The sequence below is a fragment of the Dyadobacter sp. CY323 genome (assembly GCF_021390245.1).
In the GTDB taxonomy this organism is placed as follows: Bacteria; Bacteroidota; Bacteroidia; order Cytophagales; family Spirosomataceae; genus Dyadobacter.
In genome coordinates this window covers 115,343-173,013 of record NZ_JAJUXH010000011.1, presented here as the reverse complement: position 1 = coordinate 173,013, position 57,671 = coordinate 115,343, and the positions used below count along the sequence as shown (strand labels likewise).

The following is a 57,671-nucleotide window of genomic DNA, read 5'->3' as shown; positions in this document are numbered from 1 at the left end:
GCCCTGCGGTGAAAAGAATCGGCATCCCTTTGCAGAAATCGAGATTCTTCAAGTGGTCGTCGATGAGATAATCAGTAGCAATAACACTCTTGTCACCGCAAAAAACGATATTCTTCCACGAAATGAATGGGAAATGTTCGTGAAGCCAGTCATGCTTTTCCAATAGTGAATTTGGGAATTCCATCGCGGCTGAGACGATGAAAATATCGAAATGTTCCTGAAGTTTCGATAACGCTTCCTGTGCTCCCTGGATCACCGGCGCATGACGGAAAAAGCCAGGTCTGTAAATCAGGTTCCATGCTGCCGCAGGATCTGGAAATGCCTCATGCTCAGGTATTCCTTGTAAATCTGATTTTGTGATTTTTGTCCCAAATTCGTTATTGTATTTGTCAATCCAGTTGGTTTCAATGTCAGCGATCACATTATCCATATCGATCGCGATCGATTTTCTCTTCATTCCCATTTTAATTTCATTTATAACTTAATGCAACAAATATATCATCCCTTTTTGTCAGGAATCGTTTGTTCGATCTTAAAAAAGGTATCGTCAATGGACTTTGTGTCCTGGTCAATCGCGCTGGCAAAGCCGAGCATGTAGGAAATTACAAGACGTCTGAGCCATTTTCGGGTATTTTTTAACAGATTAACAATATAGATTTTCATTTCCAATGCAGATTTTTGAATAACAGAACATGGCGAGTTCCTGAGGCAGGATCAGCCTTAATGGAGCTGTAAGTCGACACTGATTCTACCGCGATTCTGTTTGGCGGTGTCAATCAAGCCAGCTAAGCCGGATATTATTCAGGAAAATGAAATGAAAGAATCTTCGGATGCGAGGGATCTGCTCCGAAAATGTTGCGTTGGATTGATATGTAAAACGGGTAGTTCTGTTTCCAATCTGCCGATAGTTACAGGAACCCGGTGGTCGGCTTGTGAACTTAACGCTTGTAATATTAAAAATACCGAGCATTTATTACGCTCTTGATTTCTGGCAGAATAAGTAAGGTGAAATATGCCAGGAATATTCCGCTGGTAGCTCCGAAAACCCATTGCAACGGAAGTGGCTTCCCGAGGCGTTGACGAAATACCCGGACCGGTTTCATGAAGAAGAAATATACCAGCAGAAAGTATTGCCAGCAGCAGGCAATGGATTACTGACTTTCGTTCTGATCTTTTCTGGAATAGTTTCATCGTGCTCCAAGATAGCATTATTTCTTAAAAAAGCGGATAACTATCTGGGCGCCATCCTGATCGCACCATCAAGACGGATGACCTCGCCATTCAACATCGGATTTTCGACAATGGATTTGGCAAGCAGGGCATATTCAGAAGGTCGTCCGAGGCGGGAAGGAAATGGTATTTGCTGTCCGAGCGAAATCCGCGCGTCTTCGGGTAAGCCGAGCATCAATGGGGTTTCAAATAAACCCGGGGCGATTGCCATAACCCGGATACCTGACTTAGCGAGATCGCGCGCGACAGGTAAAGTCATGCTGACAATACCACCCTTGCTGGCAGCATAAGCAACCTGACCCATTTGCCCATCATAGGCGGATATGGAGGCTGTATTGATGATCACGCCTCGCTCACCTTCGTCATTTGGCTGGTTTTTCTCCATTGCAAAGGCGGCCAGGCGCATGACATTGAATGTCCCAGTCAGGTTGATTTTTATCGTTTTTTCAAAAACATCAAGCGCGTGCGGGCCGTAAATGCCATCGGTTTTTCCGACGATTTTCCGGGCCGGAGCAATTCCAGCGCAGTTCACGACGATTTTAAAGGAGCCGAAAAGCGATAGTATTTTATCGATCGCATTCTGTACTTCAGTTTCACCCGAAACATCCGTTTTTACAAACTTAAGACGACCCGGAAATTCACTTTCAAGCTTTTGCCCCAGCACTTCATTCAGATCGAGCACTGCCACATTTGCACCCTGCTTCAAAAACAAACGGGCGGTGGCTTCCCCTAATCCGGAAGCACCGCCTGTTATAATTGCTGTTGCGTTTTTTAACTGCATACAAGCCTATTTCTTTAATAGTGTACTTCCTTCAAAATAGATGGACTGGTCTGGATGCATTACGAAACCACCTCGATCTTCACTTTCAGCAGAAACTCATCCATTTCGATTTCCTTCGCTTCGCCATTCAAATCGGTAACAAGGCTCAGATCCAATGCCTGGACTTCCTGGCAGATATATTCTTTGTTTGCAGTAACCGCATTAGCTAGCAGACCGTCATTGTTTTGCAGGGTAATTTTGATCTTATCCGTAACATCAAAACCACTGTCTTTGCGGAGGTTTTGAACACGGTTTACAAAATCACGTGCAATACCTTCCAGGCGCAATTCATCGGTTACAGTAATATCCAATGCGACAGTCAGTCCACCTTCACTGGCGACGAGCCATCCCGGAACATCTTCCGCGATAATTTCAACATCACTGATCGCGATGTCAATCGGAGAGGTAGCTGCATTCAGACTGATTGTGCCATTTCGCTCGATATCCTTGATTTCAGCTTCGGTCATCGCGGAAATGGCGGCGGCTACTTCCTTCATTTTCGGCCCGAATTTTGGACCCAAGGTTTTGAAATTCGGCTTGATCTTCTTTTTAAGAATGCCGCTGTCATCATGGACAAACTCGACCGTTTTAACATTTACCTCATTCAAAATAATGGAGGTTACCTGCTCGATCTGGCGTTTTGTTTCATCACTCAATACCGGGATCAATATTTTCGATAATGGTTGACGCACTTTTATTTTGTGACCTTTCCGGATCGAATGCACCAGCGAACTGATCGTTTGCGCCAGTTCCATGGATTTTTCCAAGTCAGCATCTATTACATCGGCTTCCACTTTTGGCCAGTAAGTAAGGTGTACCGAATCGAATTTGTGTTCTGTATTGTTGGCAATCGAAGCTTCTCTGTCACCATCCGTCAGGTTTTTATATAACCATTCTGCGAAAAATGGGGCTATGGGCGACATGAGTTGCGAAACGGTTACCAGGCAATGCTGCAACGTTTCATAAGCCGCTTTTTTATCATCTGTAAGTCCGGTCCCGGCTTCCTGTGATGGACTCCAGAAACGGCGACGATTGAGGCGGATGTACCAGTTTGACAGTTGATCCGTCACAAAATCCTGAACCAATCGGCCAGCCTTTGTTGGGTTATAATCATCAAATTGCTCGCCTACTTCTTTGATCAGCGTATTCAGTTTGGACAAAATCCAGCGATCCAGTTCGGTTCGTTTCTCAATGGATATCGAGCTGGCTTCATGGAACTCATACCCATCCAGATTGGCATATAATGCGAAGAAATTGTACGTATTGACAAGTGTTCCGAAAAACTTGCGCTGTACTTCTCCGATTCCTTCGATGTTGAATTTCAGGTTGTCCCAGGGTTCTGCATTGGTGATCATATACCAGCGAGTGGCGTCGGGACCGTATTGCGTCAGCGTTGTAAATGGATCCACCGCATTGCCCAGACGTTTGGACATTTTGTTTCCATTTTTGTCCAAAACCAAGCCAGTCGAAACCACATTTTTGAATGCAACGGAATCGAAAAGCATTCCGGCGATTGCATGTAATGTAAAGAACCAGCCGCGGGTTTGATCCACACCTTCGGATATGAAATCGGCCGGGTAGCTTTGGTTAAAAATCTCTTGATTTTCAAATGGATAATGCCACTGCGCATACGGCATGGCCCCCGAATCGAACCAAACGTCGATCAGATCCGGTTCGCGATGCATGACGTGGCCGTGTTTTGATACCAGAACTACATTATCCACATAGGGACGATGAAGGTCGGCCTCTCCGCGTTCCAGTTTTAGCAAATATTCAGAGTTATGCCAGGCCTGTTCTTTGGTCAAATGCTCAGAAATGATCGCTTCTTCCAGCATATCTTTCAGTTCTTCGATGGAACCGATACATACTTCGTCCCCATGATCATTGCGCCAGATCGGCAGCGGAGTTCCCCAGTAACGCGACCGGGACAAATTCCAGTCTACCAGATTTTCAAGCCAGTTTCCAAACCTGCCGGTACCGGTACTTTCCGGTTTCCAGTTGATTGTCTTGTTCAATTCAACCAGACGGTCTTTTAATGCAGTGGTTTTGATAAACCAGCTATCGAGCGGGTAATAAAGGACCGGTTTGTCGGTACGCCAGCAATGCGGGTACGGGTGCTCGTATTTTTCAACTTTAAATGCTTTTCCCTCTTCCTTCAACCGGATTGCGATCAAAACGTCGGTCGGCCGGAATTCCGGATCATTTTGTTCTTCTTCCGAATAGTACTCAGGCTTTACGAAACGACCTGCGTAGTCGGTAATTTCCTTTACGAATCTTCCACGACGATCTACAATCGGCACTTCCTTCCCATTTTCATCTTTCACCATAATGGACGGAATTCCGTTTGCCTGGGCAACCCGAAAGTCATCCGCTCCGAAAGTAGGGGAGGTGTGTACAACGCCGGTACCATCTTCGGTGGTCACAAAATCGCCGAGAATCACACGGAATGCTGGTTTGCCCGACGGCCCGACGGTCGGCTGGACATAAGGCAGTAACTGCTCATATTCAACACCTTCCAGATCTTTTCCTTTAAATTCCGCCAAAACAGACCAGGGCAGATGCTTTTTGTCGCTGGCAGCAAAGCCATCAAAATCATCGTCCTGGTACTTTTCAGAAAAATACTTACCGATCAGATCTTTCGCCAGAACTACGGCCACCGGCTCATAGGTGTAAGGATTGAAAGTTTTTACCAACACATAAGTAATGTTCGCCCCAACCGTCAAAGCTGAGTTTGCAGGTAATGTCCAGGGAGTAGTCGTCCAGGCCAGGATACGGATATCCAAAAGACTTGCCAAGTCTCCAAAGACCTGGTAAGCCTCAGGCGATTTCACCTTGAACATCGCCACAATCGTCGTATCCTTCACATCCTTATACGTTCCAGGCATGTTCAGCTCATGCGAAGAAAGTCCGGTACCTGCGGCCGGAGAATAAGGTTGAATGGTATAACCTTTATATAATAAACCTTTGTCGTACAGCTTTTTAAGAAGATTCCAAAGGCTTTCGATGTAATCGCTTTTGTAAGTGATATATGGATCTTCAAGGTCAACCCAGTAGCCCATTTTTTCGGTAAGGTCATTCCATTGGTCAGTGAACTTCATAACCGTCTGGCGACATTTTTCATTGTATTCTTCTACCGAAATGCTTTTTCCTATATCGTCTTTTGTAATGCCAAGTTCTTTTTCAACCTGCAATTCAACGGGCAATCCATGCGTATCCCAGCCACCTTTGCGTTTGACCTGAAATCCTTGAAGCGTTTTGTAACGGCAGAAAATATCTTTTATAGAGCGCGCCATAACGTGGTGAATACCAGGCGTCCCGTTCGCTGACGGCGGTCCTTCAAAAAAAGTAAATGACTGTGCGCCTTCGCGGGTATCGACAGAAGCTTCAAAAATCTTATGGTCTTTCCAGAATTGCAGCACTTCATCCCCGATTTTCGGGTAACTCAGGTTTTTATATTCGTTGTATTTCATGATAGCGGTTAGCTATTAGCGGCTGGCTGTTAGCTGTAATATAAGTGGCACTAAATTTTAAACCATTCCGAATTTTTAAAGGTGCAAAATTACAGATTTTTTTCTTGGAGAGAGGGTTGAAGTTGCGGACATTTATGGCATGCATTGTCACCCATATCTTTCAACACAAAAAACAAATGGAGTTATATAAAAGACTTTTGCTTGCTAACAAAGCCTGGGCCCAGGAGCAGCTCGATCTGGATGAAAATTACTTTACCAACCTCGCACAAGATCAGAAACCGGATTTTTTGTGGATCGGGTGTTCCGATAGCCGCGTGCCCGCGGAGGATCTGACGGGCTCGCGTCCGGGTGAAATGTTCGTTCATCGGAACGTTGCCAATCTCGTCGTTCACACCGATATGAATATGCTGAGTGTATTGCAGTACGCCGTGGAAGTGTTGAAAGTGAAGCATATCCTGGTGGTAGGGCATTACCAATGCGGTGGGGTTAAAGCTTCCATGACGCATAAAGATCTGGGGCTTATCAATAAATGGCTGAGAAATATCAAGGATGTTTATGACAAGCATTCGGCAGAACTTGAGGCGATTCAGGAGGAGAAAGCACGATTCGACCGTTTAGTTGAACTTAATGTGGTTGAGCAGGTTAACCATCTTTCGGAAACGACGATTATTCAGAAAGCCTGGCATAGAGGGGAAGAAATCACTTTGCATGGCTGGGTTTTCGGCTTGCATGACGGCATTCTCAAAACCCTCGTACACATGCCACCCGGCACGCAGGTGAAAGGTATTTATAAGTATGATTTCGATTAATCTGGCCGATACTGCTTTCCCAAAAATGTAAAACCAGAATTTTTTCTGATTCTTGTCTGGTTACTAAGGTGCTTCTTCTTACATTCGTGTTTTGAATAAGTCTAAATAAAAAGTGTGTTGTAGCGGATGAAAAAGCTGATCGGAAAAGTTCATCTTTGCCTGGGCCTGGTCTCGGGGATTATGGTGGTTGTAATCTCCATTACGGGCTGCATCCTGGCTTTTGAGCAGGAGATCAAAAATGTTATCCAGCCTTACATGTTTTACGACGGCGCGATAGACGGCAAATTATTGCCCCCGTCGACGCTGGCCGCCATTGCAGAAAAGGAATTGCCGGGTAAAAAGGCAAACGGGGTACTTTACGATGCTCCCGGCAGAAATGCCCAGGTTGGTTTTTATAACCTCGATCCGGAATACTATTACGTCGTTTATTTAAATCCGTTTACCGGCAAAGTTTCCAAAGTTTGGAACGAGGACGGCGATTTCTTCCATTTCATCCTGCACGGACATTACTACCTCTGGCTTCCGGAAACGATCGGCCAAACGGTTGTAGCCTCGGCGACGCTGATCTTTTTCGTTATGATGATCAGTGGACTGGTGTTGTGGTGGCCAAAAAATAAATCAGCCGCCAAACAACGATTTTCCATTAAATGGAATGCTGCCTGGCGCCGGAAAAACTATGATCTGCATAATGTTCTTGGCTTTTATGCCATGTCGGTCGGGATCGTTTTGGCACTTACCGGTTTGGTTTGGGGCTTTCAATGGTTTTCACAGGCGGTTTATACCGCAACCGGCGGAGAAGGATCTGATGTATATTACAATCCGACTTCGGATACGATCGCCGTTTCCGTCGTGTCACAACCCATACAGGCAGTGGACCGTGCGTGGCTTTCATTGCAAAAAGAATATCCAACCTACTCCAGCTTGAATATTTCCATTCCGCACCTGAGGTCTGAGTCCATTTTTTCCTATGTCAATTTCCGTGCTGGGACCTATTATAAAGTCGATTATACCTATTTCGATCAACATACCTTGAAGCCGATCCATGCGACCGGGCCGTACTCGGGGAAGTATAGTGAAGCTAATCTCGCTCAAACGCTTCGCCGGATGAATTACGATATTCACACGGGAGCTATCTGGGGTTTGCCCGGAAAGATCCTGATGTTTTGCGCCAGCCTGATTTGCGCCAGCCTACCGATTACCGGATTCATGATCTGGTGGGGACGGAGAAAAAAGACTCCCAAAAAAGCGAGAGGCAGTCTTAAAAACCTGAAACCGGACCTGATTGCCCGATGAGGTTTATTCGGCCTGGAAAACTTTTACGTAATCAATTTCAAAACGTGCCGGGAAGTCCGATTTTGATGGATCTCCGCCATTCTCCCCTCCAACGGCGAGTGTAAGAAGCATATAATGCGGTTGGTTGAACGGCGCTACTGCCTTGTTTTTAAGGTTCATTTCTTTGTCAACTTTTTGGGAAGCCAGCAAAACGTCATCTACAAAAAGCTCGATTGCGTTTTCGTCCCAATCCATTCTCCAGATATGAAATTTCTTCGACCATTCCGGATCTTTGAATTGGCTGAGAGGTGTTTTTACTGAATTCCAAACCGGTTTATATTGCTCAGTCGATCCCCAGGCGATGTTCGCCAAAAGAGTACCCCGGTAAAATTCCATGATATCGATCTCGCCATTGTCCGGCCATTCTCCTTCGGTACCCAGCGTCCAAAATGCGGGCCACAAGCCTGCCTGCGTGTCGATCCTGGCTTTCATTTCCCACCGTCCGTATTGCCAGCTTTGCTTTCCCCGCGTGATCAGGCTCGCCGATGTATACTCGGCATACTCCCTGTTTTCCTTCCAGTTTTTGCTGTCTGCGACGTATTTCGGGTTTGTCACTTTCTCTTTTCTTGCCTCAATAATCAGGTAACCGTTTTTACAAAAGGCATTTTGCTCCTGAAACCATTGTGCTTCATGATTTCTTGTAAATCCTTTCTCGAAAGTCCAGTTTGCGGGATTAGGCGGGCCGTCGGTATCGAATTCATCCGACCAAACCAATTTCCACTGGGCGTACAATGGCGAAACACATGTCATTAATAAAACAGAAAGTATTAATGTTTTGAAATTCAACGGCATTTTGCTTTTCATTAAGTCTTGACCAGATTTACAGGCAAAATACCGTTTTTTGTGATACACACTTAAATGCGGATCGCTAAATGCCATCAGCTAAAAGCCAGAATCATGAATAAAATTTTTGAAACAGCCCGAAAAGCCGGATTAGATGGATTTATGCTGGCGTTGCTGAGTATGATCCTGCTCGCCTGGCTCTGGCCGTATCCGGGAATGGATACCAGCCCATTTCACCTTTCCGAAATATCCACCGTCGCAGTTTCGATTATTTTTTTCTTTTACGGACTTCGCCTAAGTCCTGAAAAGTTGCGCACGGGGTTAGTAAACTGGAAACTACATGTGATGGTGCATTTGTCGACATTCCTACTTTTTCCGCTTATTGCGCTCGCATTTAAACCTATGTTCAAAACCGAAGAAGACCAGACGCTTTGGCTGGCGATCTTCTTTCTCACCGCGCTGCCTTCCACGGTTTCGTCGTCGGTTGTGATGGTATCCATTGCACGGGGCAACATTCCCGCAGCGATCTTCAACGCCAGTATATCCAGTTTGATCGGTGTATTTGTCACGCCGTTGTGGATGGGCGTCGTAATGGATGCCGGCCCGGAACATTTCGATCTGTTGGCGGTAGTCGGAAAACTGTCGTTACAAGTACTATTACCAGTATTTGCGGGAATTATGCTGAACAAACGCTGGGGCCATTTCGCCGAAAGCCATAAAAAATACATCCGCTATTTCGATCAATCGTCGATCCTTCTGATCGTTTATACCTCGTTTTGCGAATCGTTTGGAGAGCATTTATTTAGTTCGCTCGGATTGAAAGAAATTGTACTTTTAGGAATAGGAATGCTGGGATTGTTCTTCGCGATTTACTTTTTACTGACATTCATTTGCAACATACTGAAGTTCAGCCGCGAGGATCAGATTACCGCAGTATATTGTGGGTCAAAAAAGTCATTGGTGCAAGGTGCGGTCATGTCAAAAGTCCTTTTCTCCGGCCCTCAGGCAGGTATTATGCTTTTACCGATCATGATCTATCATGCTTTACAATTGATCGTTGCCAGTATTATTGCACAGCGATTGTCCCGCGGGTCGGATGAAAAAGTACCTGTTTAATTTGAAAGAATGTTATGCGAATAGTATCATGGTTAGTGCGGTTGCTGGTGTTGATCCTCTTATTGTCCGGGTTGCAGGCTCTGTGGGGAAATTTTCGGTCCGGGAACTGGCTGCCCGATTGGGTTAGCGGAAAAGATCAAACAGAAACCCTGCATACCATCGTGCTGGAAGAAATAACCGCAATGGGGAAGCTGGAAGTTGTTAAATACAACTTTAAAGATGTGGTGGAGCAGGAAATTGTCAAAATGTGGCTTCCCAATGCAAAAGCGATCCTGATCGTGCAGGGAGAAGCGATCGGATGTGTCGATTTAACGCTGATCGATATCGCCGACATTTCCTCCGAAGACGAGACGCTGGTTGTCGACATGCCTGAGCCCGAATTATGTGTTTTTAAAATAGATCACAGTAAATCAAAGGTTTATAATACCGAATACGCATTCAGCGAGGAAGGAAAGCTGGTTCAGGAAGCTTATAAACAAGCCGAAAAGCAAATCAGACAATCTGCATTGGATATGGGTATTTTAGACCAAACCAAAGAGAATGCGCGAAAGGTGCTGGTACCTGTCCTGGAAAAAGCTTCCGGCAAAAAAGTAGTTTTGAAATTCCCGATGAATGTAAAGATCGACAAGCTGCGCTAACCCTATTTCTCTACATAAACGCTTTCAGATGAGTATCAAAGGATTTCTGACGCAGGATGAACTTACCGCAAAAGTTGGAGAGGGTCTAATCGAAACCGTGGTTGTGGCTTTTACGGACCACTACGGAAGGTTGATGGGAAAACGGGTTGACGCAGATTACTTTCTGGATTCGGTTTTGAGCTCCGGTACACACGGCTGCAACTATTTGCTGACAACCGATATGGCCATGGACCCGGTGCCAGGTTATAAATATGCGAATTGGGAGCTGGGCTATGGCGACTTTCATCTTGTCCCGGACCTGAGCACGTTACGTATTGCGGATTGGCTCGAAAAAACAGCATTAGTGATCTGTGATGTACATAATGATAAATCGCACGGGCTGGAGTCCATCGCCCCCCGATCCATTTTACAGAAACAATTAGAAATTTTGAAAACGGATGAAATGCAATGTTTCGCAGCTTCCGAACTTGAATATTACCTTTTAGAAAATAGTTACAAACAGGCTTTTCAGCAAAATTATCAAAACCTTTCGCCCGCAGGATACTACCTGGAAGATTACCACATTATGCAGGGAACGCGGAACGAAAAGTATACTTCGGCCGTCCGCAGACATTTAAAAAACTCCGGCATTCCAATTGAAACTTCCAAAGGAGAGTGGGGATTGGGCCAGCATGAATTGAATGTAAAATATGCCGAAGTATTGCCAATGGCGGACAACCATGTGGTTTATAAACAATGCATGAAAGAAGTTGCCGATGCCATGGGTATTTCGGTGACATTCATGGCCAAGTTTGCATCCGACCAGGCGGGTTCGAGCAGCCACATTCATATGAGTTTGTGGAAAGATGGTAAGAATGCATTTGCCGGGGATCAGGAATTGGGGCCGGTTCAAGGTTCAGACCTGTTTCGCTGGTTTTTGGGCGGCTGGATCAAGCACGTTCCGGATGTAATGCCATTTTACGCCCCGACAGTCAATTCGTACAAACGTTTTGTGGATGGTTCCTGGGCGCCCACGCGGCTGGCATGGAGTTACGACAATCGGACAGCCGGCTTTCGGGTAGTTGGAAGCGGTTCGAGTTTACGCATTGAATGCAGGATTCCCGGAGCAGATTGTAACCCGTACCTCGCATTTGCGGCGTCACTGGCATCAGGCTTAGATGGAATCAAAAACAAAATCGAGCCGCCCGAAATCTTTGTCGGCGACATTTACGCAGCGGCGCATTTACCGAGAGTCCCATATACATTAGCGGAAGCAACGACGATGTTCGAGAACAGTGCATTTGCAAAAAGCGCATTTGGAGAAGATGTCGTAGCGCATTACACGCATTTTTTTAGGACGGAGCAACGGGCGTATGATACGTCGGTAACCGATTGGGAGAGAAAGCGTTATTTCGAGCAGATTTGATTTTAGGGTTTGTGTTTTGAAAGGCATTCGGGTTGTGTCAGGTGCTCCGCAGGAGCCCGGTTATCAATGGGGAAATGAATTTTTCTAGAAACAGGGTGCTCCTCCGGAGCAACGCATCGAATAAAGTGAATTCATCACAGAAAGTCGAGATTTGATTATGATGTTTGATCAGGAGCCTGGTTATTAGTGAGGATTATGAAACATGGGTGGCTATCTGAAAAAGCAACCAGGCATTAATCCATCTAACCGAAATTCAATGTTGAACATAAAGAGGATGATATTAGGAAGGAACCCGGCCGCAGAGCGGCTCCCTGTTTCTAGCAAAATACCTCCTAAAAGAAATCAAGGCCCCCGGCGGGGCAACCTGTTATCAATTCAAAACAACACACTAAATTGAAATACAAATGGCGAACACATACTCCCAAATCTATTTGCAGTTCGTTTTCAGCGTAAAATATCGACAAAGTTTAATACCAAAGATTCATAAAGAAGAATTGCACAAATACATAACCGGCTTGGTGCATCACAGAAATTCAAAATTGCTGGCTGTTCATTGTATGCCTGACCACGCGCACATTTTTGTAGGATTTAAACCCGCATTGTCCATATCCGATTTTGTCAAAGAAATCAAAAATGAAAGCAACGAATTTATAAATGAAAGGAAGTGGTCACATCATAAATTCAGTTGGCAGGAGGGGTATGGCGTGTTTTCTTATTCACAGTCTCATATTAATGCAGTAGTCAAGTATATAAAGAATCAGCATCATAAGAAGTGTACGTTTCAGGAAGAGTATTGCGATTTTTTAGAGAAGTTCGAGATTCCATTTGAAGATAGATATTTATTTGAGTTTTTTGACGGAAGTTAGGAGGCTCCGCAGGAGCCTGGTTTTACAGGGGGATGTGGTTTCTAGAAACAGGATGCCCCTCCGGAGCAAAAAATAGTATCGAACGTCCATTTCTAATGCAGTCGCAGATTCGGAAAAAGGCATGGATGAAACGTTCGGTCCGGCAATATTGTAGGGCGGAACCCGGCCGCAGAGCGGCTCCCTGTTTCTAGCAATCGATCAAGATTGGTTACGACGTTTGCTCGTGTTAGGAGGCCCCGCAGGAGCCTGGTTTTCCTTGTAAAATCTAGTTTCTAGAAACAGGGTGCTCCTCCGGGGCAGAGCTAGGGTGGGGAAATTAGTTAATTAGGAACCCAGCCGCAGAGCGGCTCCCTGTATCTAGCAACGATCAAGATTGGTTATGACGTTTGCTCGTGTTAGGAGGCTCCGCAGGAGCCTGGTTTTCCTTGTAAAATCTAGATTCAAGAAACAGGGTGCTCCTCCGGAGCAGAGCTAGGGTGGGTGGGAAATTAGGTAATTAGGGAACCAGCCGCAGAGCGGCTCCTGTTTCTAGCAATCGATCAAGATTGGTTACGACGTTTGCTCGTGTTAGGAGGCTCCGCAGGAGCCTGGTTTTCCTTGGGAAATCTAGATTCTAGAAACAGGGTGCTCCTCCGGAGCAGAGCTAGGGTGGGGAAATTAGTTAATTAGGAACCCAGCCGCAGAGCGGCTCCCTGTTTCTAGCAAAATACCTCCTAAAAGAAATCAAGGCCCCGGCGGGGCCTCCTGTTTCCGGTACCAATTGAAATCATAACCTTACGAAATCGTACGTCAAAATTTTACAAAATCACTTTCGATTCTATTACTATTAAAATACATAACCTATTAACACCCATATCAATGCGTTTAGAAAATAAAGTAGCCCTCATCACGGGTGGAAGTGGCGGGATTGGCCGCGAAACTGCCCTTTTGTTTGCGAAGGAAGGTGCAAAAATTGTCGTAACTGACGTAAATGATGCCGAAGGTCAGCTCACGGCGAATGAAATTGTCACTAATGGCGGTGACGCATTTTTTCTTCATTCCGACGTGTCCAAAGCTGCCGACTGTGAAGCTGCAGTCGCTTTTACCGAAGAAAAATTCGGGAAGCTGAATATCATTTTCAACAATGCGGGGATTATGCACAGTGACGATGATAATGCGATGACAACGGAGGAATCCATCTGGGACCTCACGATGAATATCAATGCAAAAGGGGTTTTTCTGGGTTGTAAATATGGTATTCCGGCATTGCAAAGAGCGGGAGGCGGGTCGATCATTAACACTGCCTCTTTTGTTGCCATTCTTGGTGCCGCCACGCCGCAAATTGCTTACACTGCCAGCAAAGGCGCGGTACTTGCACTCACCCGCGAACTGGCAGTGATCCACGCCCGCGAAAATATCCGCGTCAATGCATTATGTCCCGGCCCGTTACGCACGGAGTTATTGATGAAATTTCTGAATACTGAGGAGAAAAAACAGCGCCGCCTGGTTCACATCCCAATGGGACGTTTTGGGGAAGCAAAAGAAATGGCCTACGCGGCATTATTTCTTGCCTCGGACGAATCGTCGTTTGTCACCGGTACCGACTTTCTGGTCGATGGCGGAATCACATCTGCTTATGTAACACCGGTTTAATTATAGGGAGAAGGGAAGAAAGGAGGAGGGAAGTAAGGGAAAGGGAATTAGGGAGGAAGTGACTCTCTCTTCGTTTATCCTCCATCCTCCATCCTCCCTTTCCCCCATCTTCCCCTTACTCCATTTAAAAAAATGTCAATTCAAAAAACAATAAGCCCTATCGACGGCTCCGTCTATGTCGAACGTACATTGGCAGATGCAGATGGTGTTGAAAATGCCTTGATAAATGCTGTAACTGCTCAGAAACAATGGCGGAAAACGAGCCTTGCCGAGCGTGAGGCTATTTGCCGCAAAGCATTGGAATACTTTCTAGACAATGCAGACGAGATCGGCCTGGAACTGACCTGGCAAATGGGGCGGCCGGTCCGCTATACTGCGAATGAGATCCGGAAAGGGTTTAAGGAACGGGCGAATTATATGATTTCGGTGGCTGAGAAAGCGCTGGCAGATGTGGAAGTTGACGAGATTCCGGGTTTTAGGCGATTTATCCGTCGCGACCCACTCGGTGTTGTTTTCGTAGTAGCGCCTTGGAATTATCCGTATTTAACGTCTGTAAATTCGGTAGTTCCTGCAATTATGGCGGGTAATGCAGTGATTTTAAAACACGCGCAACAAACGCCGTTGTGTGCCGAACGTTATGCAGCTGCATTTGAATATGCCGGTTTGCCAACTGGTGTTTTTCAATATTTGCATTTAAGTCATGATCAGGTTGCACAGGTGATCGGCGACGAGCGGATCGATTATGTCGCATTTACCGGTTCTGTGGAAGGTGGTCATGCGGTTCAAAAGGCTATTAATGAAAGGTTTATCATCGGGGGTTTGGAGCTGGGCGGAAAAGATCCTGCCTACGTGCGACCCGATGCCGATTTGGCCGACGCCGTTGAAAATCTGGTCGATGGATCATTTTTTAACTCGGGGCAATCCTGCTGCGGGATCGAACGGATTTATGTACACCAGGAGATTTATGACAAGTTTGTAAGCGAATTTGCAAAGCTTACCAAAACCTATGTTCTCGGCGATCCGACGGACAGTGAAACTACATTAGGCCCGATGGTCCGCACTTCGGCTGCCGATTTTGCTCAAAATCAGATCGAGGAAGCGATTTCACAGGGTGCTACTCCATTGATTGACCCGACATTATTCCCTGCACATAAAAATAGTACTCCTTATCTGGCGCCACAAGTTTTGGTGAATGTAAATCATTCCATGCAGGTAATGAGTGAGGAAACGTTTGCGCCGGTGGTGGGTATTATGCCGGTGAGCAGCGATGAGGAAGCGATTGCATTGATGAACGACAGCCAGTATGGCTTAACCGCTTCAATCTGGACAAAAGACGTGGATGCTGCGCTGAAAATCGGCGAGCAAGTCGAAACCGGAACGTGGTTTATGAATCGCTGCGACTACCTGGACCCTGCACTTGCCTGGACGGGAGTCAAAAATTCGGGACGCGGATGTACTTTATCCACAGTGGGTTATGAGGCATTAACCCGCCCAAAATCATTTCATTTGAAAATCAACGCGTGATGAAAGTTGGATTGCTGGAATGCGACCATGTGCGCGAGGAGTTACTGCATATTGACGGGGATTATCGCGAGATATTCCCTGCTTTGTTTTCAAAGGTTGCAGAAGAATGGGATTTTACCTTTTACGATGCAGTGAATGGGCAGTTTCCGGCTTCGGTACATGAATGCGACGTTTACATTTGTACAGGTTCGCGATACTCCGTTTATGACCAGGAGGAATGGATTGACCGCTTAAAACTTTTTGTAAATGACATCTATCAGTCTGGTAAAATTTACCTGGGCGTTTGCTTTGGTCATCAGATGCTGGCAGAAGCGTTGGGCGGAAGAGTAGCAAAGTCAGAGGTAGGTTGGTGTGTCGGCGTTCATACGTTTGGAATTACAAAAACAGAGGACTGGATGGAGCCGGAATTTCCTGAGATCAACTTGCTTATGATGTGCCAGGACCAGGTTGTTGCGCTTCCGCCGGACAGCACTTTGCTCGCAACTGCGCCGGATTGTCCGGTTGCGATGTTCAGGGTTGGTGAAAATATGCTGGGTGTGCAGGCGCATCCCGAGTTCTCCAAAAAATATGATCAGGCATTAATGGAGCTTCGGGTGGAGCGCATTGGCCAGGAAAAAGTGGAAGAAGGCATTCGAAGTCTTGAACTGCCGGTGCACGGGACAATTATGGCGGAGTGGATGAAGAACTTCGCCGAGGTTATGAAGAAGTGATTTGTATTCTTAATTTTACTTCTCAAGTTTAACGAATTCGCATTCCAATGAGTGATAGCCGCATTTCTTCCCAGCGTCAAATTCTAAGTTCTCATCAAACAGGCCAGAAAATCCGAAGGATTGCTTTTGAAATATATGAACAAAACTTCGAGGAAACCGGCATCATCGTCGCCGGCATCTCCGGCGAGGGTTATGCTTTTGCTAAAAGGCTCAGCGCCGAATTGCTGGACATTTCTCCGCTGGACGTCCAATTGGTAGAACTGCGTTTCGATAAACATCTTCACCACCAAAGTCCAATTCTATTTGACAAAGACTTTGATGTTGAAAATAAGGTGGTTATCGTTGCAGACGATGTTTTATATACCGGTCGTACACTCGCATTCGCACTGGAACCGTTTCTGAAAGTCCGGATGAAAAAGGTGCAGGTGGCCGTTGTTGTAGACCGCGGACATCATTTATTTCCGGTACATGCCGATTATGTTGGCTTTTCATTGAGCACAACGCTTACCGAGCACGTGAAAGTGATCTTAAGTGAAGCTGAGGAAGAAGGTGTTTATTTAAAATAAAACCTAATTGAAAACCCGGCGCAGCTTCACATTTTCCACCGGTCGGATAATGAGCGGTACCTTTTCGATTTTGACCGAACTGCTGTCGAGCCCAAACCATTTATCTTCCGGCGTTGTAAAATCCTTCACAAAGAAGTAGGTTTTCATGACCAGCTGCTCGAAAAAGGGCAGATCATTCTCGAATGAGAGAAAACGTTCCAGCACGACAAACCGGAAATCGCCGGTGATATTTTGCTTGCTGAGTGACTCATAGCGGCTGGTAATGTCCACTTCTTTATTCATCACCATGTCTTCCACCACTTTCCGGAAAAACATATTAATACGCTGATCCACACGGAAACCGAGGCGGAAATTGATCTTGATGACATTGTCGTCGTTGTCATCATCCGATAACACCTTATATTCCATTGTGTACGGGTCATCGGTAATATCGACGTGGATAAACCAGTAAACATCAGCACGTTTCGGCCGTTTTTGGAAAATAGAGTAAATCACTTTTGTCTCAATTTCCGTAGCGCGCGACGCATTGGTCATAAATACGAGGTGTGTCGTGTATTTCGGGATGCTGATGTCGCGGCTCAGTTCGTGAAGTGCCGGCAGGTATTTTTCGAGTTTGGTGTATTCGGTTAACCTTAGTTTGATGTAAAAAGCTCTGAGCCAAACCGTCATCAGCCCGGCGACGAGTGCGCCAACCATGATGGTAAACCAGCCTCCGTGTGTGAATTTCAAAAGGTTTGCGCCAAGGAACATACCTTCAATGAACAGGTAAATGCCCATGAAAATGATCACAATCCACAAGTTTACTCTTTTGATATAGAGGTAATAAGAGAACAGAATCGTCGTCATGATCATCGTCAGCGTGATTGCAAGTCCGTAAGCCGCCTCCATGTTGGAAGATTGCTTGAAGTACAAAACCACTCCGCTGCAACCAAGCCACAAAAGCCAGTTGATACTCGGTACATATAATTGTCCTTTTTGATCACTCGGATAATTTAACCGGACTTTTGGCCAGAAATTCAGACGAATTGCCTCTGAAATCAACGTGAAAGATCCCGTAATAACCGCCTGACTGGCAATGATCGCGGCTAACGTCGCAATCACGACCCCTGGCAAAAGCCACCATTCAGGCATAATTTCATAGAATGGTTTCCGCGCATTGAGCAGGTTACCCATTTCAGTGATCAGCCAAGCTCCCTGACCAAAGTAATTAAGCAACAGGCAGATCTTAACAAAAATCCAGCTGATCCGGATATTCTCCCGGCCGCAATGTCCAAGGTCGGAGTATAATGCTTCTGCGCCGGTGGTACATAAAAATACAGCTCCCAGAATCCAGAAACCTCCCGGATGTTTGGTGATGAGGTCGTAGCCATACATCGGGTTCACTGCTTTCAGGATCTCGGGGTGGTCTATGATTTGGAATAAACCAAGGATACCCAGCATTACAAACCAGGTTACCATCAACGGCCCGAAAGCTCTGCCGACCACTTTGGTACCAAATGCCTGAATGACGAAAATGAATGTGAGGATCCCGATTACAATGGGGACTGTCTGAATATTAGGGTAGATCAATCTTAAACCCTCGACCGCGGAAGAGACGGAAATGGGTGGGGTAATGATCCCGTCGGCCAGCAGCGTACTACCCCCGATAATGGCGGGGACCGTCAGCCATTTGGCATGCTTCCTGACTAATGCGTACAGGGCGAAAATCCCTCCCTCGCCACGGTTATCGGCGCGCAGGATTAGAATTACATATTTAATGGTGGTTTGGAGCGTAAGTGTCCAGAAAATGCAGGATATGGCTCCGTAAATAATTTCTTCGGTTATCCTTTCATTGAGGATAATTGCCTGCATTACATACAATGGAGAGGTTCCGATGTCCCCATAAATAATCCCAAATGCAACCAATACGCCTGCGGCTGTAACCTTGTCGACTTTATGCTTTGATTCCATTCACCTTTTAATAAATCAGCGAAAGTTAGGAAACCGCATGGAAAGAAATCACGCCGGACAAAAAATAATTTAGAGAGTAGGAATTTAGCCCGTAAAAGTATTAAAAAGGAGATATCCGTTCAGGCTGATGATCGTCAAAGTAATGAGCCAGCTCAATGCGGTTACCAATTTCGTGTTCGCAAATTTTCCCATGATTTTATGGTTAGAAGTGAAGAAAACGAGTGGAACAACCGCAAAACTGAGTTGTAAGGAAAGGATGACCTGGCTGAAAACCAGTAACTCTGCCGTCCCCCGTTCGCCATAAAGCGAGGAGACGATCAATGCGGGGATAATCGCGATCCCACGGGTGATTAGCCGGCGTAACCAGGGTTTGAGCCGGATATTCAGAAATCCTTCCATGACGATCTGTCCGGCCAGGGTCCCCGTCAGTGTCGAACTCTGACCGGATGCGAGCAATGCCAATGCAAAGAAAATCCCTGCCAGGCTCACACCTAATACTGGATCGAGCAAGTGGTAGGCGTCTGTAATATCCGCAATTTCAAAATGACCATTTGCGTGAAATGCAGTGGCGGCGAGTATCAGAATGGAACCGTTGATGAAGAATGCCAGTGCAAGTGAAACGGTCGAATCGATGGTAGCGAACTTAATGGCGGTTTTTTTGCCCTCGTCATCCCGTTTAAAAGCGCGCGTTTGTACAATACTGGAATGGAGGTAGAGATTATGTGGCATCACCGTCGCGCCCAAAATCCCGATTGCAATGTAAAGCATTCCTGGGTTGGTTATGATTTCCGTTTTGGGCAGCAAACCTCCCATAATTCCCGAAAGTGAGGGCTGGGAAACGATCATTTCATAAATAAAACTCAGCAGGATAATTCCCATTAAACCGGCCACAATGCTTTCGATAATGCGGAATCCTTTTTGCTGAAAATAAAGTACGATCAATACGTCAAAGGCGGTTAAAACAACTCCAACCGGCAGTGGAAGACCAAAAAGTAGGTTCAATGCAATAGCGGAACCGATTACTTCGGCCAGGTCGGTGGCTGCGATGGCGATCTCGGCCAGGATCCATAATAAAAACGAAACCGGTCGTGAATAATAATCGCGGCAAGCTTGTGCCAGGTCACGGCCGGACGCAATGCCCAATTTGAGGGAAAGATGCTGCAAAAGCATCGCAAAAAGATTGGATATAAGGATTACGGAAAGAAGTGCATAACCAAATCTCGAACCTCCTTCAATGTCAGTGGCCCAGTTTCCCGGGTCGATGTAACCTACCGAAATCATGAGCCCCGGGCCGGCAAATGCCATCATCTTTTTCCAGAAGCCCGCTCCCTCTGGAATGGCGATCGACGAATGTACCTCCGATAATGAAGCTAGCTGATCGGACTTGTCGCCGCTTTTCGATTTCACTGAATCCTTTATTTTTAAACTGTCAAACATTTTTGCCCCGGTCGAAATAAACAATTTTGTCTACTGAAAACAAATATAAGGAAATTCTTAAATAAAATTTAGACTAGTCTAAATTTTTTATATTCTGATTAGTAAAGTGTACTTTTGCTCTGATCCAAATCATGCCAAAGTGCGAGCTTGAAATGCAGAACTCCTTCACCGAAGAAAATTATCTGAAAATTATTCACGCTTTGTCCGGCAGGGACGGCGGGGAAGTAAGTACCAATGCCCTGGCGGAAAGTACTGCGACCCGCGCGGCATCGGTAACGGATATGTTACGAAAACTGGCGGAAAAAGGATTAATCAACTACAAAAAATATCAGGGCGTAACACTTACGGAACTGGGCGAAAAAGTTGCAATTAAGGTAATCCGCAAGCATCGGCTCTGGGAAGTGTTTTTAGTTGAAAAACTCGGTTTTGGCTGGGATGAGGTGCATGACATTGCGGAGGAACTGGAACATATACCTTCTGAGATCCTGGTGGAAAAGCTGGATGCATTTTTAGGACATCCCCGATTCGACCCCCACGGAGACCCTATACCGGATGCAAAAGGCAACCTGATGGAGCCCGACTACGGCGTACTTACCGACGTGCAGCTAGGCGAAAAGGTAAGAATGATGGGCGTTCTGGATCATGCACCTTCCTTTCTGCAGCATCTCGACCGGTCCGGTCTCACACTCGGGTCGCTGATCGAGGTTAAAGAAATCAATGAATATGACAGGTCGGCATCTGTACAAATAGACGGTGGGCCTACGTTGTTTATCAGTCTCGAAGTATCTAAAAATGTATTGGTACAACGCAGATGACAGCTAGCCCATCATGAGATTTAAAATACTGGATCGTTACCTGATCAAAAACTTCCTCATTACATACGTTTTCGTCGCTTTCGTCATTGTGCTGATCATCTGCATGATTGACTACACCGAAAAAGTGGACGATTTCCTGGATAAGAAAGCCCCGCTCAATGAAATCCTCATTGATTATTACCTCAATCTGATCCCGTACTGGATCAACTACATCAGCCCGCTGATGGTTTTCATCGCGACTGTATTTTTTACGTCACGCATTGCGGCGAGAACAGAAATTGTAGCTATGCTGAGCAGTGGGATCAGTTTCGGGCGAATGTTATTGCCGTATATGGTCGGCGCCGCCATACTTGGGCTCGTTACTTTCATTCAGGTAGGCTGGATACTGCCTAAGGCGAACAAAATCCGGAATGGTTTTGAGAAGACTTATGTAAAGCAAGAGTTCTATTTCAGCGGTCATAATGTGCATATTACCATCGCACCGGACGTTTACGCCTACCTCGAAAGCTACAATACCACGTCTCAGACCGGCAACAAGTTTACGATGGAGACGATCAAAGGCACGAAGCTTCTGCAAAAGTTTTACGCGGACAAAATCGTCTGGCAACCTAAAAAAGGCAAATGGACGCTGCAAAACTACCAGATCCGGACGCTCGATAGTCTGGGGGAAAAACTGAGCAACGGCAGCGCCATTGACACCACCATAAACCTGTCCCCAAAGGATTTTGAAAGTGACTATAACTTGTTCGAAACCTTTACATTACCTGAATTAAATGCCTACATTGACTTGCTCAAAAGTCGGGGAGCCGATGGATTGGAAGTTTATCTGATTGAAAAATACATTCGCTTTACACAACCTTTTGCGATATTGATCTTAACCGCCATCGGCGTGATCGTTTCGGCACGAAAAAGCAGGCGGGGGGTAGGCTGGCAGATTGCACTGGGTTTTATGCTGGCATTTATTTACATCCTGTTTTTCCTTTTATCAAAAGGCGTGGCCGAGGCCGGTACGATCAATACGCTTTTTGCGGTGTGGCTGCCCAATATCGTTTTTTCTCTGATCGGACTGGTTTTGTATAAAACATTGCCCAGGTAACTATGTTTTCGTCCACAGCATTGCGGTCGTACCTGCACCTTCATTTTCTGGTATTGATCTGGGGATTTACTGCTATTGTTGGCCTGATGGTAAGCATTTCGCCGGTCGCATTGGTTTTATACCGGACCTTTTTCGCAGCGATCGGAGTGGCAGTCATTATTCTGGTTAAACGTAAATCCTTTCAAACCTCGCGAACAGACCTGATCAGGATGTTCGTAGTCGGTTTTATACTTTCTGCCCATTGGATGCTGTTTTTTGCGTCTGCCCGCGTTTCTACTGCTTCCGTTTGTCTGGCAGGAATGGCTACGACTTCTCTCTGGACGAGCCTGATCGAACCTTTGGTGAACAAAAGAAAAATCAGCCCGCTCGAAGTAGGTTTGGGCATTCTGGCATTTGCCGGCTTGTACGTGGTTTTTCGGTTTGAATTTGATCATGCGCTGGGATTGGGACTTGCATTATCGTCTGCATTGCTGGCGGCGATGTTCACGGTGGCGAATAGTCGGTTGGTACAGCGAAATGACGCTTTTATCATTACTTTTTATGAAATGACAGGTGCAACGGTTTTTTCACTGATGTTTCTGGTCATCTCCGAATGGCAGGGCTGGACGGGCGGGGCGCCATTCATTCCCATATCGAAAGACTGGATCTGGATATTATTTCTCGCATTCATTTGCACTGTTTACGCCAGTACGATGTCGACCCAGCTGATGAAGCAATTTTCCGCCTATTTAATCAACCTGACCATTAATCTCGAACCAGTTTACGGCATTGCTCTAGCTTTTTTCTTTTTGGGAGAAAAGGAACGCATGACGCGCGAGTTTTATCTTGGTACCTTGCTGATCCTTCTCGCAGTACTGTTATATCCGGTACTTGTCAATACGGTTTTTGGAGGGAGAAAATCGGAAGGCAATTGAATTGAAGATTGAGTGAAATGCCGTAATGGAATATTCCAAAAGGCGCATGTTAACTTATTACTGCTATTTTTGTCGATTCAATCAATAGAGGATATATGAATCCAGCACGTTTACTTTTAGTAATACCTTGTTACAATGAGGAAGCGATTTTGTATCTAACGTATTCTAAACTAAACATTTACTTCAATTCCATTAAACAACAAGGCCTGATCGCAGACGACAGCCGTATCTGCTTTGTAAATGACGGCAGCCGTGATAAGACCTGGAATATTATTGAAGAACTGTGCGGCAAAGACCCGAATGTGATTGGAGTAGGATTGTCCCGGAATTTCGGGCACCAAAGTGCGATTATGGCCGGTTTGGAACAGCATATGGAGAAATTCGATTGTTTCATCACCATCGATGCCGACTTGCAGGATGACATCAACGCCATTACGGCGATGATCCAAAAACACCGCGACGGAGCAATGGTCGTTTACGGTGTACGCGGCGACCGGAGTTCAGATAGCTGGTTCAAGCGATTTACGGCCGAGCGGTTTTATATATTAATGCAAAAAATGGGTGTTCCCGTTGTCTTCAATCACGCGGATTTCAGGTTAATGGACCGCCGGGTTTTGCAGGAACTGGGGAATTTCAAAGAGATCAATTTGTTTTTACGCGGCATTGTCCCGCTCATCGGCTTTCGAAACGACAAAGTTTACTATAACCGCCTGGAACGCGAAGCCGGCGAAACCAAATACCCATTAAGTAAAATGTTGCTGTTCGCCTGGAATGGAATTACTTCATTCTCGACCTTCCCGATGCGGCTGGTCCTTTACTTTGGGGTCTTCAATTTCATAATTGCCATGGTCATCGTGGTGTATATCCTTTTCTCATACCTGGTGGGTTTCACGGTACCCGGCTGGACGTCGACCATGCTGCCACTGACTTTTTTCAGCGGTTCCAACATGATGGCACTCGGCCTGATCGGGGAATACATCGGAAAAATTTATGAGGAGGTAAAAGGACGCCCACGTTACATTATTGAAAAAACGGTCAATGAATAGATTTTATCGAAAATACAGGAGTGTAGGGAATTACATTAACATCGTGTTGATGCTCGTGGTGCTGATACCGATGCTGGCGCTTTCCTACTACAATCACCCTTCGCCTGCCGATGACTACTGTTACATTGATACTGTCTTTAAATACGGCTGGTTCGGCGCCATGAAACTGTACTACACCGGCTGGACGGGCCGCTATTTCGGTATCTTTCTGAATCACACCAACCCACTTCTTTTTCACTCAATCACCGGGTTCAAGGTTCTGCCGGTCGTTCTCATTGCCAGTACCATTTTCTCATTATATAGTCTTTTCCGCCACCTCACGCCCACACTTTCACGCATTGCGCACATTGGATTTGCCGGGGTCGTATTCTTTCTTTTTGTGGTGAGAATGGCCAGTATTGCCGAGGCATTCTACTGGATGGCGGGTTTTGTAACCTTTACGGTTCCCAGTATTCTTACCCTTTTATGGATCGTGTTGGTTTTGCGTTATTACCGTCAGGATACGCAGCAAGCCAAGATTTCTGTCGGTATCCTGGCGGGCATCCTTGTTTTCGCAGCGATCGGATGCAGCGAGCCTAATCTGTTGACGATGGTGTTACTCATCGGTGCCTGGTGGATTTACCGGATTCTTTACCACCGGAAAGTGGACGGTTTCATGATCGCCATGCTGGTAGTGGCGATGCTTTCATGTTATCTATTTTTTGCCGCGCCCGGTAACGACGCCCGGATTGGTACCAATCCTTTGGGGGGCGATATTGTTTTCTCAGTCATTTCGTCATTTAAAATGCTGGCGAAACTCTCGTATGACTGGCTTTTCAGAACACCGTTACTGTTCTTTTCCGTTGCCTGGCTGGTCGTTCTTTCGCGTGTTTCCGAAGGTGCGCGCATTTACTTTTCGATACCCGTCTGGTATGCTGTATTACTATTTGTAGGCGTTCTCGCCGCGCAGCTTTTCCCGAATTATTATGGAGTAGGGATTGATCCGGCACCCAGGGTAATCAATTGCGTTTACTTTTTCTTTCTGATCGGCTGGTTCTATCTGATCGGGGTTGTTTTTCATTATTTCAAAAAGAGAAGAATCGACTATTTTCACTTCACGGTGGTTCGTTATGGGGCACTTTACGCAATCCTGGTCATTTCGATTGCCTTGTTTTTTTACCGGAGCGTGAATGTACATATGCTTTACAGAGACTTGCTGAAAGGAAAAGCAGCGGCTTTTGACAAAGAAATGTACGCACGATATGCCATGCTCGAAAATGCAAAAGATGATATCGTAGCCTTACCTCTGATCCAGTCGAAGCCACTCTCCATTTTTGTCGACGATGATATCAAAACCGATAGTACCTCCTGGTGGAACAAGTGTATGGCAGGGTATTATGGCAAAAAGGTGATCACAGTGAAAAACCCCGAAGGTGAGCAAAAACAGTAAACTCCTGCCTGCGATCCTGATGGCCGTACCCATTCTATTATGGGTATTTGTGATTTTATATTATTCCGTAAACCTTCCCTGGTACGACGATTTCGACCCATTTCCTGACTTTCTGCATAAATGGATCACGGATACCGATTTTTCCGACCGGCTCAATTTGCTTTTTCAGCCGAATAATGAGCACCGGATGGTTGTCGGCAAACTGATCACACTTGGATATTACTGGCTAACCGGACATCTGAACTTTACCTTCCTTCACATGATCGGCGCCTGCTTTACATTGGGGGTGCTATACCTTTTCTGGCGTTCATTCCGGCGGAGTGGCTTGCCCTGGTACTACTTTCTGCCGGTGCCGTTTTTGTTATTTCAAATGCAGTTTCATCTGGTTTTTCTCTGGGCGATAACCGGATTACAACATCAGCCTGCCATCTTTTTTGTCTGCATTTCCATGTATTTGTTGTCGGAAAAACGATTGGTATGGGCGATTACAGCGGCAGTTTGCGCAACTTATGCGATGAGCAGCGGACTTTTTGTCTGGCCGGCCGGATTTGTGGTTTTATTATTCAGGGCAAGATATAAAGAGTTGATTTTCTGGTGCGTAGCTGCATTATTTTCTATTGGTTTTTATCTCTACGGTTTGTCCGCCCAGGGAAATGAGTCCAGCATTGATTTTCTGTTGAAAAACCCGCATTTATCCGTTTTAGGTTTCTTCGCACATTTGGGTGGGTTGTTTGATTTCTTTCCCGAAAAGTCCATCGTAATACGTTCTGCATTACCGGTTCTAATGGGTTTTGCGGTGATGATCTGGATCGCAATATGGTTATGGAAACAACTTTGGTCATGGTTTGGACTTGGGTTCGGGTGGCCTTCGAAAGAGCAACAACTGGCTGTGAAACCATCGTTGCAACCATTTTCTACATTTCTGCTGGGTATTCTCACTTTCTTATTGGTCAATGCGCTCATTATCTGTCTGCTGAGGCCGCGTTTCGGGTTTTTTGTGATGATCGTAAGCAATTACAAAATGTATCCCGCACTGTTTCTGATCGTCGCGTATCTCACATTCATCGGCTCAGCATCCAGAGAAATTGTTAAAATGCGTGGTTTTCAGCTTGTAACTCTGGTCAGTATTTTCATTTGGGGAATCTCGATATTCAACTACCTGCCCGCCATCACGGAACGTCATAAGTACCTCACGGTGAATGGGTACAATCAGGAACATAATGGATTTGGGCTTGGGCATGTACCTTATTCCAAAAGTGCGGCTTATGTGGATAGTTTAATGAAAGATATGGTGCGGCGGGGAGTTTATACTTATCCTGAAAAGGGAAATGCGCTGGCCCAAACAGTAACCGGTTTAACCCAAAATCTTAATCCCGACTTTCAAATCACTGTGGATGAGAAAGATTCCTTATTTTATGTGAATGATCCGGAAATTGATAAATCATTTTCCCGTGACCATGCAGAGTTCGCATTTGTGAGAAATGACAAACACCTCTACTTTTTCAAAATGGAGCCTCATAAATACTCGGGAAGGAACATTTTTCGTCAGTACGACAAAGGCGCCGATGCATTTATCCCGCATGCCTCGCTACTTCCCGGCACGTACGATCTCGGCGTTATCCGCACACAACGTGGAACTGCGAGCGGGGGAATTCTTAGAAAAATCACAATACCTTAAATAATTCCAGTTTCTATAATACGTCGAAAGGTGTATTTTTGCCGCTATTGATCCAATCGAAAACCGTAGCATATTGAAAACCACGCAGATTTCCATTGTTGCGCCGCTTTATAATGAGTCAGAATCTTTCCCACTGCTGGTTCAGCGCATTAATGCATTAATGGATTCCAGTCCGCTTTCTATTGAAGTGGTCTTGATAGATGATGGCAGTAAGGATGATACCGCTTTAAAAATCAGGCAACTAGCGTTGACTGACGATCGCTATCACGGTGTTTTTCTTTCCAGAAATCACGGCCACCAGCTGGCATTGACTGCGGGAATTTCATCCGCAAGAGGCACGGAGGCATTATTTGTGATCGATGGTGATTTGCAAGATCCTCCCGAACTGCTTCCCGATTTTTACAAATTGCTGAAAGACGGAAATGATGTCGTTTATGCGGTCAGGAAAAAGCGCAAGGAAGGATTCGTAAAACGCACAGGTTACCATTTATTTTACCGCATTCTCCGTTCCATTTCCTACGTCGAAATCCCGCTCGACAGTGGTGATTTCGCATTGATCAGCCGCCGGGTAGTGGATGTTTTGAACAAAATGCCGGAAGAAAGCCGGTACCTGCGGGGAATGCGTTCCTGGATCGGTTTCAAACAGGTAGGGTTTGAGTATGAGAGAGATGCGAGAGCGGCAGGAGAATCTAAATATTCGTTTAAGCAACTGTTTCAGCTGGCATATAACGGGATTTTCAATTTCAGCGAATTCCCGATCAAGTTCATGAGCCGGATGGGGATTGTCGCAATTATGATATCCCTCATTTATTTTCTGACAGTAGTAGTCAAGAAAATGTTTTTTACCCACGTAATCGAAGGTTTTACATCCCTGCTTTTTGTCATTATCCTGTTTAGCGGCGTGCAGTTGCTGGCCCTCGGGATCATCGGCGAGTATGTGCTGCGGATCTTTTTTCAATCCAAAAACCGGCCTCTTTTTATAATTAAAGAGGAAATCGTCAATCGCGAGTACATTTGATCTGATGCTTTTCAACTCAATCCAATTCATTATTTTCTTTATCGTTGTCACGCTGGCTTATTTTAGCCTGCCGTTGCGCGGGCGTTGGATTCTGTTACTTGTTGCGAGCTGCTACTTTTACATGGTTTTCAAACCGGTCTTTATCCTGATCCTGTTTGGTACCATCATCATCGATTACTACGCCGGGATCTGGATCGAGAAATCGGAAAACCAAAGGCGGAAAAAGCTGCTTTTGATCATCAGTCTGATCTCAAATATCGGCATACTCGCATTTTTCAAATACTATGATTTTGGGCGGGATTCGGTCAACGCCATTCTTGCCAGCATGGATATCCGGCCATTTGTCCCCCAACTAACGCGGCTCATTCCGGGACCGGTTGCCGAATGGATGACAACTGGCGCAGGTAAGGTTATACTGCCGATCGGATTGTCGTTCCACACGTTTCAGGCCATGAGTTACACGATCGAGGTGTACCGTGGGAACCAGGCTGCTGAAAAGCATTTCGGCATTTATGCGTTGTATGTGATGTTTTACCCGCAGCTGGTGGCAGGTCCGATCGAGCGCCCGCAGAATATGCTTTTCCAGTTTCATACCTACTTTAAATACGATTTTGAACAGGTAAAGCAGGGGTTAATGCAAATGGCGTTCGGGTTTTTCAAAAAAATGGTGATCGCCGACAGGCTTTCTATGATGGTGGATTACGCCTACCATCCGGGTACAGAACATAATGGATTGACATTATTGGTCGCCACAATCTTTTATTCCTTTCAGATCTACTGCGACTTTTCCGGCTATTCCGATATTGCAATCGGTGCGGCCAGGGTAATGGGTTTTACGTTAATGGACAATTTCCGGTCACCTTATGAGGCCCGGTCCATTCCCGAGTTCTGGGGAAGGTGGCATATTTCGCTATCGACCTGGTTCAGGGACTATTTATATATTCCGCTTGGTGGCAACCGGAATGGGGAATTTATGAAATACCGCAACCAAATGATTGTGTTCATGGTGAGCGGGTTATGGCACGGGACGAATTGGAGTTTTGTGATTTGGGGCGGTTTGCACGGCATTTATCAGGTATCCGCATCTCTGAGAGACAAATGGCTGAAAAAAGCGAATATCACCATTCCGGATAATGCTTTTATAAAGGCATTTAATATATTTCTGACCTTTATGCTGGTGACGCTGGCATGGGTATTTTTCCGGAATCCGCTCGGTCGCTCGGTGGTCATCTTGAAAAGTATAGCAAATTTGTCTTTTTCAGATCCGATTTTATCCCCATTCAATTTGACAGAAATGTGTTTCTGCGTTTTTCTGATCGTTTTCTTGTTGATCAAAGAGCATTACTACGAAAAGATTCCAACGCGAAATACGGTACTGTTTTTTGTTCTCTTTCCAGTCATTTCGTTTTTGACCTATTTCCTGGGAGTTATGACAGAAAATCAGTTCATCTACTTTCAATTTTAACAGGAAAACCGGGCAACATTTGCCTTCATTTATTTGTTACCAAAATTCACGGGACCAATCGTGTCTCGTCCGATTAGCTTAAAGTTTATATAATAATGTACGAAGTGACTCCTGACAACCGGTTAAAAAGTTTAATAGTAGTTGGCGACCGGGTATTGATCCGCCCGAAAAGCCCGAGTGACCGAACAAATAGCGGCCTGTACCTGCCGCCCACTGTGACAGAAAAAGAACAGGTGCAAAGTGGTTATGTGATCAAGGTAGGCCCCGGTTATCCGATTCCCGTAGCGGCCGAAGATGAGCCATGGAAAGAAACCGAAGAAAAGGTGAAATACATGCCTTTACAATCCAAGGAAGGTGATCTCGCCATTTATCTGCAGCGTAATGCGATCGATTTGGAATACGACGGACAGAAATACGTGATTGTTCCGCAGGCCTCCATCCTCATGCTGGAACGTTCGGAGGACCTGTTCGACTAGCATTGAATTCTCTTTTTTGTACTAAACTCTTAAGAATATGAAGTACAACTTTCTCAGCAACACAGGTGTGCTGGTTTCCGAATTATGCTTCGGCACAATGACCTTCGGTGGTGAAGGATATTGGGAAGCGATTGGCACTTTGCAGCAGGACGAGGGAAATGCGCTGGTTAAAACTGCATTTGATAGTGGCATTAATTTCTTCGATACAGCGAATGTTTATTCGTACGGAAAATCGGAAACAATTCTCGGACAAGCTTTTAAAGATCTGGGAATCAGAAGAAATGAAGTAGTAATCGCGACAAAAGCGAGAGGCAGAATGGATCCGGGAGCAAATCGGATCGGATTGTCGAGACTGCATATCATGGATTCCGTGGAAGAAAGTCTGTCGCGGCTTGGCACCGATCATATCGATTTATTTTACATCCATGGTGTGGATGTGGAGACGTCGCTCGAAGAAACCATGCGCGGTCTGGAAGACATTGTACGTTCCGGAAAAGTGCGTTACCTGGGCGTGAGCAATCATGCAGCCTGGCAGATTATGAAGGCAAACGGCATCGCCGAGAAAAATGGCTGGACTAAATTTGTGGCTTGTCAGCATTATTACACCATCGCCGGTCGTGATCTGGAAAGGGAGCTGATCCCGATGATGAAAGACCAGAATCTGGCATTAATGCCGTGGAGTCCGCTGGCCGGTGGATTTCTTTCAGGAAAATATACCCGCAACAATCAGACAAGTGGTGATAATCGTCGCGATAGTTTCGATTTTCCGCCGATTGATAAAGAAAAAGCATACGATATAATCGATGAGATCCAGCCGATCGCCGCGGCTCACGGAGTGTCCGTGGCGCAAATTGCATTAGCGTGGTTACTGCATCAAAAAGCGGTTACGAGTGTCATAATCGGCGCAAAAAAGCCCGATCAGCTGAAAGACAATATTGCAGCAACTTCTGTAAAACTCACGGAAGCAGATCTTGCCAAACTGGATGAGATCAGCGCACTGAAAACCGAATACCCGCAATGGATGTTCGAGCGCCAGGGAAGAGACCGTTTGCCAAGCTAACCAGATCCATGAAGAAAAGCATTCTTGTACTCGCTTCGTTTCTGTGCTCATTCGCAGCATTTGCGCAGAAACGAAGCGTTTCCATTACGATTGATGACGTCCCGAATGTGCGTCTTTTTCAGGAAGACGGTTATTCATCGAAATTGCTCAGCAAACTTGATTCTTTAAAAATCCCGGTAGCGATCTTCGTAAACGAACATAATCTTCGGCAGACGAAGCCTTTTGATAAAAACAAAAACTTGTTGAAAACCTGGCTTTCAAAAGATTTTGTCACGCCAGGCAATCATAGTTACTCTCATCCGAATTACGGTGAAATCGGTTTTGAAGCATTCAGCGGGGACGTTTTAAAAGGAGAGACGCTAACGAAAGAAATCCTTAAAGGTTCAGGTAAGAAGCTGGACTATTTTCGGTTTCCGTTCAATGCAATGGGAAAGGACAGCGTGGCGCATTTAAAAATGCAGGAGTTTCTGGTTTCCAAAAACTATAAAAACACACCGTTCACAGTAGAGAGTGAGGATTGGCTTTTTACACAGTTGTATGAAAAGGCACTGAAAAGCGGTGACAAGAAACGTGCAATGGAAATCGGTAATCAATACGTAAAACTGAGTTTAGACCGTTTTGCCCATTTTGACAGTGTTTCCGTGGTAAATTTTCAAAGGCCGGTGAAACAGATTTACCTGTGCCACGACAATCGGCTCAACACCGATTTTCTGCCGGTACTTGTCCAGAAACTGAAAGAGCAGGGTTACCAGATGATCAGTTTGGCAGATGCTATGCAAGATCCGGCGTATCAGTCAAGAGAATATTATCATGGCAATGCAGGGTTTTCGTGGCTATATCGCTGGATGTCAGACCTGAATGAGAGAAAAGGGCTGATGCTTGCTGAGCCGGAGAATGTGGAAATCCACAAGGCTTACGAGGAAATGCAGAAAGCGAAGTAATGGGCAACAAAAAAAGCATGCAGTGATGCATGCTTTCAAAATGTCTTAGTATGACCAAACTTAGATAACGCGAACGTTAACTGCGTTTAGACCTTTTCTTCCATTTTCTACGTCGTAAGTCACCTTGTCATTTTCACGGATGTCGTCTTGAAGACCTGAAACGTGAACAAAAATGTCTTTTTCACCAGATGCTGGTTGGATGAATCCAAATCCTTTGGAGTCATTGAAAAACTTAACTGTACCTTCTGCCATTATAATTGATCTTATATTTTTAAAAATCAAATGTATATAGAAAAAAAATAAAAACAAGATTAAAATTCGAGCTTGTTAGAATAATTCTTGATAATTTAACACAAAACCGGCGTGCCCATTATCCACACTGAAGTGCTTATTTCCCCTAAATGGTTGCCAAATGGCCATTTTCAAAGCATCTATCCGGCCCTTTTTCGGAAGGTCTACGGAATAAAATATTTTCGTGAAAAAATTGTAACACCGGATGATGACTTCCTGATCCTGGACTGGTCGTATGTCAAAAAAGAGCCGGCAAACTCGCTCATCATTCTCTCACACGGGCTCGAAGGTGACAGTTCCAGGCAGTATATTCTAGGGATGGTGAAGCTCATGAACCAGCATGGATTTGATTGCCTCGCCTGGAACTTCCGGAGCTGCGGCGGGGAAATGAACCAGACCGCGCGGTTCTATCACAGTGGGGCGACCGAGGATCTGCAGATGGTTATCGACCATGCCCTCAAAAAAGGATATACTAAAATCCATTTAATCGGGTTCAGTCTGGGAGGGAATCTGACATTGAAATATCTCGGAGAAAAAGGGAGTGAGATAAATGTCGCGATTGAAAAGGCAGTCGTGTTCAGTGTGCCGATGGATCTTAAAGCGTGCAGTCTTTCGATTATCAAAGCCGAAAATAGCATTTACATGCACCGGTTTTTGAAATCTTTACATCCGAAAGTGAGGCTAAAAGCAGGAAAATTTCCGGCGGACATCAAGCTGATGTTGAATGGAGAAGTCAAGACACTTTATGATTTCGACCATTTCTACACGGCTCCATTGCACGGGTTTAAAAGTGCGGATGACTATTATGAAAAATGCAGCTCCATGTTTTTTGTTGAAAATATCACAATCCCGACTGCCATCATTACCGCAAAAAATGATCCTATCGTCCCATTTGAAAGCCTGCCGGTAAAAGAAATCGAATCAAATGGGAATCTCCACTTTTTCGTGACCCGGGATGGCGGACACTGCGGTTTCAGGCCCGCTAATCTCAAAGATGAATTCTATTGGTCCGAAAAGAAAGCATTGGAATTTATTCAAAACGATGCCCGCGAAAAGGATCATTCATGATTAAATTAAGATCATTCCAGCTATTTTTCCTGATACCTGAGAATTCTGGCCGACAATAAATGAATCCGGGGATTATTTTGTTACCATCATATCTAAACAGATTTTGTAATTTTGTGGCCCAATAGCCAGACCATTATTCAGTTATTTCCCGCTTCATGTCTACATTGACTCTCAATCCAGCACCGTACATTATTATTGATTTTGACAGTACTTTTACTAAGGTAGAAGGACTTGACGAACTTGCAGCCATCGCGCTGAAAGGTCATCCGGAACAAGATCTTATCGTTCAGAAAATCTCGGACCTGACGAATAAAGGCATGAACGGCGAAATGTCGTTTGCTGACGGGTTGCGCCAGCGTATCGCATTGCTGAAAGCAAATCGTTCGCATATTGAATCACTCGTTTCGTTTTTGAAGACTAAAATTTCGGATTCGTTTCAGCGGAATGTCCAGTTCCTGACTGAGAATTCGGATCAGATTTACATTGTTTCCAGTGGATTTAAGGAATTTATCGTTCCCGTAGCTACGGAGCTGGGCATTCGTGAGGACCATGTTTTTGCGAATGAGTTTATCTTTGATGAAGAAGGAAATATCACGGGTATCGATGAGGATAATGCACTTTCTACCGATGGCGGCAAGATAAAAATCCTGACTACGCTCAATCTGAGCGGTGATGTTTTTGCAATCGGCGATGGGTATACGGATTATGAATTGAAGGCTTCCGGGCTGGCCAACCGCTTTTACGCATTTACTGAAAACATTGAAAGACCGCGGGTTATGGCCGTTGCGGATCATATTGCGACTTCTTTCGATGACTTTTTATATGATAACAAACTGAGCAGAAGCCAGTCTTATCCAAAAAGCCGCATCAAGGTTTTACTGTTGGAAAATGTGCACCCGGCTGCATTGAAGGCTTTCGAAATGGAAGGTTTTAATGTAGAGTTTGTTAAAGGCGCATTGGATGAAGATGAGCTTTGCGAGCGTATCAAAGACGTTTCGATTATCGGGATCCGTTCAAAAACGAATATAACAAAACGCGTTCTGGATCATGCGAACCGTTTAATGGCGATCGGTGCTTTTTGTATCGGTACCAACCAGATAGACCTGGATGAAGCTGCGAAACGCGGGATCGCTGTTTTTAATGCGCCATATAGTAATACCCGTTCCGTGGTGGAACTTGCTGTGGGCGAAATGATTCTGTTGATCCGGAACATTGTCGGTAAAAGTAATCAGCTGCACCAGGGCATTTGGGACAAATCGGCGAACGGCAGCTTTGAAATCCGCGGTAAAAAGTTGGGTATGGTTGGCTACGGCAGCATTGGAACGCAGCTTTCCGTTGTTGCTGAGGCACTTGGCATGGAAGTTTATTTTTACGATGAAGTTGAAAAACTATCTATCGGGAACGCCAGAAAGGTAAATAGTCTGGAAGAATTGCTGGGTATCAGCGACGTGGTGAGTATGCACGTGGATGGTCGCAAAGAAAATACGAATCTGATCGGTGCCCGGGAGTTTTCGTTAATGAAAGACGGTGTGATATTCCTGAATTTGTCACGCGGACATGTGGTAGATATTCACGCATTGGCGGAAGCTGTAAAAAGTGGAAAAGTGGCCGGCGCGGGAGTGGACGTTTTCCCAAAAGAACCCAAAACGAACGACGAGCTGTTCCAGAGTGAATTGCTCGGTTTGCCCAACGTGATCCTTACTCCGCATATTGGTGGAAGTACGGAGGAGGCGCAGGAAAATATAGGCCATTTTGTTCCTTCCAAATTACTGGAATTCATGAACAATGGAAGTTCATATGGTAGTGTGAATTTCCCGGAAGTACAATTGCCAAAGTTGAAGGATTCTCACCGGTTGTTACACATCCACGCCAATGTACCTGGCGTTTTGGCGAAGCTGAACAATATTTTTGGTAAAAATAACATCAATATCACCGGCCAATATCTCAAAACCAATGAGCACATCGGTTATGTAATTGTAGATATTGAAAAAGGCTATACCGAAGAGTTCATCCAGGAAGTAAGAGAGCTGGAAGGTACAATCCGGTTCCGGATGCTTTATTAATCACTCATTCGGTCATTCACTCCGTTTCACGGCGGATTCACTCATTCACAATTGGTAACAATGCCATTAACCTATTTCACACCCGGGCCTGCCCAGCTTTATCCTACGTTTGAAAGTCATTTGAAAACGTTTGTCGAAGGTCAGCTCGGTTCCATTTCGCATCGTAGCCAGCAGTACCGGGACTTGCATAAATTCACGGTTGATCAATTGCGCATTCTCCTGAATGTGCCTGACTCGCATGCGATATTGTTTCTGGGTTCGGCGTCGGAGATTTGGGAGCGTATTTTGTTCAGTTGTGTGGAGCTGGAAAGCTTTCACCTGGTAAATGGCTCGTTTTCAACGAAGTTTTGTGATTATTCCAGTGCATTAAATAAGTACGCGCATCACCTGGAAAAACCGATGGGTGAAGGCTTTGCTGCAAACGAAATACAGGTTCCCGAATATGCAGAGCTGATTTGTGTAACGCACAATGAAACCAGCTCCGGGGTGCAAATGCCGGTTGCAGAGATACATAAACTGAAACAAAAAAATCCTGACAAGCTGATCGCTGTCGATATGGTTTCGTCGGCACCTTATCCCGATTTTGATTATAATCTGATCGATACCGCATTCTTTTCGGTACAAAAGGCGTTCGGGTTGCCGGCAGGTCTGGGCGTGTGGATTGTGAGTGAAAAGTGCCTGAAAAAAGCGGAGTCCATTAAAAAACAATATTCCATTGGCGCACACAACGATTTGCCGACCCTATGGAAGAATGCGCTGAACAATGAAACTCCCGCAACTCCGAATGTAATGTTGATTTACCTGCTGGGAAAAATTGCTGAGGATTTCAATCGTATCGGCGTTAAAACCATCCGGAAAGAAACGGAACAAAAGGCGGAGGCGCTTTACAAGTTTGTTGAAAAAACGGGCGGATTTACCTCTTTTGTAAAAGAAAAAGCAAACCGTTCCCAAACTGTGGTCGTCGTGAATACCGAAACTCCATCCGCAGATATTATTAAAAATATCAAATCAAAAGGAATGGTGATAGGCAGCGGCTACGGCAAGTTCAAAGACTCTCAATTGCGGATCGCAAACTTCCCCGCGACTTCCATCGAACAAACGGATGCATTGATCCACGAGTTAGGTAAACTATGAGAAAAACAAGTATAGATACGATCAATGCGCCTCTTTTTAAATAAAACTCAAGTTCAATGAAATTTTTTAAGATCGCCTGGGCATTAGCGATATGCCTCGCACTTCAAAATTGCTCCCAAAAAGCCGAGGAGAAAAAAGAGGAAACTCCGGTAGAATCCACCGCCAGTCGCTCGATCTGGTCGAAGGAGCAGGCCAATGAATGGTATGCCAAACAAGGTTGGCTGGTTGGTGCCGATTTCCTCCCGAGTACGGCCATCAATCAGCTCGAGATGTTTCAGGAGGCTTCTTTCGATACCGCTACCATTAACCGTGAACTGGGTTGGGCTGAGAATATCGGCATGAATACCATGCGTGTATATTTGCACGATCTGCTGTTTCAAGAGGATTCTGCTGGTTTTGTAAAAAGATTGGATACGTTTCTGAACATTGCGGAAAAACATAAAATCAAACCGTTATTTGTACTTTTTGATTCTTGCTGGGACCCATTTCCAAAACTGGGAACGCAGCGTGCGCCAAAGCCGGGAGTTCATAACTCGGGTTGGGTGCAAAGCCCGGGGCTGGAAGCTTTGAAAGACAGTACACAATATCCGCGCCTCGAGAGATATGTGAAAGGTACCGTTGCTGCATTCGCAAATGACAGCCGCGTTTTGGCATGGGATATCTGGAACGAGCCGGATAATCCGAATACCAGTTCATACGGAAAAGTGGAATTGCCGAATAAAGTGGATTATGTTTTGCCATTGTTGACAAAAGCATTTGGTTGGGCACGTTCAGTGAACCCAGCACAGCCACTTACAGCCGGCGTGTGGAATGGCGACTGGACTTCTCACGAAACTTTGAAACCGATCGAAAAAGTGATGATCGACGAATCGGACGTCGTTAGTTTCCATAATTATGAAGATGCAGCTGATTTTGAAAAGCGCATTAAGCAACTGCAGCAATATGGCAGGCCACTCATTTGTACGGAATACATGTCGAGAGGTAATGGAAGCTTCTTTAAAGGCTCACTTCCAATCGCTAAAAAGTATCATGTCGGTGCGATCAACTGGGGCCTGGTGAATGGTAAATCACAAACGATTTATCCCTGGGACAGCTGGAAAAAAACTTACACAAAAGAACCTGATCTGTGGTTCCACGACATTTTCAGAAAAGACGGAACACCTTATAAAAAGGAGGAAACAGATTTAATCAAGAGTTTGACGGCTGCGAAGTAGTGGCCTGAACATAAAAGAGGGTTAAAAGCGTTTGACAGAACGCTTTTAACCCTCTTTTATATCTTATGCTGCCGCTTTCCTGAATGCCAGAGAAAGCCGTAGCCAGGCACTTTATCGTTTTCTTACTGACTTTCCAGTTGTAAATGCCCGCAAACTTCATTGAGGATTTCGCGGGGATCGACGTGGGTCGCTAATGTAAAGTTACATTACATAGGCACTCGGGTGGCTTGTTATCTTGGATATGGATTGGTATAATTTCAGGTAGGCGGCATACATTTTCTGAACCGTGAAATGATTTTCGTACGATTTCCTTGCTGCTTCTCGAGCCATTTCCAGGTAATAACGATCACGACTGTACCTCAAAATTGCTGAACTAAAAGCCTCGACGTTATTTTCGACAGCTAATCCGTTATTTCCATCCAGCATTTCCGGAATTCCCCCGACATTGGAGGCGATTACCGGAACGGAGTAGCACAATGCTTCAATAATGGAAATCGGCATTCCTTCATAATTCGTAGGCAGGATAAACAGATCGGCATATTTCAAAAGCTGGTGGGCATCTTCCACCTGTCCGAGGCAGTGTACATTCGCCGGCAGATTAGTAACCTCTTGTTTATTCCCGATCCAGAAAAACTGAATGTCCTCATTTTCCATTTTTGCAGCGATTTCGCAAAAAAGGTCAAACTTTTTCTGAGGTGAGATCCGCGCAATGCACATTACCCTGAAACCGCTTTTCGAAAGGATCTTATCCTCCAGTTCCGTCATTCCTTTGCGCTCAGTCAACTGGTCCGATTCGTAACGATCGATTATGCCGTTGTAAATGCAATTGATGTTCCGGTTGATACCTTCTTTTGCGAGGTTAGCGAGGTCATACATACTTACTCCCACCGTATACCTCGACCGGTTTTGCAAAACTCGTTCAAGCGGCAGAAACTTGGGAAATGCGATCCGGATCGAATCAAAACCGTGAATGGTGTAGATGATCTTGGAGGAAGGAAATGCCAGGCGGCCCAGGATACCAATTTTCGATGAGTGAAGATGAACGATATCCGGCTTAAAATGGGTATTTATTCTTCGTAACTCACGGATCACGGCGATGTCGTCCGACCAGCTGATTTTGCGTTGTAACACCTGGATTTTATACTGGTGTACCGCCTTGGGCAATGTGTTCCAAAGTTCACCAGGGACAGATGAGGCGACCATCACTTCATCTCCGTGAAGAATACTTTCACTTGCAAGGTTCAATACCACTGATTGTGCTCCGCCGAGTTCAGCCAGGGTGATAACATGTACTATTTTCATGAATTCAAACGTGTGTAGAGATGGCGTTGGATAAAGAAGTGGAATAAGTTTCTACGTTTTGGAACTGTCGAAAACAGTTCGTTGAGATTTGTTCATATTTAGCTGGGTCAGCCACAACATCGGCGATTTTATCTATTGATTTCTCCCATTCAGCGTCTTCCCAAATGTTAGCGAAAACCGCTGTGCGCATATCATCCGCATAATTTTTGATCTCACCGACGGGAGTTGTAAAGCATACAAGCCCGCGCTGCATGGCTTCCGCCACGCTCATGGCCATTCCTTCATGCGAGCTAAGCTGAATCAGGAAATGATGTTCATTAAATGCGGCCGCTTTTTGATCTGCATTCACCTCGCCTTTGTATTTGATGATCGGTCCCAACTGATTTTGCTCAATATATTGTTGAAGGTTTTTGAGCATTCCATCATCGGGCCCATAAAGGTCCAGCGATACATTCAATCCCCGCGAGCGCAGTTTCATGATGGTGTCCACGGTCAGGGTCAGGTTCTTGACTTTGTTCATACGTCCCAGGAACATGAATCGGACGTCGCCGGTATGGGGTGCATTTACTTTTTCGTCGGGGGATTTTTGGATAAAAAATGAAATGACCGTTACGTCAGTCGAGCCGTGTAATTCTTTCTGAACAAACTGTGAGGTTGCAGTCGAGTCCGTAAAAACGTGATCTGCATTCCTTAATGCTGCTTTTGTAAAGAGCTTGTCGAGTTTGTGAAAAAACGTAGTGCTGTGAACAAAGGAAATAAAGGTTAATCCCGGAAGTGATTTCTTAACCATCACGCCAAGCAGCGAGGCTCTCCAAAGTGACGAAACCAGGATCTTGGGGCGTAACCGAACAATGTAATATGCAATGCCCGGGAGGGTAGCCGGGTAGGTGATCAGGGGATAATTAAAGGTTTTAAAGCAGGATTTTTGCTCATCAGAAAGATTTGCTACCATTCTGTTGTCAATCTTTCCAAGTACGATCACATTCAAATCAAAGTTCCGATATAATGTCGGAATGGCTGATATTAAGGCAACTTCTACTCCCCCGACCTGAATGTCATGTAGGACGTATACCAATCTGGCTTTTTCCAAAAGTATTAAGTAGGATGAGGTAGGGTAAAAATCAATTGCGGATTAAAACTAGAATGTAAATTAGCGTAATGCAATTTAATCTTCAAACGGTACTGACAATTTATTTAACGGTTTGTTTGTAGCAATCTTTAAACCATATTTCGAACGAAAAATCACTTAATCGCTTTGTTAAGTAGTTTAGTACTTCATAAAAGTTAGTTCGCATGCAAGAGGATATTCTTTTCCAGATCAGTAACAAACTTAAGGAGGCCAGGAAAAGCAAAGGTGTTACACTTCAGGAAATTGCTGACGAGGCGGGAGTAACCAAAAGTTTGGTTTCGCAGATTGAAAACAGCCGGACTATTCCTTCTTTGCCTGTGATGCTGGGCCTGATAAAGGCGCTGGATATTGATCTCAATGTGTTTTTCAAAGACATTATTTCCACGGCCCCCGGTGAAAACGTACTGATCCGAAGAAAAGACGATTATCAGCCTTTTACCAAAGAAAACGCCAAAGGCTTTTACTACCACCGGATTTTCAGCAAACAGTTTAAGGATAATCACATTGATGTGGTACTGCTTCGCCTGGAAAAAGACGCCCGGCGCCCGATGGTCCGCACCAATGCATTCGAATTTAAGTATGTGTTGCAGGGATCGGTGGAATATACGGTCGGAAAAAATAAGTATGTACTCCATCAGGGCGATTCTATGTTCTTTGACGCCAATGAGCTTCACAATCCAAAATGCATAGATGGAGATGAAGTTTTACTGCTTGTAATCTACTTTTTCAATGAGCCCCAGTAACATTCTGTGTAATCCGACCCTCCATGCATAACAACTAAAAGTTAAATATTAATTAACATTTTAGTAATGCACTTTCGGTGAACGATCTCTATTTTTGCTATATACCGTTTATGGTATTTTAGTTGTTCAGTATAAGTTCACCAATTACATGTTAGAGATGTCGATAGAACTGGTTGTTTTTGATATGGCGGGAACGACTGTCAAAGACAAGAATTTTGTTGGAATTGCTTTTCAGGAAGCGATGAAGTCAGAAGGGTATGAGATTGCCATTGCCGACATTAATCCATTAATGGGTTATGAAAAGCCACTTGCCATTCGAATGATGCTGGAAGTCCGCGAATCGGACAAGACTAAAATCACGAAGGACTTAGTCGGCAGGATACATACCCGTTTTGTAAATGGAATGATTGATTTTTACAAAACCACCCGGGAAATCGGCCCGCTTCCCCATGTGGAAGAAACGTTTGACATGCTTCGTGCCGAGGGTATCAAAATAGCATTGAATACAGGCTTCTCCCGGGACATTGCAGATGTCATCATCGCCCGTCTGGGCTGGGAAAGCAAAATTGACCTGCTGGTTGCGAGCGATGAGGTTCCGTATGGCAGACCTTACCCGGATATGATCCATAAAATCATGCAGGAACTGGGTGTCGGATCTGCGCAAAATATTGCCAAGGTAGGTGATACGGAGGTAGATATAAATGAAGGAATTAATGCGGGCTGCAAATACGTGATCGCGGTGACAACCGGCGCATTTACCCGCGAGGAATTAGTACCTTTTAAGCCTACACACATTATTGATGATATCGCGGATGTAGTGGGTATCATTTCTTCAAATCACGCCTTTGCGGCAAAGGCTTAGTCTGCAAAAATTAATTTTATCGGAATGGCTAAATCTGCTGTTGTTATCGGAGCAGGAATCGTAGGATTGGCGACGGCGCGAGCCTTGGCAACCCGCGGATATCAGGTAACCGTTATCGAAAGATCTTCCAAAGCGATCGGCGCATCCATCCGGAATTTCGGGATGATATGGCCGATCGGGCAGCCGGAAGGGAAGCTTTATGAACGTGCTTTGCATGCCAAAAGCATTTGGAAAGAAGTACTGGCGGGCGCAAAATGCTGGTCTTACGAAGGTGGCAGCCTGCATATGGCGTATCAGAATGATGAGTTTGAGGTGATGCAGCAATTCGCCGGAGTAAGTGCACATCGTCCGGTCAGGATACTGAATGCAATTGAGACACTGGAAAAATCACCCGCAGTGAATGGCAGCGGGTTACTCGGCTCGCTTTATTCCGCCGATGAAATGATCGTGGACCCGCGCGAAGCGATAGCCGCGATTCCGGGATATCTGGAAACGGTTTTGGGAGTGGCATTTATCTGGAATACAGCCATTTCGCAAATAGCTTATCCAAATGTCAGTTCCGGTTCAAAAAGCTGGTCGGCGGATGAAATCTATGTTTGCAGCGGTCAGGATTTTGAAACACTTTACCCGGAGCAATTCAGCGCAGCGCCATTAACCAAATGTAAATTACAAATGCTCCGCCTGGAAGCCCAGCCGGATAACTGGAAAATTGGCCCGGCACTGTGCGGTGGACTTTCCTTGATCCATTATCACGGATTTAAAGCGGCGGCTTCATTGCCTGGTTTGAAAGCCCGGTACGAGCGCGAATATAGTGAGTACCTTAAATGGGGGATTCACGTAATGGCGTCCCAAAATGGGCTGGGGGAGATCACAGTTGGTGATTCTCACGAATATGCATTGACGTTCGATCCGTTCGACCGTGAATTTATAAATACCATGATCCTGGATTACCTGGCCACATTTGCCCGGTTCAAATCTCCGAAAGTATTCCAAACCTGGCACGGCATCTATCCCAAAATGACGAATGGAGCAACCGAAATTGTACTAAAACCGGAAAGCGGCGTGACCATCATCAACGGTCTCGGCGGCAATGGAATGACTCTTTCTTTCGGCCTCTGCGACGAGGTAGTAGCCGGAACCTACAATCCTATTCTAAAAGATCCAGCCTATTCCTAACCCTGACTTTTAATTTTTATGTTCCTTAAACCTACTATTCTTTTCTCTGCCGCATTTTTGTTTCTGATAGGATGTAAAGAGAAATCGGAAGACAAGCCTGATGGCATCGAACATGTAATCGTGATCGGTGTGGATGGCCTGAGTCCGGATGGGATCAGGAAAGCAGAAACGCCGGTGATCGATGATATGATCACAAATGGGAGCGTGAAATGGAATGTGAGGACGGTACTTACTTCTGCTAGCAGCCAGAACTGGGCGTCGATGATCATGGGGGCTGGGCCCGAGCAGCATGGGATCATCAATAACGACTGGGAAATGGACGATCATTCGCTGCCACCCATTGTGAATGAGGCTGACGGCCGCTTCCCAACTATTTTCAGTGTGCTTCACCAGGCAAAGCCCGATGCAGAAATTGGCGTGGTTTATCATTGGGACGGTTTTGGGAGGTTATTTCAAAAAAGCGCGGTGAATTATGATAAGCGTTTTTCTACCGAGGATTCTACTGCCGCTGATTTTATCAACTATATTAAAACAAAAAAACCTGCATTAGGATTTGTGCATTTTGATCACGTCGATCACGGCGGTCACCACGGAGGACATGGTTCTGATGAATATTACAAGTCCGTTGCCAAGGCAGATTCACTGATCGGAAAAATCCTGGCAGGCATAAAAGATGCGGGCATAATGGACAAAACGCTGGTCATTTTGTGGGCGGACCACGGAGGAATTGGTTACGGGCATGGTGGCGCAACGCCCCAGGAAGCGGAAATAGCCGGTGTTTTCTATGGAAAGGGTGTCAAAAAAGGTTATAAAATCGAACAACAGGTTTATACCTATGATCTCGCATCGACGATCGCATTTGTGACTGGAATTCAGCAGCCTTATGCCTGGATCGGGCGCCCGGTAAAGTCTGCATTTGAAGGGTTTAATGAGCCTGAAAACCTTTGGTTGGGAGAAAAGTCAGTCGACGCGCCGGTTATATTTCCCGAGCGAAAGCTCTACCAACAAGCTGGCGGGCTGTATATCGATGAAACGCCGGCGGTGAAGATGGAAAGTAAAATCGAAAACGGGACATTAAGGTATACAACGGACGGTAGCGATCCAGATGCAAAATCTCCGAAGTACGAAAAGCCATTTATCGTAAATCAAACGACGGTTGTAAAAGCCAGGGCATTTGATGAAAAAGGCAATGCGAGTGTACTTTCGACGGCTTATTTTCGGGTGGTAAAATCGGGTTTGGGCAATGGATTGTCGGCCACTTTTTACCAGGGTAACGACCTGAAAAAGCTGCCTGATTTTACCAAAATGAAAAAAGGATCTTCCTGGACAAGCCCGGAATTCGGGATGAAACGCGATGAGATTAACGAGCTTCTGGAAAAAGGCAATGAGAGTTTTGCGGTGAACTTTGAAGGTTTTATTCGAATCGACCAACCCGGAAAATATCTTTTCACTACCCAATCCGATGACGGAAGCAAACTGTTTGTTGATGGAAAAGAAGTGGTGGACAACGATGGAAACCACGGTGTAAAAGAGGAAACAGGAACAATCGAACTGACTGCCGGAAAGCATCCGATCCGCGTGGAATATTATAATAATGGCGGAGGCTTCTGGCTTGACGCATTTTACAAAGGTCCGGGTGTCGCGAAGCAACTGATCCCGGCCGATAAACTATTCGTAAAATGACCGGGACGCATCACCGAACAGAAGGAGATATTAATTTGTCAGCGGCCCGCCGGGAGTGGTACGCGGTGATCGATGATCCGGACACGATTTCGTACTTGCATGAAGACGAGGCGCATTTTCTGCACCAGTCGTTGTCCACACCTTGTCTGGATGTATTAGCTTCTTGCGAGGGGATTTATTTGACTGATATTCAGGGTAAAACATATATGGATTTTCACGGTAACAACGTGCATCAGCTCGGTTACCGCAATCCGTACATTATACAAAAGCTGAAAGAACAGCTGGATATCCTGCCATTTTCTCCGAGAAGATTTGCCAACGTTCCGGCCATTGAGCTTGCCAAAAAGTTAGGCAGTTTGCTGCCGGGGGATTTGAACCGCGTTCTGTTTGCGCCCGGCGGTACTTCCGCCATTAGTATGGCATTGAAATTGGCCCGGATCGTTACCGGAAAGCATAAAGTGGTTTCACTTTGGGACTCGTTTCATGGCGCATCGCTGGATGCCATTTCCGCGGGAGGTGAGCTGGATTTCCGAAAAGATATGGGCCCATTGATGCCCGGAGTGGAACGGATTCCGCCGCCAATGACGTACCGTGGCCCATTTTCGAATGGCTCCACCGGCGATTTACCCTATGCCGATTACCTGGAATATGTCATTGAAAAAGAAGGAGATATCGGTGCATTTCTCATAGAAACCATCCGTAATACCGACGTGCAGATCCCTTCGCAGGCTTACTGGCGGCGGGTAAGGGAAATTTGTTCAAAACATCACGTGCTGCTCATCCTCGATGAAATCCCGATTGCGTTTGGTCGCACCGGCAAGATGTTCGCGTTCGAGCATTATAACATTGAGCCTGATATTATTTGCCTGGGAAAAGGGCTGGGTGGCGGCATTATGCCTATGGCTGCGATTGTAGCGCGGGATTCTTATAATGTAGCTCAGAATGTCTCATTGGGTCATTTTACCCACGAAAAAAGTCCGCTCGGCAGCGTTGCCGCACTGGCAATGCTCGACTTTATGGAGCAAAACCACATCCTGGTAAAAGTGCAGGAAGATGAGGCATTCATGCGGAGAGAATTAGAAAGACTGCAACAAAAATTCCCGCTCATCGGCGACGTTCGCGGGGTTGGATTGCTTTGGGGTATCGAGTTTGTAACCGACCGGGAAACGCGGGAAAAGGCGGTGCGGCAGGCGGAAGTAGTAATGTATGAATGCCTGAAAAACGGTTTGAGCTTCAAAGTTTCACAGGGTAACGTTCTGCAACTTTCCCCGCCACTGATTATTACCCGCGATCAGCTCAGCGAAGCATTGCGGATTCTGGATAACGCGCTCGAAAAAGCATCCACATTCATCTGAAAAAAAACGAATACAAATATGCTGCGACTGAGGGAATCACTTGTGCGCTCGAATACCTTTTTCATTATTTGGGCGCTGGTAGCCTCATTTGGGGCATATTTTTGCATGTATGCGTTCAGGAAACCCTTTAATGCCGGACTTTATCAGGGACTGGAACTCTGGAACGTAAGCTTCAAAGCCATTCTGATCATTTCCCAGGTTGCAGGATATACGCTTTCAAAATTTACCGGAATAAAGGTCATCTCCGAGTTAAAACCCGGTTCACGTGTCATTCTCGTAATTTCCCTGATCCTTTTCGCCGAAACTGCGCTGCTTTTTTTCGGCCTGGTACCATACCCTTATAATTTCATCTTCCTGTTTTTCAATGGACTGCCGCTCGGTATGGTATGGGGCGTTATTTTCAGTTTTTTGGAAGGCCGTAAATTTACTGAAATGCTGGCGATGGGATTGAATATCAGCGTTGTGGTTGCTTCCGGCATCCTCAAAACGACTTATATTGAAATTCACAAAATTGTCCCGGCCGTGTCCGAATTCTGGATGCCTTTTTTGATGGGACTTTTGTTTTTGCCGCTTTTTCTGCTGTTTGTTTGGATGTTATCGGTGATCCCGAAACCTACCGCGGAGGACATCAGGCTGAGAACGGAGCGACTCCCCATGACAAAAGAAGATAAGCAGCTCGTCATGAGGCAACTCGGTTTTCCAATCATTTGTCTTGTCATGTTTTATGCCACACTGGTCATTGTACGCGACTTTCGCGACAATTTCACAATCGAGATCTGGAATGAAATCGACGTTAAATGGGCAAGCAGCGTGTTATCCACCACGGAAATCGTCACCGGCCTGACGGTATTGATCGTTATCGGCTCACTGGCTTTTGTGCGGAACAACCTCATTGGTTTCAGGTTAGCAAACCTGATCTTGTTTGCAGGAATGACGTTGATCGGACTTTCCACATTACTTTACGAAAAGGCGCTGATCAACGGGTTTTATTGGATGTTCCTGATCGGCCTCGGTATGTTCCTTGCGTATACCGTTTTACAAACTGTGGTGTTCGATCGGATGATTGCATTATTGCGCATCAAGGCTAACGCGGGCTACTTTGTTTATATCTGCGAAAGCATTGGCTATATGGGCAGTGTCGGGCTTTTGTTGTACAAAGAGTTCTTTATGGAAGACCTGAGCTGGTCGCGGGTGTTGATGCAGTTTTCGTATCTGCAGTTCGGGATTGGAGTTATCTTGCTCGCATTAAGCAATGTATATTTCGAAAGGTACCGGACCGGGCAGTTACCCCGCGAAAATGATTCTTCATTCGCCCCGATTTGATTTTTCAGGCATAAAAAAAGGAGAATCATGTGTTCCCCTTTTTAATCTCAATTTCACCTTTATTCTATTTCAATACTTATTTCGCGACTTTAAGCTCTACGATTGCAGCTTTCTGCGCCGGGGTGTATTTGGTATACTCGTTCACCGTTTTTGTATTCTGTGGTGCCGGAGTTTCGATTACCGGAGTTGAAGCCGGTAATGCTGATTTTGAATCTGTTTCATTGCTATTGTTGGCGAATGCGAAACTTGTACTGAGCGCCATGGCGCAAACGAATGTGGTTATGGAATTTTTCATTGCTATATCTGTTTGAATCTTGTCTTTGTCTTATTTGACTATGCAAATCTAATTGCTAAATCTGATAGCCTAGCTAACAATTTAACGAGTGAGCAAACCAGCTGACGAATGGTTTCTATTGATGACGAGCAGTTTATTTATAAAAAAGACGCCAAATATTATTTGGCGTCTAAAAATAAAATTGTTAAGTAGTGGCAAGTTAATATTCGAATAGTACAATTGAATTTACTTTGTTTTTGCTTTGATTAAAATGTAATCCAGATTGTTGCCAGACGAAAATGCGGAGATCTGTGTGTATTTCTGGTAGTTATCCCACCGCTTCAATCCGTCCTCGTCCACCTTCGGGGCAATGTTTTCTTTCAGGTCGAGAAGTCCCAGAATGACCCGGTCCTCAAAATCATAATCGGATAAACCTTTTAAAATAATCCTGTCGGCAATCTCATTTATAAAAATGATCTCGATCTTGCCTTCGCGGTAGATTATCTTCGGACATTTGTCACAGCCGGCTTCCTCGTCCTTATAATAACTATCAAGCTTCCCTTTTCCCAAAACAGCTTCCACCTCGGCCTGGCTCCTGAATGCAACCTGGGCAAGGTTCATTTCAACAATTACAGGGGCATTTTCATCATGCTCTTTGAGTACAAAGAATTTTATAAAAATGGCGATGAGGATTACGATGAATGCGATGAATTTCCAATTTGCCCATTTACGCTTTACAGTAGTATGTTCCATGAGGATGGCCTGGTTTTTTATATAAAAGTGATAATTAGAACTATAATCACGAATATCATGCCAGCCGATCTGATTCAAAATGCACCAACGCCTGAGTCGAACTATGACCAGCTGACGATTAGTGAGGCGACTGTTATTCAGCGTGGTCTGATCAAATTTTTGAAGCTGAACCCATTAAATAAGCCGATAACCTCCATCGCCGGCGCGGACATTTCCTTATCGGTACACGATGAGGCGGTTTACGCGGGAATGGTGATCCTGAGTTTTCCTGATTTACAGCCGGTTTCCTACTCGCTGGTGAAAAGCAGCACCACTTTTCCTTACGTCCCAGGCTATCTTGCATTTCGTGAAATCCCTTCATTATTAAAGGCTTATGAGCAAATTCCTATTAAGCCGGACATTGTGATGTTTGATGGAAATGGAATTCTGCACGCACGAAGAATGGGCATTGCATCTCACTTTGGGGTGCTGACCGATACTGCTACGCTCGGGTGTGCAAAATCAAAACTGGCGGGGAAATATGACGAACCAGGCGAAAATAAAGGAGATTTTACTGTCGTAATCGATCGGTCCGAGCAGATTGGCTATGCGGTGCGAACCAAGAATAACGTGAAGCCGGTGTTCATTTCACCCGGTAATAATATGAATCTTCAGGACAGTCTGACTATTGCTTTGAAATGCGTTGGAAAACACCGTCTGCCCGAGCCGACGCGCCGGGCGCACGAAATGGTAAATCTGTTTCGGACCGGCCAATTAGAAGAGGGATTTCACGAGGTTAAAGAGCTGAGGCTTTTTTAATGCTAGCTTTTTAATCCCCGGGCTGAAGCCCGGGGTAAGTGAACTGCGTGTCTTTTAGGCTATTTGTTTGGTACCAGCAGAGTGCGCACGTCTACGTTTAATGCCTCGGCGATTTCGTATAAGGTCTCCATTGTTGGCTGCATTTGATTTGTGCACCATTTAGAAACCGTAGTGCGGTTCATATCAAGCTGATCTGCTAGCCAATTATTGGTTTTATGTTGTTCTGCCAAAACAGCCTTTATACGGTTACTCGCCTTCTTCATTCTCTTTTACTATGTAGTTTTTATGCGAAATACAGGGTGCATTACCTCATAACCTTATCAATCTCGTTCAGCAGATAATTCTTCGGATCGGAGCCGTATTCCCAGAACATGACGCCGCCCAACTTGTTATCCAACACATATTTGCATTTCTCGCGTACGGATTCTTCGTCTTCGTACATCAGGATTTCGCCGGTTTTTTCATTGACCAGATAAGGTACTTTCGCCACTTCGTCGCGGAATGCTTTAAAGCCTTTTTTGTTGACCAAACTATCCTTGAAATAAGTATAACCTTCCACATATTCCTGAGCAACCTGTTTTTGACCAAAACCTTTTTCAAATTTTTGAACCTTAAACATCCTGCCGTAAAATGGAAGTCCTACGACAAGCTTGTTCATGGGGACGCCGGCTGCGTGGAATGCTTTAACCGCTTTGTCTACTGAATGTTGCGAATTGTACTTATCACTTTGGTAAAGATTTGCGTGATGGACCACCGTATCACCCTGGAAAAGATCATAGGTCATTAAGTTCACAAAATCCAGATACTCGGAAGCTTTTCCCATTTCGGTCGTATTCAGGAAGGAAATGAAGCCAGCGGTGGCCGTCGTCAGCATTTTCTTTTTGCCGCTTTCCTTTTCAAATGCATCCAGTTCCTTGCGTAGCGCCTCGAACATCAGTGTGTAATTTTGCTTGTCTTCGGACCGGTACACATTGCCTTCCTCCCCGGGAATGCCGGGATATTCCCAGTCGATATCCACACCGTCCAGCTCATATTTCCGGATGATGTCGACGGAGCTTTTTGCGAAAATTTGACGTGAAGAATCAGTCAGCACCGCGTCGGAGAAGTTTTCACTCCACGTCCAGCCACCGAGGGAAATGAGGATTTTCAGATCGGGATTTTTCTTTTTTAGCAGATTCAGGTTTCGAAAGTTGGTCGAATCCGTTTTCAGGTTGCTCAAAAAAGCTTTTCCCGCTTTTACATCCACAAATGCATAATTGATATGCGTGAGTTTTTCTACGTCGATTTCGTCTGTTTTGAGTAAACCGTGAAATCCGCCTACGTAACCGATGACGGCTGGCTTGCTGGTAGAATCAGAAGCTGCATTTTCTTGTTTTTCTTCGGACTTACAACCCGTTATAAACAGGGAAAAGGAAGCAAAAAATACTAAAAGAAGGTTTTTTGTTGGGATAAATCGATGCATGGGAACAAGAGATAGTTGAAGTAACCAAAGTAAATATTACTTCAACTTAACTCCTAATCGTGCTGGGAAAACCTTTGCTCAACCTTGTTCCTGATGCAGCGATTCCAGTTTCTCCAGTGCTTTATGCATATCAATGCCTTTGCCGAGCACGCCTTTGAAAAGATCACCTTTTTCCTCCACCCGTTTCAGCATGTTTTTGATCGTAAACTCTTTCGGGGACAATCCATGCTTCACTTCGCTCCATTCTAACGGTGCGGAAACGGTTGCTCCCGGTTTGGGGCGGGCACTGTACGCACTCGCCAATGTTTGTGCAATGCGATTTTGCATGAAATCCATGTAAATGTGATTCTTCTTTCTCTTGGAAAGCGACCGTTCCAGGGTGGTCAGGTTTGGAAGATAGTCGGTAACGAGGCTGGCCATAATTTCAGCAAATGATTTGGCCTCATCGTAATCATATTTTTTATTAAATGGAATGTACACATGCAGCCCCCGTGAACCGGAAGTCTTACAAAATCCTTCCACGCCAATCTGATCCAAAATTCCTTTGATCGTCAATGCCACATCCACCACATCGTCAAATGTATTCTTCTCCGACGGGTCAATATCCATGACAATGTAGTCGGGATAATCGAGCTTGGAAATGGTGGAATTCCACGGGTTCATTTCAATAGAGCCGAGGTTCGCAACATATAAAAGTGTCTCCACATCATTCCCGATGATGTAATTCACCATCTTATCCGTCGATTCTGCGTGGATTTCAAATGTTTTTACCCAATCGGGTACATGGTCTCTCGCATCTTTCTGAAAAAAGCCCGGATCCTTGATCCCATTTGGCTGGCGCCGCAATGATAATGGACGGTTTTTCAGGTATGGTAAAATATAAGGTGCGATTTTACTATAATATTCGAGAAGCTCACCTTTCGTGATCTTTTCATCCGGCCAGTAGATTTTGTCCAGGTTTGTGAGTTCAGCTTTCTTTTTCATGATGCTTTTCGTTTAGGGGCGGCAAGACTTTCTTTCAACTGGGCCATAAGATCCTTGCTTTTCGAATGCACAATTTTCAATTTTGAGGTCGGCGGTTTTTTACCTTTTGCCTTGGCCATGATTAGTTTCAGCAAGTTCTCATTGTACGTATCCTTGTAATTGGAAATGTCGAAGTCGGTAGTAAGCTGTTCGATGAGCTGAATGGCCATATTTAATTCGGCGGGTTTAATTTTGACCTCGGGAATATTCAGTTCTTCCGTGTCGCGGATCTCATCCTGGAAGCGTATCTTGTTCAGGATCAGCAAGTCTCCCGCCGGTTTGATCAAAACAAGACTTTCGCGGTTACGCAGTACGTAAGATCCCAATCCAGCCTTACCTGTTTTTTTTAATGCGTCGCGAAGCAATGCATACGGTTTGGAACCCGATTTTTCGGGTTGCAGGTAGTACGGTGTTTCGTAGTAAATGCTGTCGATCTCTTTTTCATTGATGAATTCGGCGATCTCGATGATTTTGGTCTTTTCAGGACTGGCTTTTTCAAAATCCTTTTCATCCAAAACCACGTATTCGTCATCGACTTTGTAGCCTTTCACAATGTTGTCCCAGTCCACTTCTTTGCCGGTATTTGCATTGACGCGCTGGTACTTAATATTTGCGTGGTCTTTTCTGTCCAGCATATCGAGGTCCAGTTCGCTGGCCTGCGTGGCACTGAAAAGTTTGACGGGAATATTAACGAGGCCGAACCCAATCGCCCCGGACCATATTGCTCTCATAAAATCTGCTGAAAAGGTTATGACGCAATGCATTCAAAATCCGTGCCTTAATTTTTTTTTAAGCCACTAATACACGAATAGATTTGTGTTTCATTCGTGCCTTATTCGTGTATCCGTGGCTTAAAATCATTGCCCCAACCAATCCTTAAATCCCCCCATTTTCTCCCGGCTAACCAAAACATCATTATCCGTACAGTTTTCAAGATGAACCTTCAACCGGCTATTGGAATACGTAAATACATCCTTAATCGCATTGATCGAACTCAAATATTTCCGGTTAAGACGAAAAAACTGCTCCGGCGAGACCATATCCTCAATTTCATCCAATGTGTAATCGACAACATACTTTTTCGCCTGCCTCGTTTGCAGTAATGTAACTTTATCCTCGCTGAAAAAGAATGCAATATCCGCGATGTCGACCGTCTGGATACGCTCGCCGATTTTAACCAGAAAGCGCGTTTTAAATGCTTTTGTAGCTGGCTGGAGTAAATGCCGGATCTGTTCCAGAGAAATAGCCGGCTCTTTCCGCCCCGGCTGAAACTTATCCAGCGCATTACCCAATTCCTCCGGATCGACCGGTTTCAACAAATAATCAATGCTATTAAGTTTGAAAGCCTTGATCGCATACTGGTCATAAGCCGTGCAGAAAATGATCGGCGCAGTAACCTTTACTTTTTCAAAAATCTCGAAGCAGATGCCGTCGGCCAGTTGAATGTCCAGAAAAAGGAGATCCGGTTGTGGATTTTTGTTGAACCAGGCCACAGATGCGATCACCGTATCGAGGTTTCCGAGGATTTCGGAACCCGGCAGCTTTTCGGTTATCAGTTGAATAAGACGTCGGGCCGCCGGCTTTTCGTCTTCAATGATCAGGATTTTCATTTGAGAAGCGGATAGGCCGTCGTGTGCTGTCATTAATAGTTAGAAAGTTATGTCTTGTGTTGGGGAGACTCGTAATGCCCCCGGCCCCTAAAGGGGAGAAATTAAGGAATAGTCTTCGTCGCAAATGCCAAGTCCCCTTGAGGGGATTTAGGGGAGAACGCTCAACCAACCCGCAAGAGCGGCAATTTAACAACAAACCATTCCCCATCATTCAAAACCGAAATCCGTTCCTGGCTCAGCAATTCGTATCTCTTACTAATGTTCGAAAGCCCGATCCCCACTGAATCGTCGGAGATGCTGCTTTTCAACTGCAAATTATTTTTCACTACTAATGCATTGTTTTCCAGTGCAATATCAATTCTCAGGGGGTTCTCTGCCGAAGCAATATTATGCTTGATCGCATTTTCCAAAAGCAATTGCAGTGATAATGGAGGTAAAAATCCAGCCTGACTATTGGATACATGGATCTGAAACTGCAAACTTTCCTCGAACCGTATTTTTTGCAACGAGAGATAGTTTTCAGCAAAATCCAGCTCCTTTTCCAGAGGTACCAATTCCTCCTGCTGCACATCGAGTACATATCTGTAAATTTTCGACAATCGATTGATAAACCGCGCCGCAGAATCCGCATTTTCATAGACCAGATTACTCAGCACATTCAGCGAATTGAAAAGGAAATGCGGGTTCAGCTGATCTTTCAACGACTGGAATTGTTGCGCAACCCGTTCCGTTTTGAGCTGCTCCGATTCGATCGCTGCTTTTCTCCATTCCAGCAAAAACGAGCGGCTGATCAGTATAAAACTGATCACGAACGATATCCGCATCGGAAATTTGGTCCAGTTGACGAGGTCTTTCCACGGGATCGTCCGTAACGTAAAAGCTCCCCGCAAAAGATACTGATCAAGAAAAATAATGATGAAACTGACGATGAAAACGTACAGAAAGTAACCAAGGCATTCCAGTACCAGTCTTTTTACGGGAAATTTGATCCAGGAAATCGTCTTGTCGAAGTAATCTTCAAACAAAAAACCGCCATAACTCAGCATGCAGGACATCACGAATGAGATCAAAATATCGTCCCGGATCTCCTTAATTCCTTTCAGGCTCAGAAAGCATTCCGGACAACCAAGCAAGGCAATACCCGTAGCGATCAGGAAATTGACTCCCAAAAAAGCAGGTGAGAAATTCCAGAATTTTTTAGAGCCTCTGCTATATTTTGGGCCAGACATATCGAAAGGTTTGTCGGGTAAGTTACGAGTTACTGACAAGTTTTGACCATCCGTTCCGCGAGGTTTTTTCCCCATGTTGGCAAAATCGCAGCTTTCAATGCTTCCTCATCCTGCGCCGCAAAAATCTCCGCACTTTGCTTCGCCAAACTACAGGCTTTTTCCGGACCGGAGCCAAAGAATTTCGCCATGCCTGCCTCCATTTGTGCCATCATGATCAATGCACGCGGATTTTTACTGTCAAGCGATAAAGCTCGACCAAACGTTTGCATTACTTGTCCGGACAAACTTTGTCCGCGGCCCGCCGGATCTGCGCTCAATTTTGCCATAATTACAAACCCTTGTAAAGTCACGATTTCCACATTCTCAGGAGAAAGTGCATCTGCTTTTTTGACCAACGCATCAGCTAATGCGAGTACCTCATCCTTTTTATCCGTCGTCAAACGGGCATTTAATCCCTGATAAGTATATGCTAATGCATTGTAATACAGCGGTTGCCACTCTTTTGGGTTCAGTTCAGAAATCCTGGAAAATGCATTCGCAGATTGCTGCAGCTCCGGCAATGAATCGGCATCTATCACTTTGGCGATTTCCTTTTTCATCGCTTTTTGATATGGAGTGTCTTGTGCGAATGCGGAAAATGCGGCTAGTAAACTTAAGGTCACGAAAGTGATCAACTTTTTCATATTTTATTGGTTAAAATGGTTGTTTATAAGTTGTTTAGATTATTGGCCGCTTTGTCCTTGGAAAGCGTGATAAAGAGTCCGATGAATGCAAACCGTTTCGCTCCCTGGCCGATCGGCAGACTTGCAAACGTACCGGTTTCATCCGGCTGAGAAGAGTACCGGTAGCCGAATACATTATCTCTCCCGAGCACATTGGAACAAGCGACGTGAATAATCACATTTGGCTTTGGCAGATAACTCCAGCTCACACTCAGGTCACTATAAGATTTTGTTTTACACTGCATTTCACCCGGCAAATTCGGATTGTCGAATGGATAGCCGGTATTCCATGACCAGGATGATCCCAACTGCGATTTAAGCGCATTTACAAAATGCTTCACGACCACCGAACCGTTGTGTTTGGGCGCAAAGGAAGGCTGGACTTTCGTTTCATAATTAGCGAAATGACGTTTGCTATCCACAAAACTGTACGTGATCCAGAAGTCCGTCCCTTTAATGGATTTTTTGTCCCGATAAAAAAAGTCGATGCCGCGCGCATAGCCTGAACCGTTTTGAGCGATGCGGGCCGGACTCGTTGCCGATCCTTTGTAGGTAATGAGATGATCATAGATTTTGTAAAAAGACTCCGCCCGGAAAGTCCGGTTGTCGTTGACGAAGAAGTAATTGAGAATGTAATGTGTCGCCGCTGTTTTTTTCAGGTCAGTCTGAAGCACCCGGATCTTTTCTTCCGGCAACTGTTTGAATCTGCCGGCTGCGAATGAAAATTGGCCCCTGTTTTCAAGTTTGTAAGCAACCGAAAATCTCGGCGTTATCCAGGTTTCCTTGGCAAGAGAACTATGTCCGGTCCGCAATCCACCCACCATAATCAGTTTATTGCTGAAATAGTAAGTGGCTTCGATGAAATGATTGAACTGATGATCCGTATAGTTTCTTTTACGGTTTTCGTCTGTTAATGCCTCCGAGTAGGATTTTACATACCATTCCAAACCATTTTTTAACGAAAACTGAGGTGAGAAATCTTTGACCGCAACTGCTTTTGAGTGTACTAATTGATTAATCTGGCGGGTAGGTTCATAGTTGATATTGAACTTGTCGCGGTTGTGCGAGAAAGCCATTCCGCCGTAAAAGAACCAGCCTTTGTTCCCTGAATGCTTTGCTGATATGTTTCCGTAAGAATAGCGGTTATTCAATGCCATCCGGTCGCCGCGGCTGTCTTCGCCAGGCAAATCGTTGCCCGGAGTTTTTTGCCAGATCGCCATTGTGCTGCCTTCGGTGTGGAAATAAGCTTTGATAAACCCCGATTTCCCTTCCGCCGCATTTCCCCACTTTTGCCTCACCGAAAGCTCCGAATCCCAGCTCGACGGACTTTTTTTCCAATCAAAGTTTTGTTGGACTAAAGACTGGTACGGTGCCAGATTATAGTAGTTTCCGGACGCAGTCAATGCATTTTGCTTCCCTACCAAAGTTTGCGTGTAACCGCCACCCGGCGACATGATACTGATATCTCCCTGGTTGCGCAGCGGCAGGTCCAGCGTATTCAATGCCAATGCGGACGACAATGCCTGCCCATATTCCGCCGAGTAACCGCCGGTACTGAAAAACGATCCTTTGAAAAGATTGGGACTGAAACGGGTTCTTGTGGGGATGTTGGACGCGGTACTGCCAAATGCATTTCCCACTTGCAGGCCATCTATATAAATGGACGTTTCCGACGCGTCGCCGCCTCGTACGAACAATCTCCCGTCATTCCCCACTGTGGAAGTGCCCGGTAATGTGAGTAATGCAGCCGTAATGTCGCCCATCGCGCCCGAGGTAGTGACAATGTCGATCGGCTTCAATACGACCGATTTCTTTTCATCATTTGCTTCCATGGCGCCGGCTGTGATCGTGACCGCTGTGAGCAGGTTGATGCTTTCGCTAAGAGAAACATTTATTGCAATGGGCTGGCCTGAGCAGGTGATACTGATCTCCTGCATTTTGAATCCCAAGGCCTGAATGCTGAGAAGCTGATTGCCAGTTTCATCTGTTTCAAACGCAAAGCTCCCGTCTGCATCCGACGAAGTACCGTCATAAGTACCTTTCAATGTAATGTTAGCGCCGGGAACAGCTCCTCCTTTCTGATCCAAGACCCTCCCGGAAATCAATGTTTGCGCAGCCGCTGCCGAAGCAGCGCCTGCCGAAGCAGCGCCTGCCGAAGCAGCGCCTGCCGAAGCAGCGGCAAACAGAAGCAAGACAATCAGGTAAATTCTCATTTCACATTTCACATTTCA

52 protein-coding genes (1 of these 52 cut by a window edge) are annotated in these 57,671 nt (G+C 45.3%); 32 read left to right on the top strand and 20 right to left on the bottom strand.

What is annotated here, in order from left to right; all coding sequences use genetic code 11:
* The 4 genes from LZG72_RS17450 to ileS all read right to left on the bottom strand — a co-directional run.
* On the bottom strand, nucleotides 1-457 hold the 5' portion of the coding sequence (locus LZG72_RS17450; protein ID WP_233875410.1) for a 5' nucleotidase, NT5C type. It extends 89 nt beyond the left edge of the window; the window shows 457 of its 546 coding nt (coding positions 1-457); the start codon lies at nucleotides 455-457; its stop codon lies off the left edge, out of view.
* Nucleotides 458-498: 41 nt separating this feature from the next.
* Nucleotides 499-663 carry a hypothetical protein gene (locus LZG72_RS17445; RefSeq protein ID WP_233875407.1) on the bottom strand — a complete coding sequence of 55 codons (165 nt, stop codon included), beginning with the start codon at nucleotides 661-663 and terminating at the stop codon, nucleotides 499-501.
* Between the two features lie 568 nt (nucleotides 664-1,231).
* Nucleotides 1,232-2,011 carry a 3-hydroxyacyl-CoA dehydrogenase gene (locus LZG72_RS17440; RefSeq protein WP_233875405.1) on the bottom strand — a complete coding sequence of 260 codons (780 nt, stop codon included), beginning with the start codon at nucleotides 2,009-2,011 and terminating at the stop codon, nucleotides 1,232-1,234.
* 59 nt (nucleotides 2,012-2,070) lie between these two features.
* Nucleotides 2,071-5,520 (bottom strand): isoleucine--tRNA ligase, encoded by a 3,450-nt coding sequence (ileS, locus tag LZG72_RS17435; protein ID WP_233875403.1) that lies wholly within the window; start codon nucleotides 5,518-5,520, stop codon nucleotides 2,071-2,073.
* 176 nt (nucleotides 5,521-5,696) lie between these two features.
* Here ileS and can point away from each other — a divergent pair, with 176 nt between their 5' ends.
* Together can and LZG72_RS17425 are read left to right on the top strand one after the other, a co-directional pair.
* Nucleotides 5,697-6,329, top strand: a complete 633-nt coding sequence (gene can, locus LZG72_RS17430; protein WP_233875401.1) for a carbonate dehydratase — start codon at nucleotides 5,697-5,699, stop codon at nucleotides 6,327-6,329.
* Nucleotides 6,330-6,455: 126 nt separating this feature from the next.
* On the top strand, nucleotides 6,456-7,622 hold the full coding sequence (locus LZG72_RS17425) for a PepSY domain-containing protein (RefSeq protein ID WP_233875399.1): 1,167 nt from the start codon (nucleotides 6,456-6,458) through the stop codon (nucleotides 7,620-7,622).
* 3 nt (nucleotides 7,623-7,625) lie between these two features.
* On the opposite strand, the gene LZG72_RS17420 is transcribed toward LZG72_RS17425, so the two are convergent.
* Entirely contained in the window at nucleotides 7,626-8,465 is an 840-nt protein-coding gene (locus LZG72_RS17420; protein ID WP_233875397.1) for a family 16 glycosylhydrolase, read from the bottom strand.
* Between the two features lie 93 nt (nucleotides 8,466-8,558).
* Between LZG72_RS17420 and LZG72_RS17415 the strand changes: the two genes are divergently transcribed.
* The 8 genes from LZG72_RS17415 (at nucleotide 8,559) to LZG72_RS17380 (ending at nucleotide 16,901) form a co-directional block, all read left to right on the top strand.
* On the top strand, nucleotides 8,559-9,560 hold the full coding sequence (locus LZG72_RS17415) for a bile acid:sodium symporter family protein (RefSeq protein WP_233875395.1): 1,002 nt from the start codon (nucleotides 8,559-8,561) through the stop codon (nucleotides 9,558-9,560).
* A gap of 14 nt (nucleotides 9,561-9,574) precedes the next feature.
* Complete coding sequence (locus tag LZG72_RS17410; RefSeq protein ID WP_233875393.1) at nucleotides 9,575-10,198, top strand: DUF4230 domain-containing protein; 624 nt, start codon at nucleotides 9,575-9,577, stop codon at nucleotides 10,196-10,198.
* A gap of 28 nt (nucleotides 10,199-10,226) precedes the next feature.
* Nucleotides 10,227-11,603 carry a glutamine synthetase family protein gene (locus LZG72_RS17405; protein ID WP_233875391.1) on the top strand — a complete coding sequence of 459 codons (1,377 nt, stop codon included), beginning with the start codon at nucleotides 10,227-10,229 and terminating at the stop codon, nucleotides 11,601-11,603.
* Nucleotides 11,604-12,007: 404 nt separating this feature from the next.
* Nucleotides 12,008-12,469, top strand: a complete 462-nt coding sequence (tnpA, locus tag LZG72_RS17400; protein WP_233875389.1) for an IS200/IS605 family transposase — start codon at nucleotides 12,008-12,010, stop codon at nucleotides 12,467-12,469.
* Between the two features lie 858 nt (nucleotides 12,470-13,327).
* The gene (locus tag LZG72_RS17395; protein WP_233875387.1) at nucleotides 13,328-14,101 is read left to right on the top strand and encodes a glucose 1-dehydrogenase; all 774 of its coding nucleotides are present in this window, start codon (nucleotides 13,328-13,330) and stop codon (nucleotides 14,099-14,101) included.
* A gap of 132 nt (nucleotides 14,102-14,233) precedes the next feature.
* On the top strand, nucleotides 14,234-15,625 hold the full coding sequence (locus LZG72_RS17390) for an aldehyde dehydrogenase family protein (protein WP_233875385.1): 1,392 nt from the start codon (nucleotides 14,234-14,236) through the stop codon (nucleotides 15,623-15,625).
* Complete coding sequence (locus LZG72_RS17385) at nucleotides 15,625-16,335, top strand: glutamine amidotransferase-related protein (RefSeq protein WP_233875383.1); 711 nt, start codon at nucleotides 15,625-15,627, stop codon at nucleotides 16,333-16,335. The genes LZG72_RS17390 and LZG72_RS17385 overlap by 1 nt, the downstream gene beginning before the upstream one ends.
* 47 nt (nucleotides 16,336-16,382) lie before the next feature.
* Nucleotides 16,383-16,901: a phosphoribosyltransferase family protein gene (locus LZG72_RS17380; RefSeq protein ID WP_233875381.1), complete on the top strand. Its 519-nt coding sequence runs from the start codon at nucleotides 16,383-16,385 to the stop codon at nucleotides 16,899-16,901.
* 3 nt (nucleotides 16,902-16,904) lie between these two features.
* On the opposite strand, the gene LZG72_RS17375 is transcribed toward LZG72_RS17380, so the two are convergent.
* A complete protein-coding gene (locus LZG72_RS17375; protein ID WP_233875379.1) occupies nucleotides 16,905-18,851 on the bottom strand; it encodes a KUP/HAK/KT family potassium transporter in 1,947 nt (648 codons plus the stop codon).
* 84 nt (nucleotides 18,852-18,935) lie between these two features.
* Complete coding sequence (locus tag LZG72_RS17370) at nucleotides 18,936-20,288, bottom strand: Nramp family divalent metal transporter (protein WP_233875377.1); 1,353 nt, start codon at nucleotides 20,286-20,288, stop codon at nucleotides 18,936-18,938.
* 131 nt (nucleotides 20,289-20,419) lie between these two features.
* On the opposite strand from LZG72_RS17370, the gene LZG72_RS17365 reads away from it, so the two are divergent.
* From LZG72_RS17365 to LZG72_RS17315, 11 genes are all read left to right on the top strand, one after another.
* Nucleotides 20,420-21,103 carry a metal-dependent transcriptional regulator gene (locus tag LZG72_RS17365; RefSeq protein ID WP_233875375.1) on the top strand — a complete coding sequence of 228 codons (684 nt, stop codon included), beginning with the start codon at nucleotides 20,420-20,422 and terminating at the stop codon, nucleotides 21,101-21,103.
* Between the two features lie 13 nt (nucleotides 21,104-21,116).
* Complete coding sequence (locus LZG72_RS17360) at nucleotides 21,117-22,199, top strand: LptF/LptG family permease (protein ID WP_233875373.1); 1,083 nt, start codon at nucleotides 21,117-21,119, stop codon at nucleotides 22,197-22,199.
* Nucleotides 22,200-22,201: 2 nt separating this feature from the next.
* The gene (locus LZG72_RS17355; protein ID WP_233875370.1) at nucleotides 22,202-23,113 is read left to right on the top strand and encodes a DMT family transporter; all 912 of its coding nucleotides are present in this window, start codon (nucleotides 22,202-22,204) and stop codon (nucleotides 23,111-23,113) included.
* Nucleotides 23,114-23,208: 95 nt separating this feature from the next.
* The gene (locus LZG72_RS17350; protein ID WP_233875368.1) at nucleotides 23,209-24,159 is read left to right on the top strand and encodes a glycosyltransferase family 2 protein; all 951 of its coding nucleotides are present in this window, start codon (nucleotides 23,209-23,211) and stop codon (nucleotides 24,157-24,159) included.
* Nucleotides 24,152-25,588: a DUF6056 family protein gene (locus LZG72_RS17345; RefSeq protein WP_233875365.1), complete on the top strand. Its 1,437-nt coding sequence runs from the start codon at nucleotides 24,152-24,154 to the stop codon at nucleotides 25,586-25,588. The genes LZG72_RS17350 and LZG72_RS17345 overlap by 8 nt, the downstream gene beginning before the upstream one ends.
* The gene (locus LZG72_RS17340) at nucleotides 25,572-27,266 is read left to right on the top strand and encodes a hypothetical protein (RefSeq protein WP_233875363.1); all 1,695 of its coding nucleotides are present in this window, start codon (nucleotides 25,572-25,574) and stop codon (nucleotides 27,264-27,266) included. The genes LZG72_RS17345 and LZG72_RS17340 overlap by 17 nt, the downstream gene beginning before the upstream one ends.
* Nucleotides 27,267-27,339: 73 nt before the next feature.
* A complete protein-coding gene (locus LZG72_RS17335) occupies nucleotides 27,340-28,284 on the top strand; it encodes a glycosyltransferase family 2 protein (RefSeq protein ID WP_233875361.1) in 945 nt (314 codons plus the stop codon).
* A gap of 4 nt (nucleotides 28,285-28,288) precedes the next feature.
* Nucleotides 28,289-29,749, top strand: coding sequence for an MBOAT family protein (locus tag LZG72_RS17330; RefSeq protein WP_233875360.1), 1,461 nt, complete (start codon nucleotides 28,289-28,291; stop codon nucleotides 29,747-29,749).
* Between the two features lie 95 nt (nucleotides 29,750-29,844).
* On the top strand, nucleotides 29,845-30,225 hold the full coding sequence (locus LZG72_RS17325; protein WP_233875358.1) for a co-chaperone GroES family protein: 381 nt from the start codon (nucleotides 29,845-29,847) through the stop codon (nucleotides 30,223-30,225).
* Between the two features lie 37 nt (nucleotides 30,226-30,262).
* Entirely contained in the window at nucleotides 30,263-31,285 is a 1,023-nt protein-coding gene (locus LZG72_RS17320; RefSeq protein WP_233875356.1) for an aldo/keto reductase, read from the top strand.
* An 8-nt stretch (nucleotides 31,286-31,293) separates the two neighbouring features.
* Nucleotides 31,294-32,226, top strand: coding sequence for a polysaccharide deacetylase family protein (locus tag LZG72_RS17315; protein ID WP_233875354.1), 933 nt, complete (start codon nucleotides 31,294-31,296; stop codon nucleotides 32,224-32,226).
* 60 nt (nucleotides 32,227-32,286) lie between these two features.
* Here LZG72_RS17315 and LZG72_RS17310 read toward each other — a convergent pair whose 3' ends face one another.
* Complete coding sequence (locus LZG72_RS17310; RefSeq protein WP_167267416.1) at nucleotides 32,287-32,478, bottom strand: cold-shock protein; 192 nt, start codon at nucleotides 32,476-32,478, stop codon at nucleotides 32,287-32,289.
* Nucleotides 32,479-32,610: 132 nt separating this feature from the next.
* Here LZG72_RS17310 and LZG72_RS17305 point away from each other — a divergent pair, with 132 nt between their 5' ends.
* From LZG72_RS17305 to LZG72_RS17290, 4 genes are all read left to right on the top strand, one after another.
* Nucleotides 32,611-33,585, top strand: a complete 975-nt coding sequence (locus LZG72_RS17305) for a YheT family hydrolase (RefSeq protein ID WP_233875352.1) — start codon at nucleotides 32,611-32,613, stop codon at nucleotides 33,583-33,585.
* A 155-nt stretch (nucleotides 33,586-33,740) separates the two neighbouring features.
* Nucleotides 33,741-35,648, top strand: a complete 1,908-nt coding sequence (gene serA / locus LZG72_RS17300; protein WP_233875349.1) for a phosphoglycerate dehydrogenase — start codon at nucleotides 33,741-33,743, stop codon at nucleotides 35,646-35,648.
* A gap of 60 nt (nucleotides 35,649-35,708) precedes the next feature.
* Nucleotides 35,709-36,782, top strand: coding sequence for an aminotransferase class V-fold PLP-dependent enzyme (locus tag LZG72_RS17295; protein WP_233875346.1), 1,074 nt, complete (start codon nucleotides 35,709-35,711; stop codon nucleotides 36,780-36,782).
* Nucleotides 36,783-36,838: 56 nt separating this feature from the next.
* Nucleotides 36,839-37,996 (top strand): cellulase family glycosylhydrolase, encoded by a 1,158-nt coding sequence (locus tag LZG72_RS17290; protein ID WP_233875344.1) that lies wholly within the window; start codon nucleotides 36,839-36,841, stop codon nucleotides 37,994-37,996.
* A 201-nt stretch (nucleotides 37,997-38,197) separates the two neighbouring features.
* Here the strand turns inward: LZG72_RS17290 and LZG72_RS17285 are convergent, their stop codons facing one another.
* Entirely contained in the window at nucleotides 38,198-39,298 is a 1,101-nt protein-coding gene (locus LZG72_RS17285; RefSeq protein ID WP_233875342.1) for a glycosyltransferase, read from the bottom strand.
* A gap of 4 nt (nucleotides 39,299-39,302) precedes the next feature.
* Entirely contained in the window at nucleotides 39,303-40,388 is a 1,086-nt protein-coding gene (locus tag LZG72_RS17280; protein WP_233875340.1) for a glycosyltransferase family 4 protein, read from the bottom strand.
* A gap of 203 nt (nucleotides 40,389-40,591) precedes the next feature.
* On the opposite strand from LZG72_RS17280, the gene LZG72_RS17275 reads away from it, so the two are divergent.
* The 6 genes from LZG72_RS17275 to LZG72_RS17250 all read left to right on the top strand — a co-directional run bounded on the left by LZG72_RS17275 (nucleotide 40,592) and on the right by LZG72_RS17250 (nucleotide 47,569).
* Complete coding sequence (locus LZG72_RS17275) at nucleotides 40,592-41,170, top strand: helix-turn-helix domain-containing protein (RefSeq protein WP_233875338.1); 579 nt, start codon at nucleotides 40,592-40,594, stop codon at nucleotides 41,168-41,170.
* A gap of 157 nt (nucleotides 41,171-41,327) precedes the next feature.
* A complete protein-coding gene (locus LZG72_RS17270; protein ID WP_233875336.1) occupies nucleotides 41,328-42,032 on the top strand; it encodes an HAD-IA family hydrolase in 705 nt (234 codons plus the stop codon).
* A 24-nt stretch (nucleotides 42,033-42,056) separates the two neighbouring features.
* Nucleotides 42,057-43,208: a TIGR03364 family FAD-dependent oxidoreductase gene (locus tag LZG72_RS17265; protein ID WP_233875334.1), complete on the top strand. Its 1,152-nt coding sequence runs from the start codon at nucleotides 42,057-42,059 to the stop codon at nucleotides 43,206-43,208.
* 18 nt (nucleotides 43,209-43,226) lie between these two features.
* Nucleotides 43,227-44,891 (top strand): alkaline phosphatase family protein, encoded by a 1,665-nt coding sequence (locus tag LZG72_RS17260; protein WP_233875331.1) that lies wholly within the window; start codon nucleotides 43,227-43,229, stop codon nucleotides 44,889-44,891.
* Complete coding sequence (locus LZG72_RS17255; RefSeq protein WP_233875328.1) at nucleotides 44,888-46,246, top strand: aspartate aminotransferase family protein; 1,359 nt, start codon at nucleotides 44,888-44,890, stop codon at nucleotides 46,244-46,246. Before LZG72_RS17260 ends, LZG72_RS17255 begins: the two co-directional genes overlap by 4 nt.
* 18 nt (nucleotides 46,247-46,264) lie before the next feature.
* Nucleotides 46,265-47,569 carry a DUF5690 family protein gene (locus tag LZG72_RS17250; RefSeq protein WP_233875325.1) on the top strand — a complete coding sequence of 435 codons (1,305 nt, stop codon included), beginning with the start codon at nucleotides 46,265-46,267 and terminating at the stop codon, nucleotides 47,567-47,569.
* Between the two features lie 76 nt (nucleotides 47,570-47,645).
* Here the strand turns inward: LZG72_RS17250 and LZG72_RS17245 are convergent, their stop codons facing one another.
* Both LZG72_RS17245 and LZG72_RS17240 read right to left on the bottom strand, forming a co-directional pair.
* A complete protein-coding gene (locus LZG72_RS17245; RefSeq protein WP_233875322.1) occupies nucleotides 47,646-47,864 on the bottom strand; it encodes a hypothetical protein in 219 nt (72 codons plus the stop codon).
* A 225-nt stretch (nucleotides 47,865-48,089) separates the two neighbouring features.
* Nucleotides 48,090-48,596 (bottom strand): hypothetical protein, encoded by a 507-nt coding sequence (locus tag LZG72_RS17240; RefSeq protein ID WP_233875320.1) that lies wholly within the window; start codon nucleotides 48,594-48,596, stop codon nucleotides 48,090-48,092.
* Nucleotides 48,597-48,653: 57 nt separating this feature from the next.
* Between LZG72_RS17240 and nfi the strand changes: the two genes are divergently transcribed.
* Nucleotides 48,654-49,394, top strand: a complete 741-nt coding sequence (gene nfi, locus LZG72_RS17235; RefSeq protein WP_233875318.1) for a deoxyribonuclease V — start codon at nucleotides 48,654-48,656, stop codon at nucleotides 49,392-49,394.
* A gap of 59 nt (nucleotides 49,395-49,453) precedes the next feature.
* Here nfi and LZG72_RS17230 read toward each other — a convergent pair whose 3' ends face one another.
* The 8 genes from LZG72_RS17230 to LZG72_RS17195 all read right to left on the bottom strand — a co-directional run bounded on the left by LZG72_RS17230 (nucleotide 49,454) and on the right by LZG72_RS17195 (nucleotide 57,653).
* Complete coding sequence (locus LZG72_RS17230) at nucleotides 49,454-49,657, bottom strand: helix-turn-helix transcriptional regulator (protein WP_233875316.1); 204 nt, start codon at nucleotides 49,655-49,657, stop codon at nucleotides 49,454-49,456.
* Between the two features lie 41 nt (nucleotides 49,658-49,698).
* Entirely contained in the window at nucleotides 49,699-50,856 is a 1,158-nt protein-coding gene (locus LZG72_RS17225) for a glycoside hydrolase family 18 protein (RefSeq protein ID WP_233875314.1), read from the bottom strand.
* Between the two features lie 78 nt (nucleotides 50,857-50,934).
* Nucleotides 50,935-51,840, bottom strand: coding sequence for a non-homologous end-joining DNA ligase (gene ligD / locus LZG72_RS17220; RefSeq protein ID WP_233875312.1), 906 nt, complete (start codon nucleotides 51,838-51,840; stop codon nucleotides 50,935-50,937).
* Nucleotides 51,837-52,610: a Ku protein gene (locus LZG72_RS17215; protein ID WP_233875310.1), complete on the bottom strand. Its 774-nt coding sequence runs from the start codon at nucleotides 52,608-52,610 to the stop codon at nucleotides 51,837-51,839. The genes ligD and LZG72_RS17215 overlap by 4 nt, the downstream gene beginning before the upstream one ends.
* 126 nt (nucleotides 52,611-52,736) lie before the next feature.
* Entirely contained in the window at nucleotides 52,737-53,522 is a 786-nt protein-coding gene (locus LZG72_RS17210) for a LytTR family DNA-binding domain-containing protein (protein WP_233875308.1), read from the bottom strand.
* 128 nt (nucleotides 53,523-53,650) lie between these two features.
* Nucleotides 53,651-54,793: a sensor histidine kinase gene (locus LZG72_RS17205; protein WP_233875306.1), complete on the bottom strand. Its 1,143-nt coding sequence runs from the start codon at nucleotides 54,791-54,793 to the stop codon at nucleotides 53,651-53,653.
* Entirely contained in the window at nucleotides 54,748-55,401 is a 654-nt protein-coding gene (locus tag LZG72_RS17200; RefSeq protein WP_233875304.1) for a hypothetical protein, read from the bottom strand. The genes LZG72_RS17205 and LZG72_RS17200 overlap by 46 nt, the downstream gene beginning before the upstream one ends.
* A gap of 23 nt (nucleotides 55,402-55,424) precedes the next feature.
* On the bottom strand, nucleotides 55,425-57,653 hold the full coding sequence (locus LZG72_RS17195; RefSeq protein ID WP_233875302.1) for a TonB-dependent receptor: 2,229 nt from the start codon (nucleotides 57,651-57,653) through the stop codon (nucleotides 55,425-55,427).
* Nucleotides 57,654-57,671 lie beyond the last annotated feature (18 nt).

Bases quoted from the DNA above. Each gene is read 5' to 3' on its own strand.
- LZG72_RS17345 (WP_233875365.1), top strand. From the start codon at position 24,152: ATGAATAGATTTTATCGAAAATACAGGAGTGTAGGGAATTACATTAAC.
- LZG72_RS17270 (WP_233875336.1), top strand. From the start codon at position 41,328: ATGTCGATAGAACTGGTTGTTTTTGATATGGCGGGAACGACTGTCAAA.
- LZG72_RS17370 (WP_233875377.1), bottom strand. From the start codon at position 20,288: ATGTTTGACAGTTTAAAAATAAAGGATTCAGTGAAATCGAAAAGCGGC.
- LZG72_RS17385 (WP_233875383.1), top strand. From the start codon at position 15,625: ATGAAAGTTGGATTGCTGGAATGCGACCATGTGCGCGAGGAGTTACTG.
- serA (WP_233875349.1), top strand. From the start codon at position 33,741: ATGTCTACATTGACTCTCAATCCAGCACCGTACATTATTATTGATTTT.
- LZG72_RS17360 (WP_233875373.1), top strand. From the start codon at position 21,117: ATGAGATTTAAAATACTGGATCGTTACCTGATCAAAAACTTCCTCATT.
- LZG72_RS17295 (WP_233875346.1), top strand. From the start codon at position 35,709: ATGCCATTAACCTATTTCACACCCGGGCCTGCCCAGCTTTATCCTACG.
- LZG72_RS17310 (WP_167267416.1), bottom strand. From the start codon at position 32,478: ATGGCAGAAGGTACAGTTAAGTTTTTCAATGACTCCAAAGGATTTGGA.
- LZG72_RS17415 (WP_233875395.1), top strand. From the start codon at position 8,559: ATGAATAAAATTTTTGAAACAGCCCGAAAAGCCGGATTAGATGGATTT.
- LZG72_RS17315 (WP_233875354.1), top strand. From the start codon at position 31,294: ATGAAGAAAAGCATTCTTGTACTCGCTTCGTTTCTGTGCTCATTCGCA.
- LZG72_RS17355 (WP_233875370.1), top strand. From the start codon at position 22,202: ATGTTTTCGTCCACAGCATTGCGGTCGTACCTGCACCTTCATTTTCTG.
- tnpA (WP_233875389.1), top strand. From the start codon at position 12,008: ATGGCGAACACATACTCCCAAATCTATTTGCAGTTCGTTTTCAGCGTA.
- LZG72_RS17275 (WP_233875338.1), top strand. From the start codon at position 40,592: ATGCAAGAGGATATTCTTTTCCAGATCAGTAACAAACTTAAGGAGGCC.
- LZG72_RS17390 (WP_233875385.1), top strand. From the start codon at position 14,234: ATGTCAATTCAAAAAACAATAAGCCCTATCGACGGCTCCGTCTATGTC.
- LZG72_RS17265 (WP_233875334.1), top strand. From the start codon at position 42,057: ATGGCTAAATCTGCTGTTGTTATCGGAGCAGGAATCGTAGGATTGGCG.
- LZG72_RS17350 (WP_233875368.1), top strand. From the start codon at position 23,209: ATGAATCCAGCACGTTTACTTTTAGTAATACCTTGTTACAATGAGGAA.
- LZG72_RS17200 (WP_233875304.1), bottom strand. From the start codon at position 55,401: ATGAAAAAGTTGATCACTTTCGTGACCTTAAGTTTACTAGCCGCATTT.
- ligD (WP_233875312.1), bottom strand. From the start codon at position 51,840: ATGAAAAAGAAAGCTGAACTCACAAACCTGGACAAAATCTACTGGCCG.
- LZG72_RS17255 (WP_233875328.1), top strand. From the start codon at position 44,888: ATGACCGGGACGCATCACCGAACAGAAGGAGATATTAATTTGTCAGCG.
- LZG72_RS17425 (WP_233875399.1), top strand. From the start codon at position 6,456: ATGAAAAAGCTGATCGGAAAAGTTCATCTTTGCCTGGGCCTGGTCTCG.
- LZG72_RS17410 (WP_233875393.1), top strand. From the start codon at position 9,575: ATGCGAATAGTATCATGGTTAGTGCGGTTGCTGGTGTTGATCCTCTTA.
- LZG72_RS17375 (WP_233875379.1), bottom strand. From the start codon at position 18,851: ATGGAATCAAAGCATAAAGTCGACAAGGTTACAGCCGCAGGCGTATTG.
- LZG72_RS17365 (WP_233875375.1), top strand. From the start codon at position 20,420: ATGCCAAAGTGCGAGCTTGAAATGCAGAACTCCTTCACCGAAGAAAAT.
- LZG72_RS17195 (WP_233875302.1), bottom strand. From the start codon at position 57,653: ATGAGAATTTACCTGATTGTCTTGCTTCTGTTTGCCGCTGCTTCGGCA.
- LZG72_RS17230 (WP_233875316.1), bottom strand. From the start codon at position 49,657: ATGAAGAAGGCGAGTAACCGTATAAAGGCTGTTTTGGCAGAACAACAT.
- LZG72_RS17330 (WP_233875360.1), top strand. From the start codon at position 28,289: ATGCTTTTCAACTCAATCCAATTCATTATTTTCTTTATCGTTGTCACG.
- LZG72_RS17395 (WP_233875387.1), top strand. From the start codon at position 13,328: ATGCGTTTAGAAAATAAAGTAGCCCTCATCACGGGTGGAAGTGGCGGG.
- LZG72_RS17240 (WP_233875320.1), bottom strand. From the start codon at position 48,596: ATGGAACATACTACTGTAAAGCGTAAATGGGCAAATTGGAAATTCATC.
- LZG72_RS17440 (WP_233875405.1), bottom strand. From the start codon at position 2,011: ATGCAGTTAAAAAACGCAACAGCAATTATAACAGGCGGTGCTTCCGGA.
- ileS (WP_233875403.1), bottom strand. From the start codon at position 5,520: ATGAAATACAACGAATATAAAAACCTGAGTTACCCGAAAATCGGGGAT.
- LZG72_RS17250 (WP_233875325.1), top strand. From the start codon at position 46,265: ATGCTGCGACTGAGGGAATCACTTGTGCGCTCGAATACCTTTTTCATT.
- LZG72_RS17290 (WP_233875344.1), top strand. From the start codon at position 36,839: ATGAAATTTTTTAAGATCGCCTGGGCATTAGCGATATGCCTCGCACTT.
- can (WP_233875401.1), top strand. From the start codon at position 5,697: ATGGAGTTATATAAAAGACTTTTGCTTGCTAACAAAGCCTGGGCCCAG.
- LZG72_RS17445 (WP_233875407.1), bottom strand. From the start codon at position 663: ATGAAAATCTATATTGTTAATCTGTTAAAAAATACCCGAAAATGGCTC.
- LZG72_RS17205 (WP_233875306.1), bottom strand. From the start codon at position 54,793: ATGGGGAAAAAACCTCGCGGAACGGATGGTCAAAACTTGTCAGTAACT.
- nfi (WP_233875318.1), top strand. From the start codon at position 48,654: ATGCCAGCCGATCTGATTCAAAATGCACCAACGCCTGAGTCGAACTAT.
- LZG72_RS17215 (WP_233875310.1), bottom strand. From the start codon at position 52,610: ATGAGAGCAATATGGTCCGGGGCGATTGGGTTCGGCCTCGTTAATATT.
- LZG72_RS17285 (WP_233875342.1), bottom strand. From the start codon at position 39,298: ATGAAAATAGTACATGTTATCACCCTGGCTGAACTCGGCGGAGCACAA.
- LZG72_RS17325 (WP_233875358.1), top strand. From the start codon at position 29,845: ATGTACGAAGTGACTCCTGACAACCGGTTAAAAAGTTTAATAGTAGTT.
- LZG72_RS17210 (WP_233875308.1), bottom strand. From the start codon at position 53,522: ATGACAGCACACGACGGCCTATCCGCTTCTCAAATGAAAATCCTGATC.
- LZG72_RS17225 (WP_233875314.1), bottom strand. From the start codon at position 50,856: ATGCATCGATTTATCCCAACAAAAAACCTTCTTTTAGTATTTTTTGCT.
- LZG72_RS17405 (WP_233875391.1), top strand. From the start codon at position 10,227: ATGAGTATCAAAGGATTTCTGACGCAGGATGAACTTACCGCAAAAGTT.
- LZG72_RS17245 (WP_233875322.1), bottom strand. From the start codon at position 47,864: ATGAAAAATTCCATAACCACATTCGTTTGCGCCATGGCGCTCAGTACA.
- LZG72_RS17260 (WP_233875331.1), top strand. From the start codon at position 43,227: ATGTTCCTTAAACCTACTATTCTTTTCTCTGCCGCATTTTTGTTTCTG.
- LZG72_RS17380 (WP_233875381.1), top strand. From the start codon at position 16,383: ATGAGTGATAGCCGCATTTCTTCCCAGCGTCAAATTCTAAGTTCTCAT.
- LZG72_RS17320 (WP_233875356.1), top strand. From the start codon at position 30,263: ATGAAGTACAACTTTCTCAGCAACACAGGTGTGCTGGTTTCCGAATTA.
- LZG72_RS17420 (WP_233875397.1), bottom strand. From the start codon at position 8,465: ATGAAAAGCAAAATGCCGTTGAATTTCAAAACATTAATACTTTCTGTT.